The organism is Sphingorhabdus wooponensis (genome assembly GCF_003933235.1).
GTDB classification, from domain to species: Bacteria; Pseudomonadota; Alphaproteobacteria; order Sphingomonadales; family Sphingomonadaceae; genus Sphingorhabdus_B; species Sphingorhabdus_B wooponensis.
The window spans coordinates 1,504,395-1,562,065 of sequence record NZ_RWJI01000001.1; the positions used below are offsets into that span (position 1 = coordinate 1,504,395).

Below are 57,671 nucleotides of genomic sequence, written 5' to 3' on the forward strand. Positions count from 1 at the left end.
ATCGAAATGGGCCGCATTTCGGGGGAACGCTTCGAATGTCCACCCCCCGTACTGCCGGAAAAACTGGGCTTTGACGAAGATGCGATGGACGATGCAGGCGTGGAATCGAGCCGCCTCGACCGCCTACAAAACGAACGCGAGCGTATTGGCCCCGTCAACTTGATCGCCGCCGACGAACTGGCCGAACTGGAATCGCAGCAAGGCAGTGGCCTTGCCGAAAGCGAAGAGCTCACCCTTGCCATCAACCGCTTGCGCGGATCTATCGGCAGCCTGAACCGCGAAGGCCGCGCGCGGTTGCTCACCGCATTTGAGGCGGTAGACGGCCACTTCCGCCGCTTGTTTTCAACCTTGTTCAATGGCGGACAAGCGCATCTGGCGTTGATTGACAGCGATGATCCGTTGGAGGCTGGCCTTGAAATTTTCGCGCAACCACCGGGAAAAAAGTTGCAATCGCTCACCTTGCTATCGGGCGGTGAACAAGCGCTGACGGCGGTCGCGCTGATTTTCGGATTGTTCCTGACCAACCCCGCGCCAATTTGCGTGCTCGACGAAGTCGACGCGCCGTTGGACGACGCCAATATCGAACGCTTCTGCGACTTGCTCGACGCCATGACGCAGGAGACCGAGACGCGTTACCTCATCGTCACCCACAATGCCGTGACGATGAGCCGGATGCACCGTTTGTTTGGTGTGACTATGGTCGAACAAGGCATCAGCCGACTGGTATCGGTTGACCTTGGGGGCGCAGAGCAATTACTGGCCGCAGAATGACTTTGCATGGGCCCATCACCAACAGCTTTATCTCGCAACGCCTTCGGCTGAATTATGTCGACTGGGGCAACCCCGATGCGCCGCCATTGCTCTTGGTCCATGGCGGCCGCGATCATGCGCGCAGCTGGGATTGGGTGGCCGAGGAATTGCGCCATGACTGGCATATCATTGCACCCGATTTAAGGGGTCATGGCGACAGCGCCTGGTCGCCCGATGGCAATTACGAAATGTCTGCATTCGTGTACGACCTGGCGCAGTTGATTCATCAACTCAACCTGGCCCCGGTCAGCATCATTGCGCATTCGATGGGCGGCAATATCGCGACCCGCTATGCCGGCCTCTTTCCTGAAAATGTCCGCAAAATGGTGAACATCGAAGGATTAGGACTGTCGCCAAAGATGCAGGCCGAACGTGATGCCATCGGCATTCAAAACCGTTTCCGCCAGTGGATCGAGGACAAGCGCAACGCCGCCGGTCGCACGCCCAAGCGCTACCCCAATATCGAAGCCGCCTATGAACGGATGAAAACCGAAAACAGCTATCTAACCGACGAACAAGCACGCCACCTGACGGTGCACGGCATTAGCCGCAACGAGGATGGCAGCTGGAGCTGGAAGTTCGACAATTACCTGAACATCTGGGCTATTTTCGATATGCCGCGTGAGGATTTATTGGCCATTTGGCAATCCATCACCTGCCCGATGTTAATGATGTATGGCGCCAATAGCTGGGCCTCCAACCCCGAAAAAGACGGCCGCATCACGCATTTCCCGACGGCCAAGGTCATCGAATATGAAAATGCCGGCCATTGGTTGCACCATGACCAGTTCGACCGCTTCATGGCTGACGTGCGGGCGTTTCTGTAGGGTCAGGACCACTTAGATTCACCTTCGAGGCGTCAAAATGGCAAAGATATCGCAAGGAAAATGTCCGCCGCAGGCAGTTATTCTGCCTGCAAGGGCATTTTGTTTCGAGATCGAAGCCATTTTGGCGTCCTTCGGATTTGACCCATATTGTCCATTGCCACGTTGGCAAGCTTGGACTTAGAACCACTAAGTCCCGCGCTTGCCGCCTTGCACTGAACAAAATGACCTCAAACCGCGAAGATGAATCTAAATGGTCCTGACCCTAACCAATCATTGCGCGTAAATTGGCGATTGTGTCCGCCTCATCCGCTGGCTTGTCACGGCGCAGGCGAGAGATACGCGGGAAACGCATCGCAATGCCGGATTTATGCCGTTTGGATTCGTGCACGGCGTCAAACGCAACCTCCAGCACCAAAGATTTTTCCACCTCGCGCACGGGGCCGAAACGCGCGACCGTGTTATCGCGGACAAAGCGGTCGAGCCATTTCAACTCCGCATCGCTAAACCCCGAATAGGCCTTGCCCACAGGCAATAAGGCGCCATCGGGCGTCCAGCAGCCAAAGGTGTAATCCGAATAATAAGATGAGCGTTTTCCGCTACCGCGCTGTGCATACATCATCACGCAATCGGCCACGAGCGGTTCGCGTTTCCATTTGTACCAAAGGCCAACTTTGCGCCCCGCCAGATAAGGGGCATCGCGCCGCTTCAGCATGACGCCTTCAATCGCGGCCTCACGCGCCGCTGCGCGTATTTCCGCAAGATGGTCAAAGTCGCGCGCCTCGATAATCGCGGACAGGTCAAACCGCACAGTATCAAGTTGCGCCGCGAACCGCTCCAGCCGTTCCCGCCGCGCGTTCCAAGGCTGGCTGCGCAAATCCTCCGCCCCGTCGAACAATATGTCGTATAGGCGCACGAACACCGGATATTCCGCCTGCATCGCCGCGGTCACATTTTTCCGGCCTAGCCGCTGTTGCAGTGCATTGAAGCTCGCGGCCTCCCCGCCTTGCACATCGCCGCGCACCAATAATTCCCCATCCACCACACCAATGCCGTTGAAGGCAGCGGCGATTTCCGGAAAGGCTCCGGTCACTTCATCACCACCGCGGCTGAACAGCCGCGTTTCCCCGCCTGTGGATGCAATCTGGATACGGATACCATCCCATTTCCATTCGGCGGCATATGCGTCGAGATCGACAATGCCATCCTCCAACGGATGCGCCAACATGAAGGGCCGGAAAAACGCGCTGTCGGCGGGGTCGGGGCGCTCGGACTTGCCCTCACCCCAGGCAAATAATGCGGCATAAGGCGGGCTAAGTGCGTGCCAGACCTCTTCAACGTCATCGACAGAAACGCCAAAGGCTTGCCCAAAGGCGGTTTTGGCCAGCCGCGCCGATATACCAACGCGCATCCCGCCGGTTGCCAGTTTCAGCAACGCATAACGGCCATTGGCATCCAGCCGGTCCATCAGTTCCGCCAGAACATTTGGCGCGCGCGCACGGCTTGTGCTGTTGAGCAGGTCGATGACCTCCGACACTGTTGGTGCCACGGCATCCGCGCTGACCTCTGGCCACATCAGCGCGACAGTTTCCGCTGTGTCGCCAACATAATCGCGGCTCATACGGAACAGCATCGGGTCAAAACGTTCCTCGGCCATCGCACGTATCGCGGCAGCTTTGACCGTTGCTATGCTGAGCGTGCCCGCCAGCGCCGCCAATGCCCAGCCACGATCGGGGTCGGGTGTAGAGCGCAGATAATCGGCAATGAGTCGGACCTTATGATCGCGCGAGCGCGTGTAAATCAGCCCATCGATAAGTGCGGAGAAAGCCTGCATCAGCCTTCATCCTCTTCTTCACGGCCAACCAGATCAAGCGCGCGCGCCTTCAATTGGTGCAGCTCGCACCAGCGGCCAAGCGCATCGGTTCGGCCATGGGTAATCCATGTCTCGCTGGGCCGAAGCTCCAACAAAGTTTCGGTCAACTCGGTCCAATCGGCATGGTCGGAAATAACCAAAGGCAGTTCCACATTACGCTGCCGCGCGCGTTGCCGCACCCGCATCCATCCCGATGCCATGGCGGTTATCGGGTCGGGCAGACGTTGGGCCCAACGGTCATTCAGGGCCGATGGCGGCGCAATGACAATCGCGCCTTTCATTTCTGCTTTGGCCAGTCCCGTTGCCACTATGAGCTCGCCCAAAGGCACATCATGCGCCGCATAGAGATCGCACATTTTCTGCATTGCGCCGTGGATATAAATAGGCGCATCATAGCCCGCACGCCGCAGTTCCGCGATGACGCGCTGCGCCTTGCCGAGCGCATAGGCCCCTATCAATATGCACCCTTCCTTTTGCGCGGCGCGGGCGGCGAGCAATTTGGCAATCTCATCCTCAATCGGCGGGTGGGTGAACACAGGCAAGCCAAAGGTCGCCTCGGTAATCAGCACATCGCAATCGACAGGTTCAAAGGGCGCGCAGGTCGGGTCAAACCGCCGTTTATAATCGCCTGTCACCACCACCCGCTCGCCTGCATGTTCCAGCAGAATTTGTGCAGAACCCAATACATGCCCAGCAGGGTGAAAGCTTATCTTCACCCCATTTGCTTCAAACCCGTCGCCATAAGGCATGGGCGTGCCCATTTCGGTGCCATAACGCAGCGCCATGATCGCCAGCGTCTCTGGCGTTGCCCAGACCGCTCCATGCCCACTGCGCGCATGGTCGGCATGGCCATGTGTCACCAACGCGCGTTCGGCGGGGCGCGACGGGTCAATCCACATATCGGCTGGCTTGACATAAATGCCATGCGCATGTGGCTCTATCCAATGTTGGGCGGCGGTTCGGGAAATAGCGAATGTCCTTTTCTACTGCCGGATATGGGACGCGGCAGTGCCGATGTAAACCAATGGCCTCTGCAAAGGTTCGGCAGACGAAAGATGATTATCAGCGTCAACCCTCGAACATGTCTCAAACCGCTGAAGCGTAAAACAGCAAGCAGGTTTCGGGAAATGCGTGCGGCAATTGCAACCCATGATGCATCAATGCCGCGCCGCTGAATATTGCCCCCTCTCCGATCAGGTTCAGCGTCTCTATCGCCGACGGTCCTTTCACCGCCTGCCAATTGCTTGGCCATATAAGCTGGAGCCGATATGCGCGCTCGGGGTCCAGACCGTCGAACTTCAAACGCCCCGGCAAAACCTTTGCATCACTGGCGACATAAGCGACCGAATATAATGCTTCGGATTTATCACGCGCGACTGCGCCTTTGGCGATCAACTGTGGCGCGCTGTTCAAACGATAAAAATCACCATCATGCAGCAACGCACGGTGTTTTTTATGCAAATCTATCGCTTTTTTAAGCACATCAAGGTCCGCCGCCCGCTCGGTCAGCAAATTCAGCTCAAGCCCCATATGCCCCATAAATACCGATGCCGCGCGCATTTCCATCGACAGCCGCCGTCCCGTCACATGACATTTTGCGGGACCTACATGACAACCTAACACTTCGAGAGGCAGGGAAAAGCTTGCCCCGCGTTGGATTACTTGGCGGTCTAGCGCGTCATTGCTGTCGGATGTCCAAACACGGTCGCTATGCGCCAAAACGCCCATATCGGCGCGCGCACCGCCGGAGGAACAGCTTTCAATTTCCACATGCGGATGCGCGCTGCGGACGCGGTTTAGCAAGGCGTAAAGCGCCTGAACTTGGGCAAAAGCGCGCGCTGTGCCATCCTGCCCACCGGGATGGCTGAGGTCACGGTTGTTGTCCCATTTGATGTAGCGAATGTCATGATCGCGCAGAATCGCATCGATCGCATCGAACAAATAATCGGCGACTTCTGGTCGGCTAATATCCAGCGCAAGCTGCGACCGGAACGGGACGTTTTCGACCCCTTCCAGGCCCAGTACCCAGTCGGGATGCGCGCGGTACAAGTCGCTGTCGGGGTTAACCATTTCGGGTTCGAACCATAGTCCGAATTCCATGCCAAGGCCCGTCACATGCGCGACTAAGGGACCTAGCCCATCGGGATAAACGTCCCGCGATACAGTCCAATCGCCCAGTCCCGCGCGGTCATGGCGGCGCCCACCAAACCAGCCGTCATCTAAAACAAAGCGCTCTACGCCGATCTCCGCCGCGCGGGTCGCGAGTTCTTTCAGCTTGGCGATATCATGGTCAAAATAGACCGCTTCCCACGTATTATAATGCACCGGACGGGGCTTGGCCCGCGTTTCAGGCCGCAGCAATTTTGTCCGCACATGGTCATGAAATTTGCGGCTGAGCGCACTGAGTCCGGTTGCACTATAGGCCGCGACAATTTCCGGACTCGCATAACTTTCGCCCGGCGCAAGGCGGACTTCGCCGGGCAACAACAACGCGCCAAGGCTGGCCAACACCCGTCCGTCAGTGAGCGAATCGACGCGTAGGCGGTGGTTGCCGCTGAACGCCAAATGAAATCCATAGACCTCGCCCGCGCTTTCGTTGGTATCGGCGGCGGCTAGCCAGATAGCAGGGTAGCTGAAATGCGATGTCCGTCCGCTGCGGTTCTCGCGCAGATAGGTTGCTGCATAACGCTGCACCCGTTCCTGCGTAAACTCCTGCGTCCAACGTCCGGTAAAGCCGATGATATCGGTCATCATGTCCGGTACGGGCAGGCACGCGGTCATCATGTCATTCAGTTCAAGCGGCGTTGCGCCATAATTGGTCAATGTTGACCGGATACGCAGCACGCCACTGTTGCCATCAAAATCAATCTCATATTCCAAACCAAGTCGTGTGCGTTCGTCACTGCAAACGACCTTCGCGCCCTGGTCGCGCGGTTCAACCTTGGCGACGGTAAATACACTGCCCCAATCCTTGCCTTCCCTATGCGCGGCAAAACCATGAAACATCGGATGGCCAAGCCCTGGCTCCATCGCCAAGGACAAAGGCAAGGATATGTCCGCCACGCCGTGCATCCCCTGCCGTTCGGACAGCCCTTCCAACGCGGCACCATCCACGCCCAAGGGTAAGGCTGCGCCCCAATACAGCACCGACAATGGCGCACCCTTGGCGCAGGCCAAAATCAAGCAGCTATCTGGCGCATCAAATCGGATATGGCGCAAAATATTCTCTCCCTCGGGCGCAATTATGACAATCGCGCGCATCAGACGCGTTGCCTTTTCAAACACATGCTCTAGTTTCGCAACCAACAAAAGCGCAGAGCCATCTGACGCGTCAAGCAATGGGGGGGTTGCGATGTTTGAAGCCAGTCAATCGGCTGTCCAATTTGGCATTTTTGTGGGCCTCATGGTCCTCATTGCTGCGTTCACTTGGGCTAAGGTGCGTGGAAAAAATCACGCAAGCGGCGACCAGAGTAAAACCGACAAAGACATATTTCTAGCAGGCGGCGGGCTGAATTGGTTCTTCGTGGCTGGCGCCATTACCCTCACCAATCTTTCCACTGATCAATTGGTGGGCATGAACGGCAATCAAATGCTATTGCTCGCATGGTGGGAACTGGCTGGATTTGTAGGGTTGCTGATCTTGGCTTTTGTCTTTGTGCCCATTTACTATCGCAACAATTGCACGACGGTCACCGAATTGCTGGAAAAACGATATAATGGCGGCAGCATTCGCACCGTCATTTCGGCATTGTTCCTCATCGGCAATATATTCATTTATTTACCCGCTGTCATTTATAGCGGGTCGCTATTCATGCAGTCATTATTTGGCACGGACATACCCGTCATCGTCATTGCCAGCATCTTTGCAGTCGTTGGCGCGGCCTATGCGATATTGGGCGGGCTGCGCGCCGTTGCAGTGCTTGATACCTATAGCGGCGTTGGCATATTGGGGCTGGCGCTGGCGGTGGTGTTCTTAGCCTTAGCAGCGGTTAACTTCGACCTGTTTACCGGCGTTCCGGCCGAACGTGTATCGATGATTGGCGCATTGGATTCACCCATTCCCTTCCACACATTGTTTACAGGGATGATATTCATTCAGATATTCTATTGGTCCACCAATCAGAATATCACGCAAAAGGCATTGGCCGCACCGACAGTGCGTGAGGCGCAAAAAGGGGTCATGGCCGCAGCGCTTGTTCGCGTGCTTATCATCCCGCCAATCGTCGTTATTCCAGGTGTTGTCGCCTATAAATTGTTCGGCGATGTGGGCGACCGTGCCTATGGCATGGTGGTCGCTGAAGTATTGCCCAGTTGGACCAGCGGCATGTTCGCCGCGATGATTGCCGCAGCTGTACTTACAACTTTTTCGGCGGTTCTGAACGCGACAATCACGCTCTACACTGTCGATTTCCATCGCAAATTCATTAATGAAAAGACCAGCGCGATTACGCTCAACCGCGCGGTCGGTATTGGGGCAAGCATCGTCGCCATATCTTTGGTACCGCTGTATGCGGGCGCGAGTAGCATCATCAACTTGTTGCAGGAACTGAACGGCCTGTCGTCCATGCCCATCTTGTCTGCCTTTATCGCGGGGCTGCTGTTTCGCAATGTCGATGCGCGGGCGGCGATTTTCGGTTTGGTCTATGGTGTTGGCATCTATGCGCTGCACAATTTTGTGCTCTACCGTCCTGACACGCTATATGTTGGCGAAACATTTTATCAGCATTTCGGGATGCCATGGCTGCATTATATTGACGTGATGGTCTTTGTGCTGGTTAGTTCGGTGCTGATGGCGCTGGCGGTCAATCGTTTGGTTTTCGGCAACCGTGCCATATTCATATTTTCAAGAGAGGGACGCGCATTACGCGCGGCAGAAGCATGAGCGATTATATACTGGTCATTGACGAAGGCACGACATCAACGCGGGCCGTATTATTTACCGCGGACGGGACCGCCGTCGACAGTTGCCAACGCCCGCTCACGCAACATTATCCGCAACCTGGTCTTGTTGAACATGATGCCGAGGAAATTTGGAACCTGACGCTGGCCTGCGCGCAAGCGATGGTCGCTAAGGCAGGCGGCGCAGACCGGATCACGAGCATTGGCATAACCAACCAGCGCGAGACCGTTGTGTTCTGGGATAAACGCACTGGCAAGCCGCTTGCCCCTGCTATTGTTTGGCAAGACCGCCGGACAGCCGACAACTGCGCCGCGATGAAGGCGCAAGGCGAAGAGCCAGTGGTGCAAGCAAAAACCGGCTTATTGCTTGACCCCTATTTCTCGGGATCAAAAATTGGCTGGGCGCTTGAGAATTGGCCACAATTGAAGGACGCGGGTGCACATTTGGCGGTGGGCACAGTCGAAAGCTATCTTGTCTACCGGCTCACGGGCGGAAGCCATATCAGCGACGCTAGCAATGCCGCGCGCACCGCGCTCATGGCGATTGGCAGCGGCGGATGGGATGACGGGTTGATGGATCTGTTCGGCGTCCCACGCGACATCTTGCCGGAGATTACGGACTGTGCAGGTGACCTTGGCACGACAGTGCCGGAGCATTTCGGCGGCGCAATCCGCATATCGGGCATGGCGGGGGATCAACAAGCCGCAACCATTGGGCAAGGTTGCTTTGCCGTCGGGCAGACCAAGGCGACCTTTGGTACGGGCGCGTTTGTGCTCACGCAAACCGGAACCACATTGCGCCAGTCACGCCACCGTTTGCTCTCGACGATTTTGTACCAATTAAATGGCGAACGTCATTATGCGCTGGAAGGATCGGTGTTTGTTGCAGGTAGCCTTGTGCAATGGCTGCGTGATGATCTGGGCCTGATTTCGCACGCTGCCGAGACTGAGCCACTGGCGCGCAGCGTGCCGGACAATAACGGCGTTTATCTTGTCCCGGCGCTTTCGGGTCTTGGCGCGCCACATTGGCGGTCGGATGCCCGCGCCACGATTAGCGGACTGAGTTTTGCCGCGACAAAGGCGCATGTCGCCCGCGCAGCGCTGGAGGCGATGGCGCACCAGACCTATGACCTGAAAACCGCCTTTGCCGCCGATGGCGCAGATTGGGCCGAATTGCGCATCGATGGCGGCATGGTCGCCAATGACTGGATGGCGCAGGATTTAGCTGACATGCTCACAATCGATGTGGAAAGACCCGCTTTTGTCGAAACGACGGCTCTTGGCGCAGCTATGCTGGCGGCGGTGGGTTGCGGACTATTCCCCTCATTGGAGGATGCGGCCAGCATGCGCGGTGGGGTAACGCGTTTTGCGCCGATGCTTGATGCCGCGGCCCGTGAGGCCCGCTTGGCAGGCTGGGCCGATGCGCTTGCCCGCGTTTTGCAATGATGCGCTGCCGAAAACAGCCTTATTGTACCGCCAATGTCTGACTTGTTTTGGCGCGCATTAATCCGTAACGCCTCCGACTAATGAATAATGCTCTTGCATTGGCTTATGCCCAACGACTGATCGCTTGCGAAAGCGTCACGCCCGCCACTGGCGCGGTGTTTGACGCGTTGGAAGATATGCTTGTCCCGCTGGGTTTCACGGTCGAACGCTTCATTTCGGGCGAAGACGACGAAAACCCCGCCCATGGCGCACCGGTGGAAAATCTGTTTGCAATCCGGCTAGCTACAAACGGACGCCATTTTGCTTTTGCCGGTCATGTGGACGTGGTGCCGCCGGGCAATGGCTGGGCAAGCGACCCGTTTGTGCCAGAGATCAAAGGCGATTTGCTGCACGGACGCGGCGCTGTTGATATGAAGGGCAGCATTGCCGCCTTTATTGCCGCGTTGCATGACATTCCCAAGGATGCAGGCACAATCAGCCTGATTATCACGGGCGACGAAGAAGGGCCCGCCATCCACGGCACGCGGGCACTTATCACTCATATGCAAAAACGGGGCAGCATCCCAGATTATTGCCTCGTCGGCGAACCCACGAGCGTCAACCGCTTGGGTGACATGATGAAAATTGGCCGTCGCGGATCGGTGAATATGTGGATTTCCGTTGCAGGCACGCAAGGCCATGTTGCGTATCCGCATTTGGCGGACAACCCGATCCCCAGATTGATAACCATTTTGGCCGAGATTGAAGCAATTACGCTTGACGATGGCACCGACTGGTTTCAGGCGAGCAATATTGAAATTACGGACCTGAACGTCGGCAACAAGGCAACCAACGTCATTCCGGCACAAGCCGAAGCGCGATTGTCGATCCGGTTCAACGACCTGCAAACTGGCGACGCGCTCGTTTCAAGGCTCCGCACGCTTGTGGAACGCCATGGGGGAAGTCTGACAGCCATGATATCTGGAGAGGCCTTTCTCACGCCTCCTGGCGCGTTCTCAGGGGCAATATCAGCGGCGGTGGAGGAAGTCGTCGGCATCGCACCCGAAGCATCCACAACGGGCGGCACATCTGACGCACGGTTCCTGACGAATATTTGTCCGGTGGTCGAGTTCGGCCTGTGCAATGCAACGATGCATAAGCTGGATGAAGCGGTCGCAATTGCGGACCTATCGGCGCTCACGGAAATTTACTGCCGCGTAGCGCTCAAAATGCTGGCGGCTGAGGCCTAGCTCTTCAACATAATGTAGAGCGCGCCCGCCCCGCCGTGCCGCGGATGGGCGTTGCGCACTGCCGAAATATGCCGGGCGTGCCGCGATGCAGCCAGCCAGTCGCGCACAACCGCCGCAATCGCCCCCCTGCCCGTCCCACTGGCTCGATCATGTGCACGCGGCTTGCCGGTTACGAGCAATATTACTTTCATTCGCTGCGCAATTGCCTGCTCCAGCGCGCCATCGAGGCGGTTATACGCCAGCGACAAGGACGCATCATGTAAATCGATGCTGACATCGGGAATGATGCTGCCCCGCGCGATCCGTTTGTCCCAATGCCCGTCGAGATTATGCGGCATAGGAGCAATTTTACTTTGCGCGGGCATATGCTTCGGCTTTGTGTCGGCAGGGACAGCTTTAGGTTTGGCGCTGAGAAACTTTGCCAGCGCCGCCTTATCCGCCGCTGGAGTTGTAACCGGCACAGGCTTTGGCTTGCCGCCATGCATGGGCTTTACGGTCGCAATGACCCTGCCCCAAAGCGACTTTTCCGTGCTGTCGAGAGGCCGCGCCATGCCGGCTTTACAGACCTAGCCGCGCAACCGCAGCTTTAGGTAAGAAAATGAGTGCCGTACCCCGCGCTGCCATGCCGCCCGCAATCTGACGCGCACGGTCGCCAGCACCCCAGAAAGTATCAATGCGGTTTGCCCCCTTGATGGCGCCGCCCGTATCCTGCGCAATCCAAATACCATTGGGCTCCGCGCGGTCCATGGACAGCCATACCGGAGCGCCGAGCGGGATGAATTTTACATCCACAGCTATGCTCGCCTCACCCACCACAGGATAGCCCATAGCACCCAAAGGCCCCGCGCCTGTCAGTTCACGGAAGAAAATATAGCTTTTATTCTCCTGCATAATCTTGCGCCCCTCTTCGGGGTTGGCACGCAAAAAGGCGACGATACCTTGCATCGATGCGTCGGTAATCAGACCGCGATCGCGCATCAGCTTGCCAATGCCAGTATAGCCACGCCCATTTTGGCTGTCATAACCAATGCGCATCACATTACCGTCGGGCAGTTTCAGCCGCCCTGATCCCTGAATTTGCAGGAAGAAAAATTCAATCGCGTCGGACGCATAAGCTATTTCTAGCCCGCGCCCTGCCAAAGAGCCGTTTTCAATCGCGGCCCGATCGTCATATTGCACAAATTTGGTGCCGTTGACTTTACCGCGGATATTTCGCCCCTTCAGTTCATCGGAAAACAGGCCAAGATCGACATCAATAAGGTCCGATGGACGTTTATAGACGGGCACATCGCAACCCGCTTGCCGCGTGCGGCAACCGGCGATTTCCGGTTCAAAATAGCCCGTGGCAAAAGCCCGGCCGGTGCCAACCTGCACCGCATCCATATATTCTGCAAAAAAGGAAATGGCGTCGCCAGTCCATATTTTAGCGGCATCGCAAGCCGTAAGCCAGTCGCTGCCTTCGGTCAGGCCGCTAGTGTCGGTACGGCGGACAAGGCCAGGGCAACTTGTCCTAAAACTGTCTAGTGCAAGCGCCGTTTTGCGCGCATCCACCTGCAACGTGGCAATTTGCGGACCGCGCACCACGCCAAGCCCGGCCGCTGTTGTAACGTCGCGCGCCGGTATAGGTGTAGCTGCGGCCTGTGCCGCAACTGGCGGGGCGGCGACCTTTGCCTCCGACGAGGTTGCAGGGCCGCCATGCGATGACACCCCGCTTGTACAAGCGGAGAGTGTAAGGGCGGATAGACCGAGAGAGAAAAGGGCGCGTTTCATCGCCCAGGTGAATCAGACCGAGTCGGTTTCGTCAAGCTTCCAGTTACGGCCGTCCGATTTCACATCGCGCATAAATGTCCAAATATCATGCGTTTCGACCGCATCGGTCATCGACCCACCAATGATATTTCCATCGGCATCTTTGACCATCGCGGCGATATCGGCGTCAAAACGAACCGATATACGGGCCATGAGGTGATCGTAACTTGCATCGACAATGCGTACTTCGTCAATGCGCACCAAACGGTTTTCGAGGGTCTCTCCGCGCGCAGCACGGCCATCAATAGCTTCGGCAAAGCTTGCATAAACATCATCATCGCACAAAAACTTAAGCGCTTCCTTGTCACCCTTCCAATAGGCTTCAAGAACCATTTTATAGGCGGTTTTTGAACCCTCAACGAACGCGCCAAGTTCAAAACCACGATCCGCATTGCTGATAGCTTTGATGCCACTTTGCGCCGCCATATCAACATTTGACAGGTCATGCGCAGGCAAAGCCGACGCAATGTCGCCACCGGCGACAGGCTGCCGCAACAGTGCCGCTTTATTTGCCTCAATCGGGCGACGAGCAACGGGTTCTTGTTCATGCCCCGTACGTTTGCCCAGCACGGCGTAAAGGCGAAGGCCCAAGAAGGCTGCAACAAGAGCGAGCAGTACAATAGTAAACGTCACAACGCCTCCATCCGGCAAAAATCTAAATACGGCTTCTGAAACAAATTTTTTCTGAGCCGACTCATTAAAACATATAGGGGTTAAACATACGGGTTTCAAAGGGCCTTGCCCAAAGAAAAACACGGCGTGGCGCAATCGCAACAATCATTGCCCTTTGGCGGTACGCCTGCTAGTCGCTTCGGCCATCAAGGGTCGTATCATTGCGGCCAAGACAACCAACAAGAAAGCACGACATATCATGGCCGACGAAACAGGCACCATCGTTTCCGACAAGGTAAAATCAAATGGCGCAGACACAGCGCCCGCTGTCGGTATGTTGAACCAGTATATCAAGGACTTGTCGGTTGAAAACCCGAACGCCCCGCACAGCTTCAACTGGGAAGGCGCGCCGCAAATTGATGTGCAGGTCAATATTCAAGCCAATGCCATCACCGACGAAGTGCATGAAGTGGCTTTGCGGCTCGCGATCAAGGCAGAGACCGACAATGGCGTTCAGTTCTCCGTTGAGCTGGATTATGGCACCCTATTTGGCTTACGTAATGTGTCCGAAGAGCAAGCCCATCCATTCTTATTCGGTGAAGCCCCACGCTTAATGTTCCCATTCGCGCGCCGAATCATTGCCGACGCTGTGCGCGATGCTGGCTATCCGCCACTGGTGCTTGAACCCATCGACTTCAACGCGCTCTACATTCAGCAGCTGTCACAAGCACAGCAAATGGCAGAGACGCAGCCTGCCGGCGAAGCCTGAAGCCGACGGCACCAGGTGAACAGATGAGCCTGGTTCGAAACAGCATCACCATCGGGGGGCTGACTTTGGTCAGCCGCCTCTTGGGCCTAGTGCGCGACATGTTGATGGCGCGCTTTGTAGGTGCAGGCCTTGCGTCCGATGCCTTCCTGATCGCGTGGCGCTTGCCGAATCTGTTTCGGGCCCTGTTTGCCGAAGGCGCGTTTGCCGCGGTATTCGTACCTTTGTTTAACAAGAAGATGACGGAGGCCGAGCGCGAAAAGGCGGACCAAGGCCTGATCGCCGCGCGCAATTTTGCCAGCCAAATACTGTCGGTGCTGTTCCCGTTTCTGGTGCTATTTACTGCCCTCATGATGCTTGCTGCGGGTCCAATTGTCTGGGCGATGACGGGGGGCTTTCCGGATGGCGGGGCAGAGAAATTCGCGCTGGCACGGCATTTAACGATTATCACCTTTCCCTATCTGGCGCTGATATCATTGGTGTCATTGCTCGGCGGGATATTGAATTCACTGAACCGATTCTGGGTCAACGCCGCCGCGCCGATATTGCTAAACGTCTGCATGATTATCGCGCTGATATTTTTCCGCGGCGATACAGAGGTTGAAACAGCGGTCACGCAAGCGGTCGCGGTTACCGTATCGGGCGCGCTGCAATTGCTTTGGCTCATCTGGGCCTGTCATCGCGCGGGCGTTAACCTGAAGCTTAGTTTGCCGCGCCTAACGCCGGACGTAAAGCTTATGCTGGCGTTGATTGCACCCGCCGCGATTGGCCAAGGCGCGATCCAGTTCAATCTCCTGATCTCTACATCGCTTGCTGCCCGGTTCCTCCCCGAAGGGTCGGTATCCTGGCTCTATTATGCCGACCGCTTGAACCAATTGCCCTTAGGGCTGATTGGCATAGCAATCGGGACCGCTATTTTACCTGCACTTTCGCGGCAGATTGCCGGGGCAGATAACAAGGCTGCATCCGATACGCAGAACCGGGCCGTCGAACTGGCCTTATTCTTCGCTATGCCCGCGACGGTCGCGTTGATTGTATCTGCAATCCCAATTGTCCATGGCATATTCGAACATGGCGCCTTCACCGCGGCCGACACGCGCGGAACTGCGGCGGTGCTGATGGCATTTTCGGCAGGCGTTCCAGCCTATGTGCTGATCAAGGTACTCACTCCAGGATTTTACGCGCGGAGCGACACCAAGACCCCGTTGCGGCTAGCCTTATGGTCGATGCTGGTCAATCTCGTCGGCAACCTCATCCTGATCTGGCCCTTGGCGCATATCGGCGTTGGCGTGGCAACGGCCATCTCGGCTTGGGTAAACTTCGCATTGCTGTGGTTCACTTTGCGCAAACGCGGCCATATCGCCGTCGATGCCCGGTTGAAGCAAAAGACATGGCGCATAATTTTGGCGGCCGGCATTATGGGCGTCGCGCTCTATTTCGGAAATGCACTTATCGAAGGTCAGCTTGGCACTGGCTTGTGGCGGCGCATTGCCGTTCTGCTCACTTTGGTAAGTGCTGGCGGCGCGGTCTATGCGCTAGCCATATTGCTGTTCGGGGCCTACCGGATTAGCGAATTCAAATCCCTTTTCCGCAGACGTGCAACCGCGCCTGCGTCTTCTACAAGCGAGTAATATCTATGCGCGTCGTTTCCGGTATTCAGCCAACGGGTAACCTTCATCTCGGCAATTATCTCGGCGCAATCCGCAACTGGGTGAAGATGCAGGATGAAATGGAATGCCTGTATTTCCTCGCGGATTTGCATGCCATTTCGATGCCGCATGTTCCGGAGGAGTTGACCGCCAACACCCGCGAGATGGCCGCAGCCTTGCTCGCCTGCGGGCTGGACACCAATAAGGCGATCCTATTCAATCAGGCGCAGGTCCCTGCCCATTCTGAACTGCAATGGTTGCTGACGGGTACTGCGCGGATGGGTTGGCTCAACCGAATGACCCAGTTCAAGGACAAGTCGGGCAAGAACCGCGAAGGCGCGAGCATCGCGTTGTTCACTTATCCCGTTTTGCAAGCCGCTGATGTGCTGCTGTATCAAGCGACGCATGTGCCTGTGGGCGAAGACCAGAAACAACATTTGGAGTTGGCACGCGACATCGCCCAAAAGTTCAACACCGATTTTGGAAAAGGTACAGAGATTTTTACTTTGCCTGATCCCATCATTCCGAAAGCCACGGCGCGCATCATGAGTTTACGTGACGGCAGCGCGAAAATGTCCAAGTCGGATCCAAGCGACATGAGCCGTATTAACTTGATTGATGATGCCGACACGATACTAAGCAAAATCAAGAAAGCGAAGACCGATCCAGAGCCATTGCCGTCAGAGGCAGATGGTCTTGAAGGCCGCCCCGAAGCCAAAAATCTGGTCGGCATATATGCCGCCTTTGCGAATGAGACGGTGGACGAAACGCTGGCACGTTTTGGTGGTCAGGGCTTCGGTTCCTTCAAGCCTGCACTGGCAGAAATTGTGGTCGAACATCTACGCCCCATTTCGGAACGCTTTAGCGTGCTTAAGGATGACCATGAACAGATTGACGCGGCATTGGCTAAGGGCGCGGCAAAAGCGCGCGAATTGAGCGCGCCGACGTTAAATGCCGCCTATGCTGCGCTTGGCTTACTGCGTTAAATGTTGTTTTTTCGTCGTTCAACCTTAGTTCAGCGAAACCATCCTAATTTTAACAGGTTAATAACAAGTCGGCATTTGGCCGCTTTCGAAGGGATATGAATGGATGAAAAAGGTCGTAACTTTTCTCGCTCCGTTGGCGCTGCTGGCCTTGGGTGCATGCGCAACGCCCTTTAACGCCGATGTGTCCCGCTTTCAGGAACTACCCGCCCCTCAGGGTCAAACCTTTGTGATCCGCGCAGCCAATCCGGCCAACTCCGGCGGCATTGAATTTGGCCAATATGCTGCGCTGGTCGCCAAGGAACTACAGGAAGTTGGGTATGTGCCATCATCGGGGGCAACCGCCGACATGACCGTATCTCTTGATTATGCCGTTGATGAAGGCAAGGAACGCAACATCGTTCATCGGGACCCCTTCTACGATCCCTTTTGGGGTTATGGCGCGTTTTACCGTCCCTATGTCGTCCATACGCGGCGCGGTGCGCGCTATGTTATGGGTTTCTATGATCCGTTCCTCTACAGCGGTTTCAATCGTCCCTATGATGTTGACAGCTTCACGGTGTACACAGCCAACCTAGATCTAAAAATTGACCGTAATATTGACGGCAAGCGTCTGTTCGAAGGCAAGGCGGAAGCCAAGTCGCGTTCAAATAAACTGCTGCATCTGGTGCCAAATTTGATTGAGGCGATGTTCACAGGTTTCCCCGGTAATGGCGGCGAAACCGTCCGAATTTCCGTCGCTCCGGAGGAAAAACGCTAGGCCTAATTAAGGCTGCGGCGTGTATTTATACGCCGCAGCTCAATTCGGTTTTACCATAAGCCGCGCCCTCACCCCGCGTAGCCGCGATACCTGCGTACAGATCAGTCCCTGCGAACAGCCCATCTCGCCCGATATCAAAACCTTGCGCGCGGAATATTTCCATAACCTTCGCAGGTGGGTCGTCGAAATATAAAGACTGGGATTCATAATGCTGCCCTAGTCCCGTCAACGATAATCCTGCGAAGGATCGGCGTAGCCTGAGATATTTGCTTTTGCCTTCAACCACCGCATAAGCCTTTTGACGGGCGGCATCATTGGCAAACTCCTTTGCCTCTAATGCTTGCCATTGTGCCCGCAACTGCGCGCCAATCTTGGCAAATTCAGCACCAATTTCTCCGGAAAAGGCGCAAGTTTGGGGATTAAAGCCGATGGTAATGGGTTTGCCCCCTATGCGCGCCAAGATCGATGGAGCGTCCGCCAGATATCCATAACGACCATCAGCAAGCTTCACCTCAACGAAGTTATCCGCCGTCGTTCCGACGAGCGTCAATGATGCCCCCGCGCGAAGCCGATCCAACAATGCGCTATCTGCCAAGGTGGTCGCCCATACATCGATAAAACCGTCGGCAACCCAGGGCTGATCGTTAAGCAACTTTACCAATGCCGGTGGCTTAAATTGCGATAGATTAGCCAAGGCAACAAAACCATTGCCATCACTCAGTTCAAGCCACCCGCCATCGACACCAGAACCGGGTTGAATTGTACCAGTCACTTGCGAACCACGGGGCAATTTGCCTAAGATTTCGCTACCGCTTATTGTCGGCTTGTTCCGCAAGTTCGCGTCGGTCATTGCGAAAAATATCTGCGCTTCCGGGTTCGAAGCTTCTCCCACTTCGGTTGTGGACAGGCTTGTGTCGCGTTTCAAATCATCGGCAATGAAGAGCCAGAAATATAAGGCCGCCATAGCCAAAACAGCGAAGACCGCGACGAATGGCATACGCCATGGGCGATTCGCGGATGGCTTTGCAGGTTTTTTGGCTATTTTTGGCTTCAACGCATGCCCACAACTGGCGCAAAAAGCGGCTTCTTTGGTCGCAGTCGCTCCGCAGGATGCGCATATATTACTCATACTCGTCCCTCCGACTCATGTCATTGGGATAAGCGCTGAAAAGCGACTTGAAAAGAGAGGGAAATTTAGGCTTCGAGCTGACGGAGCAACGCGCGGACATCATTGTCCATATCGCTGTCCTGCTGGCGCAGTCCCTCAACCAAGCGTACGGCGTGGATCACTGTGCTATGGTCACGTCCACCGAACTTGCGTCCGATTTCAGGGTAGCTGCGCGGTGTCATCACCTTGGCAAGATACATGGCAACTTGCCGCGGGCGCACGACCGCACGCGCACGGCGCTTTGAAGACATTTCGCTGCGGTCGATGCGATAATATTCGCACACAGCGCGCTGAATTTCATCGATAGTGATACGGCGGCGGCAAGCGCTCAAAATATCCTTGAGCTGCTCTTCTGCCAAAGTCCGCGTGACTGGCTTGCCTGTCAATTGGGCATAAGCGAGCAGCTTGTTCAAGCCGCCTTCCAATTCGCGGACATTGCGGCTGATCGTGCGGGCGAGAAACTCGACCACATCTTCACCGACCTGCGCCTCTGGCATATTGGCCAGGCGCTGTTCTAAGATCAAACGGCGAAGCTCTAAATCTGCAGGCTGAATGTCGGCGACAAGACCCATCGAAAGACGCGACAAGATACGCTGATCCACGCCGTCCAGCGCTTGCGGTGCGCGATCAGCGGAAACCACTAAGCGTTTGCCTGCGCCAATGATCGCATCGATAGTATGCAGGAACTCTTCTTGCGTCGACACCTTGCCGATGATGAACTGGATATCGTCGATCAGCAGCACGTCGACAGCACGCAAACGTGCCTTGAACTCCATGACTTCCTTGCGCCGCATCGCGGTCACAAATTCCATCATGAATTTTTCGGCGGACATATACAAAATCTGCGCGTCTGGATTAACCTCGGCATAAGCATGGCCAATGGCATGCATCAGATGCGTTTTGCCTTGCCCAGTTGCCGCTTGCAGATATAGCGGGTTAAACAAGGGCTTGTCTTTCGACGCAACCCGCTCTGCAGCGCTCAGCGCCAGCACATTGGTTTGGCCTTTCACGAAATTCGCAAAAGTCATGCGCGGGTCAAGCGCCGACCGGGTGGCTTGCGACTCATTCGTTTCTTGCGCAACCGCACGTTCTGCATTTGTTGAAGCACGCAGCAATTCGACGCGCGGCGCACCGGGGCGGGTGCGGATTTTCAACTGCTTGACGCTGCTATTGGTGCTAGACCATGCCAAGCGCAAACGGTCGGCATAATGATCGGAAACCCAGCTTGCGGAAAAGTCGGAGGGCAACAAAAGCTCAAGCGTGCCGGTCAGGTCGCAATAATCACCCAGGCTGATGGAGCGAATCCATTGTCCGTAAACCTGCGCACCCAAATCACGACGCAAGCCAGAAGAGATATTATGCCAATCAGCGTCAAAACGGGCAACTGATGTAGAGACATCATTTCCGTTTCCTGACAGACCGACTGTGCTTTGCGATACTGAATTGCCTTCGGCCAACGTGCCTGCCCCCATTTTCCACCCCAACCAGTGCCACATCACCGCGCGCTATCTACCGGACACAGGACGAACTGGTACTGGCCACGCATTTGTTGCCAAATGCAGCCACGCCACTTGTTCATTCTCCATGTGAGGCATTGCCCGACTGTCGTCATGCTTTGCTGGAATGCATTTCTTAGACAGCAATAAACGAGTCTATCAAGAGCCGCTCGGCAAAAAAATTGAAATAAATGGCATTGACTCGGCAGGACCTAAGCAAATGCGTTATCTATTTATTAAGTATATGATATAATGTTATTTTTTGCAATATAGTGGATTGCACACCTCCCGAATCGTGGGAAATCCTCACACTTCACTTTTGTGACAATTGGCAAAGAAAAACCCGCCGTGATTGCGGCGGGTTTTGAATGTCTGAAACCGGAAGGTCCGGTGCAGTCAGAATCGCTTAAGCGAGACCGCCGACCGCCTTTGTGAGGCGACCAAATTTGCGCGAAGCTGTGTTCTTGTGAAGGACGCCCTTGGATACACCGCGCGCCAATTCAGGCTGCGCTGCTGCAAGTGCTGCGGCGGCCGCAGTCTTGTCACCCAGTTGGATGGCCGATTCGACTTTCTTAATAAAAGTACGGATGCGGCTGACGCGTGCGCCATTGACTTCAGTGCGACGCGCGTTGCGACGGATACGCTTTTTTGCTTGCGGCGTATTGGCCATTTTTGTCCTCGAATTTCAATATCTGAGAAGACGTGCCCATGCGGTACGCCCGTTGAAGGAGCGGCCCTTAACCCTGCCCAACAGATTCGTCAACCTCATAATGCCGCCTCATCGCTGGCATTTCGGGCAGTAGAAGGTGGATCGTCCCGAATCAACACGCCGCAATATGTTGCTACCGCAGATACAAGCCTCACCTTCGCGACCGTATACACGCCAGTCTTTAGCGAAATATCCCAGCTCCCCATCTGGCGCTGCAAAATCGCGCAAGGTCGATCCGCCAGCTGCTATCGCGGCGGTGAGCACCTCTTTGATAGCGATGACCAATCGGTTCAGCCGCGGCTTGCTAATGCTCGATGCAACAGCAATTGGGTCAATGCCCGCCATATGCAAAGCCTCGCACACATAGATATTGCCCAAGCCCGCGACGATATTCTGGTTAAGTAGCATCGCCTTGATTGGTGCCTTGCGGCCAAAAAGTGCCTTTTGCAGCACAGACGCATCGAACGCCTCCGACAGCGGCTCAGGCCCCATTTGGGCAAAGAAGCGATATTCGTCGACTTGTTGCGAATCGATGATATCCAGCGACCCGAAACGGCGGTGATCATTCAACGCGACCACCCGGCCACTTGCCGTTTCCAGAATGAAATGGTCGTGCTTTTCAATTTCCGCTGGGTCGACGCGCCAGCGGCCCGACATCCCTAAATGAAAAATCAACACGTCCTGCCGGTCGGTATAGATTAATCCATATTTGGCGCGCCGGCCCAGCGATTCAACGCGTGCGCCCGTGAGCCGCTGCCGCAAATCGGGCGGAAGCGGCCAGCGCAGGTCCGCACGGCGCGGTTCCGCGCGCACGATTAATTCACCTTCCAAGACCGACCGCAGGCCGGAGACAGTGGTTTCTACTTCAGGTAATTCGGGCATATGATTTTGCACCTAACAGTCTTTGCGGCTGGCGCAACAATCGGCTAGAGGCAGCAAGATGAACGACACCGTATCCTTTGGCTATGAGGAAGTTAGCCCCGAAGAAAAGACGCAGCGCGTTGGCCACGTCTTTTCCAATGTCGCGCGCAAATATGACATTATGAATGATGCAATGTCGGGCGGCATGCACCGTTTGTGGAAAGATAGCTTCGTGCGCCGCGTTAAACCACGCGCGGGTGAGGATATTCTCGACATGGCCGGCGGCACGGGTGACATCGCATTTCGCATGGAAAAATCTGGTGCGCAGGTCACTGTCTCCGACATTAACGAAGATATGCTCGATGTCGGCATGGAACGCGCCATGCAGCGCGGGATTGACAGCCTCATCTGGTCTCCACAAAATGCCGAGACATTAACATTCCCCGATGCGCATTTTGATGCCTATACAATTGCCTTTGGCATCCGCAATGTCACGGATATCCCGAAGGCCCTGCGTGAGGCACATCGCGTGCTGCGTTATGGCGGCCGTTTTTTCTGCCTGGAATTTTCAACCGTCGAATGGCCTGGCCTTGCGCAAATATACGACATCTATTCGGACAAGCTTGTGCCAAAGCTGGGCAAGGCCATTGCGGGCGACGAAGACAGTTACCGCTATCTGGTCGAATCCATCCGCCGTTTTCCCGACATGCAAAATTTCAAGCGCATGATTGGTGAGGCTGGCTTTGTGCAAACCAAGGTTGAGCCGATATTGGGCGGTCTGGTCGCGATCCACAGCGGCTGGAAAGTTTAACACCGCTCGACATGACGCGTCCACTTACACACATCATTCGCTTGCTCAAATGGGGCCGCATATTGGCACGCCACGGGGCGCTTCGCGCCTTTGAGGCGGATCGCAACACCCCAGCGCAAGTCAAGCGCCTGTGCCGCATCGCGCGTTTTGGGACGATTCAGCCAAAGGTGCCGGATTATGCAGGCGCATTTCGCGCGATTGGGCCCGCTGCCATCAAGCTTGGGCAAACGTTGGCGACCCGTCCCGACATTATTGGCGAAGAAGCGGTGCACAATCTGCTCATGCTGCAGGACCAGTTACCGCCCGCGCCATTTGACCAAGTCTATGCGCAGATAGATAACAGCCTGAATAAGCCAGCGGCGGCATTGTTTGAATATATCGACCCTGTGCCCGTGGGGGCCGCTTCCATTGCGCAGGTGCACCGTGCCCGCACGAATGAGGGCAAGGATGTCGCGATCAAAGTGCTTCGCCCCGGCATTCGCGAACAGTTCGCCCGCGACATTGAAACCTATGAATGGGCCGCCGCGCATTTAGAAGCGCTTGGCGGCGAAGCAGCACGATTGCGTCCACAACTGGTTATCGCCAATTTGAAACGCTGGACCCTGCGCGAACTCGATTTGCGGCGCGAGGCGGCAAGCGCATCTGAATTGAAAGAGGCGATGGTTGCCGTCGAAGGCTATATTATTCCGACCATCGATTGGGACCGGACGTCTGGCCGTGTGCTGACGCTCGAATGGATCGATGGCATTAAAATTTCGGATATTGATGCGCTCAAGGCGGCGGGCCATGACCTCAATATATTGGCTGAAAAGCTTGTCCTTACATTTTTGCGGCAAGCGATTTCGGAAGGCTTTTTCCATGCCGACATGCATCAGGGCAATTTATTCGTCCGCGCCGACGGCACGATTGTCGCCATTGATTTTGGCATTATGGGCCGGATCAACCGGCAAGCGCGCTTTTGGCTGGCGGAAATTCTCTATGGCTTGACCACGGGCAATTATAAGCGGGTGGCAGAAATCCATTTCGAGGCGCAATATGTGCCCAGCTATCACAATGTCGACGAATTCGCGACGGCGTTGCGTGCGGTCGGCGAGCCAACGCGCGGCAAGCCGGTAAGCGAATTGTCGGTCGGGCAAATGCTCGACAGCCTTTTCGCGATTACCCGCGATTTCGATATGCAGACACAGCCACATTTGTTGTTGCTGCAAAAAACGATGGTGATGGTCGAAGGCATTGCGACTTCGCTTAACCCAAGCATCAACATGTGGGATGTCGCCGCACCTTATGTGCGGGACTGGATTCGCGGTGAATTGGGACCGGAAGCCATGCTGGCTGATGGCCTGCGCAAACAAGCCGATACGCTGAAGTTGATCCCCGACCTCATCCGCCGCTTAGATGAACAGCTTCCCCGCAAAGGCGGCGCGCCCGAACCGCCCCCCTTGCCGCCTGTCCAACTCATTTGGGAACGCAAAGGTCAAAGCAACGCAGCGCGCTATTTATTGGTCGCGGCCTTGGCAGGTGTCTTGGGTGCGGCTGGCATGTGGGCGATAGGATTAAGCTAATGTCTACCAAACGCATCCTCCTCATCGTCACGGGCGGCATCGCCGCCTATAAGTCGCTTGAACTTGTCCGCTTACTCAAACGGCAAGGCCTATCCGTGCGCGCGGTTATGACGCAAAGTGCGACCGAATTCGTCACGCCTTTGTCCATGTCCGTGATGACCGAAGACCAAGTTTACGGCGATATGTTCGACCTGAAGGAAGAGCGCGAAATTGGGCATATCCAATTGAGCCGTCAGGCCGACCTGGTCGTCATCTGCCCCGCTACCGCCAACATATTGGCGAAAATGGCGGCGGGCATATCCGACGATCTTGCCACCACCATTTTGCTGGCGACCGATAAGCCCGTGCTTGCCGTTCCTGCGATGAATGTCCGCATGTGGAACCATCCAGCAACGCAACGAAATTTGGCGCAATTGCGCAACGATGGCATCCACATCATGCACCCAGATGAAGGCGCGATGGCGTGCGGCGAATTTGGCCCCGGACGGTTGCCAGAACCACCCGCCATTGCTGAGCAAATTTGCACGATGTTGGGGCATCCCTTTGATGCAATGCTGACGTCGGGCCGTTCACCAACGACGGTTCCAAGCGGCGTTCCGCCTGTAACGCAACAACATCGTCCCTTGTCCGGAAAGCGCATCTTAGTAACCGCGGGCCCAACGCATGAGGCGATTGACCCCGTGCGCTATATCGCCAACCGTTCTTCGGGGCGTCAGGGCTTTGCCATTGCGGCTGCGGCAGCAGATTTGGGCGCTGATGTCACGTTGATTGCGGGTCCAGTCCATCTGGCGACCCCGCCAGGTGTCGTTCGGATTGATGTTGAAACCGCACTACAGATGCAGGCCGAGGTTGAGAAAGCCCTGCCCGTCGATGCCGCCATCATGGTGGCCGCGGTCGCCGATTGGCGCGCGGCGCAAGCACCTGAGCAAAAGATTAAGAAAGACGGCGGCAATATCCCGGCACTTAACTTAACCGAAAATCCAGATATCCTCGCTAGCCTCGCCACGCACGCCAAACGTCCAAAGCTGCTGATCGGCTTTGCGGCGGAGACTGAGAAAATTGTGGAGCATGCCCAAACAAAGCTCGCCAAAAAGGGTTGTGACTGGATTGTCGCCAATGACGTGTCCGGCGATGTGATGGGCGGCGAAAACAATGCGTTTCATATCATCACCAAGGACGGCGTTGATAGCTGGCCCGAAAGTGCCAAGGACGTAATTGCCCGTAAATTGATGGAGAAAGTGGCCGATGCACTCGCAAAAGGTTGATATTCGGGTCAAGCGCCTAGATCACGGCGCTGGCCTACCGATGCCCGCATATGCGACATCAGGCGCAGCGGGCATGGATATTTGCGCCGCCGAAGACCTGACCTTACGCGCTGGCAAACGCCACGCCGTTGCAACCGGTTTCGCCTTCGCCATTCCCGATGGCTATGAAGTTCAAGTGCGTCCGCGCTCCGGCCTGGCCCTGAAACATGGCATCACCTGCCTCAACACCCCCGGCACTATCGACAGCGATTATCGCGGCGAAGTGAAGGTCATTCTCGCAAATTTGGGTGACGAGGATTTCGTCATCAACATAGGCGACCGGATTGCACAAATTGTGGTGGCCCCGGTCACGCAGGGTATCATGATCGAAGTCGACGCCCTGGACGATACCGAACGGGGCACCGGAGGCTTTGGTTCCACGGGCATATGACGCTTAGCGACCAACAGCTTGACCGTTACGCACGGCATATTGTGCTGCGCGATATTGGCGGCGCGGGTCAGTCCAAATTGCTATCGAGCCATGTGCTGCTTATCGGTGCGGGTGGCATTGGTTGCCCTGCCATCCAATATCTGGCGGCGGCGGGCGTTGGGACGATCAGCGTCGTTGATGATGATGTCGTATCGCTTTCCAACCTTCAACGGCAAATTCTGTATACCGAAAGCGACATTGGTACCGCGAAGGTCGATGTCGCGGGCGCCGCCGTCGCGCGCTTAAACCCTGATGTAACATTCCGCGGCCTTAAGCAGCGCATTGACAGCTCCACCGCGGTAGACATTCTGAAGGGCGTCGATGTGGTGATTGACGGGTGCGATAATTTCGCCACGCGTCTGATCGTCAACGATCTGTGCCTTGCCGCGAAAGTGCCTTTGGTTAGCGCCGCGATTGGCCAGTTTCACGGGCAGATTGGCACATTCACCGGATGGCAGGATAATGCGCCCTGTTATCGCTGCTTCGTCGGCGACGCGCATGACCCCGATGATTGCGACGACTGCGCCACACAGGGCGTCCTGGGGGCCATGTGCGGGTTAATGGGATCCTTTGCCGCGATGGAGGCCATTCGTGCAATGACCGGCTTTGGGGAGGCGCAGATGGGCAAGCTGCATTTATTCGACGGCATGGCCCCGGCGATGCGGACCATTCGTCTGCCAAAAGATGCAGGCTGCAGAAGCTGTAGCGGCTTAACCGCCTAAAATTTCCTCCACCCATACTGGCACCACTGAGGATGCTGGGCCATGCCGCGATTCTTCGAACCATGACGTGCCATGCGATGGTTCAAGGTTCAGTTCCAAAGTCCGTATGCCTTTCTGCCGCGCTTCGCGCACTAGGCCCGCGGCGGGATAGACCGCGCCTGAGGTGCCAATGCTGACAAACAAGTCCGCTTGGTCCAACGCATCGTAAATTTCGTCCATCCGATAGGGCATTTCCCCAAACCAGACGATGTCCGGCCGCAACCGCCCCGTTACGCCGCAAGACGGGCAAGCGGGCCGATCCAGCAACGTGCCGCGCCACGGGTGGCGGGCATCACAGGCATTGCACCACGCGTTCAGATGCTCACCATGCATATGCAACAGACGCTTTGTCCCTGCCCGCTCGTGCAAATCATCCACATTTTGTGTCACCAGAAGCAGATTGCCCGACCATGCTGCATCCAGCCGTGCGAGCGCATAATGCGCAGCATTGGGCTCCACCTTTTGAATATGTTCGCGGCGCATGTCGTAAAAACGCAGCACAAGGTCGGGATCACGGGCGAAGGCCTCAGGCGTGGCTACATCTTCCACCTTATGCTGCTCCCACAACCCGCCAGCGCTGCGGAAGGTATCAATGCCGCTTTCGGCGCTGACGCCTGCACCTGTAAGGATCACAATGTTTTTGATGCCTTGTCCCACATGCTTTCCTTCATCTTCACCCAAAACTTGTTTCGGTTGCCTAATATAGTAAGACCCAGACATTAGGTCAGGGCAAGAGATATGAAAATTGGAATAATTGGCAGCGCAGGGCGCATGGGGCAGGCTTTGGTCGATGCGATTGCCGCCGACGGCCACACACATGCAGGCGGCGTCGATAAGGACGGCGACCTTGCCGCATTGATTGCTGCATCCGATGTTCTCGTCGATTTTTCGAGCCCCCACGGCCTTGAGGCCAGCCTTGATGTTTGCGTGGCTGCGGGTAAGCCCATCGTCATTGGCACGACAGGTTTGGAGGAGCGCCACCATTTCCTGATTGATGATGCCGCGCGCGATATTGCCATTTTGCAGACCGGCAATACGTCCTTGGGCGTGAATATGCTTGCCGCCTTGGTGGAACAAGCTGCGCGTCAGTTGGGCGCGGATTGGGACATAGAAATTCTGGAAATGCACCACAGGCACAAGGTCGATGCGCCATCAGGTACCGCCCTGCTGTTGGGTGAAGCCGCGGCAAAGGGCCGAGCGGTCGATTTGAAAGAACACAGCGACCGTGGCCGCGACGGGATTACCGGCGCACGCAAGGCTGGCGATATCGGCTTTGCATCGTTACGTGGCGGCAGCGTGGCGGGTGATCACACCGTCATCTTTGCATCTGACAATGAACGGATCGAGCTTGTCCATCGTGCCGAAAATCGCAGTATATTCGCGCGCGGCGCGGTGAAAGCTGCCGCCTGGCTGACCCGGCAGACACCCGGCCGATACAATATGCAAGAGGTCCTTGGTCTTTGAAGAAGGCCGACATCTTCGAATTTTACCGGCGCTTGGCGGAGGCCAATCCTGATCCGGAAACTGAATTGGCCTATGGCAATCCTTACCAATTGCTCGTGGCCGTCACATGCTCAGCGCAATCAACCGATGTGGGGGTGAACAAGGCGACAAAGGCTTTGTTCGAAGAGGTCAAAACGCCCGCACAAATGGTCGCGCTTGGTCTGGAGGGATTGAAAAACCATATCAAGACCATTGGCCTGTACAATAACAAGGCGAAGAATGTCATCGCTTTGTCGGAAATCCTCGTGCGTGATCATGGAGGCGAAGTGCCCGCCGACCGCGACGCGCTGGAGGCTTTGCCCGGCGTAGGGCGAAAGACCGCCAATGTGGTGATGAACACCGCCTTTGGCGCAGAAACCTTCGCTGTCGACACGCATATTTTCCGTCTTGGCAATCGCACGGGAATCGCGCCGGGGAAAACCGTTATCGCGGTCGAAAAAGCTCTGGAAAAAAGCACGCCAAAGCCATTCCGCGTGGGCGCGCACCATTGGCTCATCTTACATGGGCGTTATATCTGCAAAGCACGCACGCCCGAATGCTGGCGCTGCCCCGTCGCCGACCTGTGCCGCTTCAAACCCAAAACGCCCGCGCCCAAAATCAAGTCAGCTAAAGTTCAGACAGAATAGTTTATGGACGAGTCGTGATAATGGAGAAGACCGATGCATAAGTTGCTGTTCATCATCCCCGCGATTGCCTTATTTTCAGGTGGCGGCGCTGTCGCACTTTCAAGCAAGAACGCACCTGAACCCGTTCGGGCAGTGGGCGAACCGAAAAGCTGCGTCACAATATCGCAGATACGGTCAACGAAAGTCATCGATAGCCGCACCATCGATTTCCGCATGGCAGGCGGAAAAACCTATCGCAATATTTTGCCGCAAAGCTGCCCCGGATTGAAGTTCGAAGACCGCTTTTCCTATCGAACGTCACTCAACCAATTGTGCAACGTCGATATCGTCCACGTATTGCACGACCAAGGCGGTCAACTGCATGAAGGCGCAGGATGTGGACTAGGAAAATTTCAGATGGTGGAGAAGGTTAAGAGATAAAATCTTTTGACCTGCCTTGTCATCCTGAACTTGTTTCAGGATAACACGCTAATGTTGCCCGGTATCCTGAAACAAGTTCAGGATGACGAAAGGTTATTTACGGCAACGCCGGCAACATGTGGCCATTCACCTGACCGCGCCGCGCCTGTCCAATTTTACTTCCCAGTCCAGTTGCCCGCACGCTTCTCAACAAATGCAGCCATGCCTTCCTTCTGATCTTCCGTGCCAAATAGGCCATGGAACAAGCGACGTTCGAACACGACGCCTTGCTGCAATGTCGTTTCAAACGCCGCATTGACCATTTCCTTGCACGCAAGCGCGGCTAAAGGCGCCATGGCGGCAATCGCCGTTGCGGTTTTAACGGCTTCGTCGACCAGCTCCGCTGCCGGAACGACCTTCGCGACCAACCCAGATCGCTCAGCCTCAGCAGCATCCATCATACGGCCCGTCAGGCACATTTCCATCGCCTTGGCCTTGCCAATCGCACGCGTTAGGCGTTGTGATCCCCCCATGCCCGGGGTGACGGCTAGTTTTATTTCCGGCTGACCAAATTTGGCATTGTCGCCTGCAATGATGAAGTCAGCCATCATTGCCAATTCGCATCCACCGCCCAGCGCAAAGCCGTTTACCGCGGCGATCCATGGCTTGCGGGTGGCGGTTACGCGGTCATAGCCAGCAAAGAAGTTTACACCATACATGTCTGCAAAAGACTGCGACGACATTTCCTTAATATCCGCGCCTGCGGCAAAGGCCTTCTCACTGCCCGTCAGGACTGCGCATCTTTGGCTGTCATCGGCATCAAATGCCGCAAAGGCAGCGATAAGGTCCGCCAAAACCTGGCTATTCAGTGCGTTCAAAGCCTGCGGCCGATTAAGCGTCATTAGCGTCACTGCGCCGCGTTGTTCGACTAATAATGTTTCGTAGGTCATAGGGGCTTCCATTCATCCTGCGCCGGCAAGGCGGCGAAAATAGCGTCAATCAAATCCTCAGTCACAGCTTCTGCTGTCGCCGGATCCCATCGGGGCGCATTATCCTTATCGACAATAACGGCGCGGACGCCTTCGGCAAAATCGGGGCGGACAATCACGCGGCTGGCGATACGATATTCCATCGCCATGTTCTCGGCAAAATCGCTGAGCTTCAGGCTCTCGGACAATTGACGCAAAGCGACTTTACAGGTTTGCGGGCTTTTGGTCCGCAAGGTCGCCAATTCTTTCATCGCCCATGCGCTCGCGTCGCCTTCAAGGCTGGCGAGGATGTCCTCAAATGCATCTGAGGCGAAATGGCGATTGATCTGCACAAGCATCTCGACGATTTTCGACGCAGGCGGCGTTTCCGACAAGGTACGCAATATACCATCAAGGCGCTCTACACCTTCACGGGCAATCCGTGCCTTGGCTTCGGCGAGCGCACTGCTCGGAAGATAATGGGTAGCAAGTCCAAGCGCGAGGCACTCTGCACCGGCCACGCGTGATCCGGTGAGCGCCAGAAACTGACCCATGCGTCCTTCGAGCCGCGATAGATACCAGCCACCACCAACATCCGGAAAAAGGCCAATGCCGGTTTCGGGCATGGCAAATTTGGTATTCTCGGTCGCCACGCGGAAACGGGCGGGCTGGCTAATACCCACGCCCCCACCCATCGTAATGCCATCCATGAAAGCAACCACAGGCTTAGGATAGGTGAACAATAAATGGTTCAGCTGATATTCGTCGTGGAAGAATTTGCGGCCCGATTCTCCGCCATCATTCAGGGCTGAATTACGCAAGAAGGCGATGTCCCCGCCTGCACAAAAACCGCGCCCGTCCGCATGATCAATCACCACGCATGTCACCGCGTCATCGTCGCGCCATGCCAGCAATGCCTGCGTCATCGCATGCACCATCGGCAGCGTCAGCGCATGTAACGCCGATGGCCGGTTCAGGCTTATGAAACCAGCATGCCCTTCAACGCGAACCAAAATATCATCGGTCATTGGCGTAACAAGTCCCGGCCAATAATCATACGCATGACCTGATTGGTACCTTCCAGAATAGAGTGAACGCGCAAATCGCGCCAGAAACGCTCGATGGGATAATCCCGCAAATAGCCATAGCCGCCAAAAAGTTGCAGCGCTTGATTAACAATCTCGCTCCCGCTGTCGGTGGACAGCCGCTTGGCCATTGCCGAAAAACGCGACTTGTCAGGGGCGTTCGCCGTGACTTTCGCCGCAGCGATATAAAGCAAAGCACGCGCAGCCTCCAAATCGGTCGCCATGTCGGCCAGCATGAACTGCGTATTCTGGAACTCGGCCACCGGCTGACCAAATTGCTGACGCTCTTTGGTATAGGCAATAGCCTCATCCAAGCACCGCTGCGCGCCGCCCAGTGAACATGCACCGATATTGAGCCGCCCGCCGTCTAAACCCATCATCGCAAAGCGGAACCCGTCCCCCTCCGCGCCCACACGATTGGCAACGGGCACGCGGCAATCTTCAAAAATAACCTGCGCCGTTGGCGACGCGTTCCAGCCTAGCTTTTTCTCCGGCGCGCCAAAACTAAGTCCCGGCGTATCCTTGTCCACGACAAGGCAGGTTACACCCTTGGTCTTTTCTTCGCCGGTGCGCACCATCACGACATAAACATCATTATAGCCCGCGCCCGAAATGAACTGCTTCGTACCATTCAGCACATAATGATCGCCATCGCGCCGCGCGCTGGTTTTCAGCGCCGCCGCGTCCGACCCACTGCCCGGTTCAGTCAGGCAATAGCTGGCGATTTTATGCATCGACACCAGGTCCGGCAAATAACGCGCCTTCAACTCTGCACTGCCAAAACAATCGATCATCCACGCGGCCATATTATGGATAGAAATAAACGCGCTGGTGGTGGGGCAGCCATAAGCCATGGCCTCCATGATCAACGCAGCCTCCAACCGGCCAAGGCCAGTACCGCCCGATTCTTGCGACACATAAATCGCGCCAAAGCCCAATTCACCGGCGGCTTTCCACACATCGACCGGATAATGCGACTTTTCGTCCCATTCAGCGGCAAAAGGTGTGATCGCGTCTGCGGTGAATTTGCGCGCCATATCTTGAATGGCGATTTGATCATCTGTGAGTTCAAACTGGTTTTGCATAAGGTCGCCGTAGCATCGCCCTTTTGAGTTATCCAGACATTAGGGCAGGACCACTGATATCGCACATACCGTGCGTCCGGCAAGTTTCGGCGCAAATGCCCCTGTTTCCATGCGGCATCGTCACAGATAGGGTTAAATAAAAATGGGCCCCAAAAAAAACTTGGCGCAATGGCGTCATGCCTGCTAACCGCACTCGGCCCGCACCCATAGCTCAGCTGGATAGAGCGCTGCCCTCCGAAGGCAGAGGCCAGAGGTTCGAATCCTCTTGGGTGCGCCAGTATTTTTAGGCATTTCGGTATTCTTCGACCATTTTTGGTCCGTTGTAGTTGCGGTGACCCGCCGCACCGCCTCATATGTCAGGCCGCAATCATAATGGCTTTTTGAAGCTGAGATTAAACGCATTGATGATATAGACCTTCTCGGTCGAAGAGCCGCCATATTGATAATATAAAAGCTCAGGGCCACCATCGGCGTTGAAATCGCTCACGGCTAACAAACGTCCCGATTGGTTTTGAGGAAGCGTCACTGCCAAACGCGAAAAGCGGCCAGCCCCCTGATTGAAAAATACAAGCAGTTGGCCTTTGCTGAGGCCGTAGACAATGTCTTTCAGGCTATCGCCATCTAGATCCTGTATAAACACATCTGGTGACCAGTTGAGGCGCGCCGCGCGGATGTCCGATTGATCCTGCGGGAGCGCGTCGGCGGTTATGTCGGTAAAGACGCCCCGATCATTTCTCAGCAGCTGCAGATAATTGCCACCATAATAAGGGACATATCTGGAATGTTGGATGAGCAGGTCTAAATCGCCATCCTTGTCGAAATCAGCGCTTCTGGTTTCCATATGCAGATTTGTATCAATGCCATAAATGCTGGGTGGCAAAGCCACGCCTTCATTAAAAGTAAAGCGCCCATTCCTGTTGAAGAAAAGTAGGCTTGGCGTCGACCCATGACCAAATCCAGCCACGAGATCAGCATATCTGTCGCCGTTCAGATCAGCCAGATGCAGATCGAGAAGAAGGTTGAAGCCTTCATTGCCCTCCGATCTTGGATTGGTCATCGGAACCGAAAGCAATTGTTCAAAAAATGGGTCGTCTGATGCCGTAAATCGTCCGCTGGACTGCTGCGTGAGCAAGACAGGCCGGAAGCCATCTCCAAAAGCCGTCCAATTTCCAATCAATATATCATCTAAGCCATCACCATTCACGTCGCCCGCTGCCATCGAATGTGCGTCCACCGCATCATCTGGTAATATGTCCTTATGGGGCAAGCGCGGGATCGTGTTCGCAACGGCCCCAATGGTTCCGGACCTTTGCCCAATCAGGACAGCGCTGCCATGTGCTTTGGGATCGCGATATGAACCCGAAACATTGTGCGCCACAAAAAATGCCATAGGTTTCCCCGCAACCTGCAATGCTGCGGCCCGTCGCGCGCCAAAGACAGACGGCAATTGGGCGTTCAATCCAGCATCATAGCGCAGACGGCCATCCGCGTTTGACAGCAGCACATAGGGCAAGGCCGCATAAGCGGGTGTACCATAAGCCTTGCTCAGCGGGATAATGACCTCTGGATATCGCCCCCCTTCAAAATCCAAAGATATGCTGGCTTGAGGGAAAATATCAGCAACGCCACCAGGATAATTTACCCCGGCATAGGTATAAGGCGGCACAAGATCTTTTGTCGCAAACCTGTGGACCTCATAAGCAAATTTGAGTTCGATAAAGGGCGCGATTGCCGTAACTGGCGATGGGTCGGGCGTGCTTGTGTTCGTCGCGGAGCCCGAGCTACCTCCACCACAACTTGCCAGTAGGAATGCACAAAAAGGTGCAAGCGTTAAGCTGGTAAAGCTACATTTCACGTACAGCTCCTCTTCAGTTCACATCAACAATAATCAAAATCAGCAAAAGTAACATGATGTAAAAATACTAATACTGTGCACTTGATAACGCCCATCATTCCCTTGCACCACGCATTTAAGCGGGCATAGATACGCATGCGACTAGGGCGCACATAAAATCGGGGGGAATAAGCGTGGGTAACATTGAACAGACCGCTATTGGCCAGCCATCCGGTCACCCCAAAGGCTTATTCTATTTATCCTTCACTGAGATGTGGGAGCGCTTTTCCTTTTATGGGATGTCGGCGTTGCTGACGCTCTACATGGTGAAAGAGCTGCTGCTGCCGGAAAATGCGGCACAGGTCATTGGGCTCGCCACCTTACGCAATCTGTTCGAATTTCGCGGGCCGATGAGCGACGTTGCTTTTTCCGCAATCATTTATGGTTGGTATGCCGGCCTTGTCTATTTCACGCCAATCGTCGGGGGCTGGGTTGCCGACCGGATATTGGGTGCAAAGCGCACGGTAATGCTCGGCGTCATCCTGATGAGCGCGGGGCATTTAGCGATGTCCTTTTATGCCAGCTTTCTGTTCGCGCTCTTACTTCTGATCTTGGGGTCAGGATTTCTGAAGGGCAATATTTCTGCGCAGGTTGGCGCATTATACCCGCAATCGGATGAGTCCATGCGGTCACGCGGCTTCACCATTTTTTCAACCGGTATTTGCATTGGCGCTGCAAGCGGGCCGCTCGTAACGGGTCTGGTTGCGGCGGTCTATGGCTGGCATGCCGGGTTCGCGGTGGCGGCTGTGTTGATGCTGGTTGCGCTGCTGGCCTATATATTGGGTCAGCGCCATTTGCCCGATGATCGTCCATTGGCCGGCAAACGCGAAAAATCTGCGCCGATGACCAAGGCTGAGCGCAAGCGCTTATGGATACTCTTACTTATCATTGCCCTCACCATTCCCGCCGAAATCGCCTATCCAATGGTGTGGAGCATCGGCATCTTATGGGTCGATCAATATGTGAACTTGGCAACGTCGCTGGGCGAAGTACCCTCAAGCTGGTTTGCATCGATGGATTCCATCGGCGCCATATTGGCGGCCCCCGCGCTGGTTATGTTTTGGGCATGGCAGGCAAAGCGTGGCATCGAACCCAGCAGCGTGACGAAGGTCGGTATTGGGTCCGCCATCATTGCCTTTGCCGCGCTTCTTTTCGCTTATGGCAATATGGGACACAGTGGCCCCGACAGTGTCAACGCCGGATGGGCCATTGCGGGCTGGCTGATCATGGGGCTGGCCTGGATGTATTATTGGCCGACAACTTTAGCCATCGTCAGCCGGGCCGCCCCTGCGGGCATGGCCTCTATTTTAATGGGCGTCGCCTTCCTCTCCCCCTTTATCGGGCATGTGCTGGCGGGGTGGATAGGAAGCTATTTTGACCAAATGCACCCATCGGTTTTTTGGGCAATGGATGCCGCCATCGCTTTGGCTGGCGGCATTCTCATCCTGCTGTTCCGCAAACGCCTTCAAGCGGCGTTGGAATCTGATCTCGCTTCGTAACGGCACGAGCTAAAATAGGCGCGCGCCTTGGCGGCGGAGTTCTTGTTGCACGTCGCTAATGTTGACCTCAGAAAAATCGCGATCTGATTTGACTGCCAACGCCGCGGCTACGCCAGCGCCTTGCCCAGCAACGGCGCAACACATCATGTTGCGGACCGCAGCATGGCTGACCTTATCGCCGCCGATCACACGGCCAGCGGTAATCAAATGCCGGACATTTTTGGGTAACATCGACCGGTAAGGCAGATGGAAATAGCGCCCTGTCGTCGGCAATATAAGATAGCCATAGCCGTCGATAAATTCCGGAAATATGCCGATGCTATCGTCAAAGCGGCCTTGTTCCATCACATCATCGGCGGTCATATTATACACCGCATCAATCTTGCGCGTATCGCGAATGCCCAGCGTCATACCAAAGTTGCGCAGCTTAGCATCTTCGCAGCCGGGCATAAACGCTTGCAACGCTGCTATGGCGTGCATCGCCTGCTTACGCCCCGCCATTTCCCCATGTGTCAGGGCATCGGGGTCTGTGCCGTCCAGATATAAATGACACATGTTGAGATAGGTCAAATCCCCCTGATCCGACACTGTGCCCCAAGTGCCAGCCATTGTCTTAACGCTATCGGGTATCAGGCCCGCCTCTAACGCCTTTTGAAAGGGCTTGCGCAAAAAGGGCGAGAACATCGCATCCTCTTTGCCGCTGGTAATCACTTCCCACTCCCCGCCGACGGCCCAGTCGCCGTAGGTTTGCGGGTCCGCCTTTACGGCGTCAATAAACCGCGTCTTGTTCACGCCGCACATGGAAAACATGACCGAGACCGACATCATTTCGTCCACGGGGTGCATATGCGTAGGCGCGCCTGCCCGGTGGGCAATGTCGGCATCCCCTGTTGCGTCAATCACCCGTTTGGCAAGAATCGCTTCACGGCCCGCCTTGCTTTCGACAATGACGCCGCGGATGATATTCCCATCCATGATGGGCGCCACACATAGTCGGTGCAGCATGGGAATAACGCCCGCTTCCTCGACAAGCGTATCTGCGACAAATTTGAAGGCTTCGGCATCGAGACTATGGCTGATTGATTGCGGTTCCGGCATGGCCGCGCCCATCAATTTGGCGCGGTCTTCAAATTCACGCCCGATGCCTTCGCTGTCGATAGTGGCTGGGTGCCGATACCATGCGAAACCCTCCACCCCGACCTGCGTGATATTTCCGCCGAAACAGCCATAGCGTTCGAGCAAGGTTGTTTCGACACCCGCCCGCGCCGATGCCAGTGCTGCGGCAAGGCCACCAGGGCCAGAGCCGACGACGAGAACGTCGGTGTGGCGGATCACATCAATATGGCGGGCTGGCTCAACTATCTTTTCTATCATCTTTGGGCATCATTCCAATTTGGCGCGACGTAAAATGGCGCATTCGACGGGGCGAGCATAGGCTTGCCAAGAATATGATCGGCCGCCTTTTCCCCGATCATGATCGTTGGCGCATTCAGGTTGCCCGTGGTGATGGTCGGCATCACGCCGCTATCCACCACGCGCAGCCCTTGGACACCGATGACACGCAATTCGGGATCGACCACGGCCATCGGGTCGCGTGGGCTGCCCATCTTGCATGTGCAACTGGGGTGCAGCGCGCTTTCGACATGTTCGGCAATGAAGGCGTCAATCTGCGCATCAGTGACGCAGTCTGCGCCAGGTTGAATCTCACGCCCGCGAAAGGGGGCAAAGGCGGGTTGTTGGAAAATCTCCCGCGTCAGCCGCACACAGGCCCGCATGTCTGTCCAATCGTCGGGATGGCTCATATAGTTGAACAAGATTTTGGGCTTGTCGTGCGGATCCGCGCTTTTGAGCGTCACGGTGCCCCGGCTTTTGGAACGCATGGGGCCGACATGGGCCTGAAAACCATGTTCGGATGCCAGTGACGATCCGTCATAATTGATCGCCATCGGAAAGAAATGATATTGAATATCGGGATATTTGATACCGGCACGGCTGCGGATAAAGCCACAGCTTTCAAACTGGTTTGACGCCCCCAACCCCGACCGACCCAATAGCCATTGTGCACCGACCATCGCTTTGCCAAGCAGATTTGCCTTGCCGTACAGAGTGATGGGTTGGGTGCAGGCCATTTGGAAATAAAATTCCATATGATCCTGCAGGTTCGCGCCCACACCGGGGCGGTCGGCGCGCACTTCTATGCCATGCGCTTTTAACTCCTCTGCGGGACCAATGCCGGAAAGCTTGAGCAGCTGCACCGAATTGATGGGCCCGCCCGACAATATGACTTCGCGCCCCGCGTGCACCTGATGCATCTGCCCTGCGCGTTCATACTCCACCCCAATGGCGCGCGTGCCGTCAAAAAGGATGCGCGTCACAAGCGCCTTTTCTATGACTTTCAGATTGGGTCGCTTGCGCGCTTCGTACAGATAGGCCTTCGCCGCCGAGCAGCGCGTGCCATCCCGCACTGTCATATCCATCCGGCCAAAGCCTTCTTGGGCATAGCCATTATAATCTTCGGTCAGGCTATAGCCCGCTTGCTGCGCGGCATCGAGCCAGGCCTGATGCAGTGGATTGTCGAGCGGGCCATAGCTGGTCGACAAGGGTCCATCGCCGCCGCGATAGGTGTCCCCGCCTTCGGCCCGACCTTCGGCGCGTTTGAAATAAGGCAGTACATCGGCATAGCCCCATCCAGTTGCGCCTTCCTCTTCTTTCCAATGTTCAAAATCGAGCGCGTTGCCGCGCACATAGACAAGGCCGTTGATGGAGGATGATCCGCCCAGCCCCTTGCCGCGTGGGCAATTGAGGCGTCGGTTGTTCAAATGCGGCTCCGGCTCGCTTTCATAGCCCCAATTCCACCTTTTGGTGTTCATGGGGTAGGCAAGCGCGGCGGGCATCTGAATCAAGACCGAGCGGTCACTGCCGCCATATTCCAGCAATATGACCTGATGCGCACCATCGGCGCTCAACCGGTCCGCCAACACGCACCCAGCCGACCCTGCGCCAACGATGATATAATCTGCGGCCTCAATAGGGGGCATCGATTGGTTCCATTGCGACATAGACGCTCTTGAGCTGGGTATAATGTTCAATCGCCGCCTTGCCATTTTCACGGCCAAGACCCGACTGCTTATTTCCACCAAATGGCATTTCAATCGGGGTGATATTATAGGTGTTTATCCAACATGTGCCTGCCTCCAACGCCGCGATAACACGATGCGCGCGCGTCAGATTGTTGGTGAAAATACCGGCCGCCAAACCAAATTCGGTGTCATTCGCCCGCGCGACAACCTCTACCTCATCCTCGAAATCGAGCACCGCCATGACGGGGCCAAAAATCTCTTCGCGCACAATAGCCATGTCATCGGTGCAGTGCGTGAAGATAGTCGGCTCGACAAAGGCCCCTTGGGCCATATTGCCATGCACCGCCCGCTTTCCGCCTGTGAGCAAGTTGGCACCCTGCTGCTGACCCAGCGCGATATAGCCCAAGACCTTTTCCATATGCGCTTGCGAAATCAATGCGCCCATTTGGGTGGCGGGATCGAGCGGATCGCCCATCAATATCGCCTGCGTCCGCGCCTTCAATTTTGCCAGAAACGCATCACGGACATTTTTATGCACAAAAACGCGGGTCCCGTTGGTGCACACTTCACCCGCCGAATAAAAATTGGCGAGCAATGCGCCCGATACCGCTTCATCCAAATCGGCATCTTCAAAGATGATTAACGCCGATTTTCCGCCCAGTTCAAAGGTAACATATTTCAGCGTGCCTGCCGCGTCGACCATCACCTTTTTGCCCGTGCCCACTTCGCCGGTCAGCGATACTTTGGCGATGCCGGGATGAAGGCTCAGCAATCGGCCGGTCTCGGCTTTGCCTTGTACGACCTGAAACAAACCATCGGGAAGGCCCGCCTCAAGATAGACCTTCTCAAGCTCTATTGCGGTGAGTGGCGTCAGCTCGGCGGGCTTAAAAATCATGGCATTGCCGCACGCCAAAGCGGGTGCAGATTTCCAACACGCAATTTGTATGGGATAATTCCACGCGCCAATACCCGCAACGACACCCAAGGGCTCCCGCCGGCTGTAGCCGAATGCACTGCTGCCCAGATCATGATGTTCACCGGCAATGGTGCGCGCAAGCCCTGCATAATATTCGATGCAATCCGCACCAGATAGAATATCGACCGCGCTGGTTTCTTGAATGGGCTTGCCGGTATCTTGCGTTTCAAGCCGGGCAAGAATGTCATTGCGTTCCACCAACAAAGCAGCAGCGCGATGCAGGATACGGCCCCGTTCTACACCCGGCGTTTTCGCCCATAGCTTTTGGGCATGGGCCGCGCGGGCGACAGCCTTGTCGACCTCTGCCTGTCCGTCGATGCGAATAGTCGCAAGCAATTGCCCTGTGGCCGGATTGATTGTGTCAAAATGCGATGCAAGCGGCGCAGGTCGCGTGGTAGACACGTTGCGCGCAATGAAATCAAAAATAAGGTCGCGCGCCAACCCGTTCTGCAGCGCCACGCCGCCATTCATCGCCGCACGCAGCCAGACACCGTCAATCATGGCCGCTATGGTATGCGCCATTGGCAATATGTCACGCGTGTCGACCAGCTGTCGCAGATCAAATTTCAAATTAGACAACATGCGCTGTTGATGCGCCCTTTGCACGCGGGCCAGTTGCGGTACATGCAATGCCTGTCCCCAGAATGACAGCCAAACCCGCGCCATTTCCTCGGAGAAATCATTATGTCCCAAATGCGCGTCCACCAGCGCCTCTATGCGCGCGCGGGGTCCGGCAGCGAGCCGGAGGCGCGCCGTTGCCTGATGGTTCAACTGCCGCACGACCGTGCGGAAGGCAGCTTCAAGCAAGGCTTCTTTGCTCGTGAAATAATGCACTATCAGCGCCGCCGAGATATTAGCATGACGCGCAACTTTATTGAATGTGAATTCAACTATTCCATATTCAGCCAAAACAGCAATTGCCGAAGCAATAATATGTTGGCGACGATCAGTTTTAACTTGAGGCATAAGCTGGCGTATCAAACATTGAACGCTTATTCAATATCAGCCGTCAGATAGGCTGAATTTGGGTTATGACACGCGCTGTTCGGTAGTCATCAAACCCTTTGCCAGCGCCGCGAGCGCCAGCGCGATGATCAAGTGATAGGCATGCCAAGATACCGCCTCATCCATCCACGTCGCACGGCGGATGAACAATGTATTGGCAAGCATCACGGCACAGGCAACAGGCACAAGCCATGAAGGCTGCGATAGGCTCGGACGCACAATCGAAGCCGCACATGCAAGCATAAGGGCCAGCAAGAATAAGGGACCCAGAAAGGGAGGCGCGAACCAGAAGATTGCCAACGCAACGGTGAGTATAAAGGCAATTATTACTATCCCGTTTCGGCCCTTCGGCGGGAACAGATAATGCGCCAAAATCGCGAAGGCCCCGGCAAGGCCCAAATATTGCGACGCGCCGGAATGCAACGCGGCCAACGCATCCTGCAAGCCGCCGCCAAAGCGCACCACGCCAATACTGGCCGCCACCCCGAAACACGCCATGGCAAATGCAGGCAAAACCTTAATGTTTCGCCAAAGCGCATGCCCTGCAAATAAGGTGACGAGCACGATGGCCGCATCCGATAATGCGTAATGGGCAGGCATCATGCTCTCGGCAATGGCGCGATTGCATCATTATGGGGCAGCAAACCCGCCTCACGTTTAATATCCGCTGATGTCAAACGTGATCCATCATGGCTCCAGCCGGGCGGCGCAAAAATATAACAAAATCTTTGCCACATACTTAGGCCGCGCTGCGTCGCATCTTGCACGATGCCAACATATTCATGCGTTAAGATGGTGACGGGATTGAATGTCTCCAGATTTTTGACCAAGCCATAATCAACGGGCACAGCCCGATCTTCCTCCACAAATGTGCCAAACATGCGATCCCAAATGATCAGCGTGCCGGCAAAATTCGAATCTAGATATTCTGGATTTCGTCCATGGTGCACACGGTGGTGGCTCGGTGTGTTGAAAATAAATTCAAACCATCGTGGTAAACGGTCGATCGTCTCGGTGTGGAGGAAGAATTGGTAGGTGGCATTCAGGACGCCACAAAAAATAACCAACACCGGATCAAAGCCGATTAAAATCAGCGGAATTTTCAGCATCATCGTGCCGGTAAAATGTTTCATCCAACTTTGGCGCAGCGCAATGGGCATGTTAAAATTGGTGGATGAATGATGCACTACATGCATGGCCCAACCCCACCGGACGCGGTGGCAAATGCGATGGTGCAGGTAGAACCGCAGATCATCGAGGACAAAGCACAATAAAAACGACCCCCAAGTGATGGGAATGTCGCCAATGGCAAAGGGAGCTGCGGCAAACAAAGCGCCAGTAGTGATAAAGGCAAATATCGCGTTAACAGGGTCACTAGCGAGCCCCAGAAAAATTGAGAGCGCGGAGTCTTTCAACGGCACATCGCCCTTGCGTTTGAATACGCGAATAGCGCCCAGTTCGAGCAATATGCCCAGTGCAAAAGCAGCAAGTGCGATTACAACCCAATTTTGATTGATGAACTGCCCTATGGTCACACGTTTCTCTCCCATTATTAATAACGGGAATAAGCGGATCAAAAATTTATAAAATTGAATAATAAATGCATATTATGTAATTATTGGAACATGAATATAAATTTGAACAGACTATCCCGGTTCGTCGCCGTATATCGCCACAAAAGTTTTAGCCGGGCCGCAAATGAGCTTGGCATGACACATTCGGCACTCACCAAATCGGTCCAAATGCTCGAACAGGAACTGGGCGCAGAATTGTTTAACAGGACCACGCGCAATGTTGTCCCCACCGATGCTGGCAACCGCCTTGCGCAAAGGGCTGAGGAGCTTTTGGCTTTAGCCGATCAAATCGGCGATGAGGTCTTATCCGGCACACGACATTTGCGGCTTATTGTCGGACCCGCCGTGATGGAAGCATCCTTAGCGCCAGCCCTCACCTCCTTTTACAAGGCATATCCCGACATTCGCGTGACCGCGGAGACCCTTCCTTTAGATATCGCCGCGGACCGGTTGCGCCAACGCGAAGCGGACATGTTGCTTTTTCATTCCACGAGCGTGAGCGCTATTCCCGAACAGCGGTTGTTTCATATCCATAAGATAATCGACGAGGCCTATGTTGCCGTGATGCGCCAAGACCATCCAGCGCTACAAGGGACCTTTGGCACAGATGAAATGCTGCAGTATAAATGGGCCATTCCCGGCTATGATAGAAACTACCGCTCCGCTATTCCGTCAGACATAGAGGAAAAATATCGACGGTCGGGCTTCCCGCATTACCGCGTTCTCAGTCTGGTGTCGTGTCTCGCTCTGGTCGCGGAAAGCGACATGATTACCTTATTGCCTGCATCCTTTGCTCATCGCGAGGCACGTGCGCTTAACTTGAGTGTCATGCCCATGCCGTTGAGCGACGGCGCGCGCTATGATGTGAGCGCCATCACGCTTCGAAATGCTAATCCTGATCCTGTGGTGCAAGCGTTGAAAAACACTTTTGCTATGTAAAAGGATGCTGGCTAAATTTCCGCGCGGCGACAAACATCGTTCGCATCTGCATTGCCCGTTTTATTTGCTCTCGCGATACGCGACGGCCTCTACCTCAACCATAGCATCGGGAACAACCAAGTCCGATACAATCGTTGAACGTGTGGGATAGGGCTCTGCAAAATATCCGCGATACACCAAGATAAAATCGGTCATATAATTGGCATCGGTGATCCAAGCGGTCACCTTCACAACATCAGACAATTCCAGACCTGCTGATTTCAGGACGGCCTCAAGGTTAGCCAGGGCTCGGCTTTGAATTTGGAAAAATGGCATAATCGTCAGATGGTTGACGATAGGAGTAAAATAAGGGACAACGCAAGTCGACAACAGCTTAACTTCAAATTCAGGCGTGAGGAAATGCGATGCACGTCAATGCCCCAGACAATGACATGGACATTAAAATGGCATCCAAGGGGTGTACAATTCTTCTTGTCGACGACGATCCGGCGTGCCTTGATGAATATTGTGATGCGATAGCGAATTTAGGATACGCCGTGCGATCTGCTTCGAGCGCACCTGACGCATTGAAACAAATCGCCGAATCTCCGGAAATCGGCGTGGTCATGACCGACCTTGAAATGCCGACCATGGATGGCATTTCATTATTGTCTGAGATTTCCAACCGTTTCTCCCCACATCGCCCCATTGTTACCTTATTGCTGACCGCACATTCGGACTTGGAAGTTGCGACCAAAGCGATGCAGTCGCAAGCAACAGATTTGCTCACAAAGCCTGTGTCGACTGAACAATTGGCCGAAGCATTACGTAGGGCATCTGGGCATTATTTTGCGACAGCCTATCGGTTCCAGATCACAGCGCTAACCAAGCGGCTTGATCCGCCCATCTTGCGCGAAAGCACCTCAAGACAGGATATAAAACCAACCGAAGAAGAGCTTCAGGCGTTCACACGCATGCTGTTAAAGTTCCAGCACAGCAAAGCCAAATTTTTTGATTCGGCAGTGCTGACGGGGCCATCATGGGAAATATTGCTGGATATTACGGAAGCCACTTTGCGTGGAGAGGCTGTGCCAGCCTCCAGCGCATCAGCCTCAACACATGTTCCGCTCAGCACGGCGTTACGCCATGTCAATAATCTGGTTGAGGCGGGCCTCGTCCAGCGATGGACGGACCCAAATGATAAGCGGCGCACTTTATTAAAGCTGCAGCCCCATGCCGTCAGTACAATGCAGCGTTATTTGGAAACCGCTTGGAAATTGCAACCATGAAGCGTGGAGAGCTTGCCCCGCGCCCGCGCAAAACATCGCGTCAGGCGGATATGAGTTGAAGCAATTTTGCGCTCTCCATGGGTTTGTGCAAAAACAGCCACCCGGGTTGGAGCGCAGCAGAATCCGGCATATAGCCACTCATCAAAATGACCTTGATTGATGGATGAATGGTGCAGGCAAGCTGCGCCACCTCGGTGCCATTTTGCCCTGGCATGACAACATCGGTTAGCAAAACATCATATACCTCTTGCGCTAAGGCAACCAACGCCTCCTCACCCGACGCACATGGTGTCACGGCATAGCCCTCCGCCTCCAGCATTTCGACCAGCGCCTCAAGCGCATAAGGTTCATCCTCGACCAGCAATATCTTTTGCTTGCAAACAACTTTCGGCGCGTTTTTAGGCATTGCCCCAATGTCGGCGTCCAACATAGGCGCGACTTGTCCCGCAATAGGCAGTCTCAGATAGGCCGTGGTTCCTTTACCTTCGATCGACTCCAGCCAGACATCACCACCCGTCTCAATCGCAAAATTACGCACCGAGGCAAGGCCAAGGCCTGTCCCATTTGGCTTTGACGAAAATTGTGGTTCGAAGGCGCGCGCCAATAAGGCCGGGTTCATGCCAGTGCCCGTGTCAGCTATACGGATGACAATATGCGGAATCGGCGCCGCTCCATGCGCAGCGCCGTCATTATGGATAGGGCCAGCCTCAACCGAAGTAGACACGTCAATTTGTCCACCCAATGGCATGGCTTGGCGTGCATTAATCAATAGATTAATCAGAGCATTCAACAGGTCATTATAGCTGACGACAGTTTGGCGACCATCGGCATCTAGTTTCAAATTCAGGCTGATATTTGGCCCCAATACACTGTCCAAAATCCCGTAATTATCGTTAATCACTGCGTCCATGCATAGTGGCTGCCGCGTATCGGTACGCTGCAACGAAAGGGTCATCAGCGATTGCGTTATGTCTGATCCACGAGAGGCCATTTCCTGAATGATATTCGCCAGCTTCCCAATTTTTGCGTCCTTGCCGAACTGACGCACAAGGCGATCGGTATTCAAACGGATTATGGACAGAAGATTGTTAAAATCATGCGCCATATATCCCGCGAGCCGACTTGTGCGCTCCAGAAGATCAGCGCTGCGCTGGCGTTCATGCGCAAGCTCGATCGCAGTTGCTTGCGATTCCTCCAACATGGCCCGCTGCAGCACAATCAACATGGTGCTGAGGATAACCGGATCGGCATGGCCAAAGTCACGGAGGTCCATTGTACTATCGGCAAACATTTCTTCCGACACAGCAAATCGAACCGCAAGCAAGCACCCTCCTTCATGGAAAATGGCTGCGCCGTTTAATTGTATATCACCGTCCCGCGCAATCAGGCTCACCGGTTGCACATCACGGCCCTCATGGAAAAATTTGGCCGTATCGAAATTTAAGATATGAAAGGCTTCATCGCACGGCATCCCGATCCGGACATGCGGCAAATGCCGCGAAATGCCTGGTCCTATGGCGGATATGTTCAACTGCGTATCAATATGCAGGAACGCAGGTAGTAGCGCGCCAATCTGCTTTTCGGAGAGGCTTATAAGCATGGTTCAGCCTCTATCCTGATAGCGGATATCAAATAGAATGGATTTCTCTCCACGATGTAGAACTTCAATATCGCCGCGCGCCTGAAAGCGGTCCATCAACCCTTGCAGCAACCCCAGCACAAACGACTCCAAACCCGCACGGTCCGAACGATATTCCACGACAAGGTGACCTGGCGCGTTTTCTAATGTGGCAAAGGAAGGAAGCCGCGCACCCGGCATAGCTGCCCCCACAGCAAGGTGCAGACGATCAAGGTTGGAAATGAAACTTGCCAGATTTTGGCCTGTAAATTTCATGATTGATGACAGAGACCCTTGTCCGGCGAAGCGAACCCAATATTGGCCAAAGGCAAATAGACATTGTTCGACCGAAAGGTTTAATCGCGCAGCAGCTTCAGCAACAATTTGCATCGTAAGTGCATCATCATAGACCATACCGGTCAACAACTCGGTAGGCCCTATTGCTAATTTTTGCTCAAGCGCAAGCCAAGCTTCCTCACCCAATTCTTCATGCACCATCTGCCGCATGGCGCGATGGATCATGCCGTACATGCCGTTATCCTTTCAGGCGCCTTCGGCGGATGCATCATCGTCATTGTTCTTCCGCAAATCCTGCAACAGGTCCGTGGCGCGGACCACCTGCTCCTCTATGCGCATCAGCTTTGCGGTCAGATATTCTGCATCGTCCGTCGAATATTTTCCCATACGCGTGCGGATATTTCCGCAAGAAAGCCGGATGACATTCAACGGCTGCAGAACAGCATGCAACGTCTTGGCGTCCAATTCCCGATAGCCACTCATAAGGAAACCGAAGGAATTATTTTAGTTTCATGCTTTAAAATCATACACGTCCATATATCATGGTTCCATGTATTGTCGCCTGCGCGCGGCGAGTTGTAATCATGGTACCGGTACCGCGAAAAATTGTCGCGCAAACGGGTAAGAAGTATCAAGATTTTACAAGATAGCAAATCAGGATTGTTGCAGAGCGCCCAGATTGGACCGCTGGTCAGCGTCAGAACCTAGGACGCAATCGCCATATCGCTGAAGTCATCAGTCAACAATGTATGCTGAATCTCGGCAATAGCCTCTTCTGTCAGCCTCAGAAATATGCGGCGCTGATCGACAGGGTCATATTCCCGCTCAATGATTTTGCGCTCCGTCAAAATGGCGAGATGCCGCAGCGCAGTCGTCACGGGTGAAAAGGACGCATGGCACGCGCTGGAAACACTGGTCTGCAATCCGGAATGTTGCCGCACAAACAAATCGAGCAATATGAACCACGCTGGGTCCGCGAAAAGATTAGCCACCGAGGCCAATCGCGAACGTCGCTTTGTAATGGCGATGAGTTCCTTCGCCTTTTTCACTGCCATAGCCGTTAAGGCATTACCCGTTTCTGCTGGGCTTGGCTGTGCTTTAACGTCGTTAACGTCCGTCTCTACGGCGCGCAGCATTTTTTCCAACTGCGCACGCGTCAATTTGATCGGAACGTCAAATGTGTGCATTTGGTCAGTCAGCTCTGCATTGCTCTGTAAATCAAACATATTCCCCCAACGGTGTACGTCGTCGAAAATTGGGAGCATGATTTGTAAAAAGTGCGCCCGAATTTCGCATTTATGCCAAATGAACATGACAAAGTATCAATATGGCTGAATACTTATGCCTTATATTCAGTCTGTTGCGCGGGTCGCATATGAATGCACGGCATATCGCCGCCGGAACGAGAGCAAATACTACCAATATGAAACTATTTTTCAAAACTTCGGCAAAATCTGCGGCCTAGCGGCGTATTGTAAAAAAAAGTAAACTTTTACCGCTTAAAAGTTAGCTACAAAACGCGTTGTTCTGTTGGCCCAATTTACCCCTTATCCGAGCAACAATGGAGCCAATTTTGCACGTTGCCATGCCGCATCACCAAATTGCGACGCATGGAATATCGCGGCGCGGCGATGCAGGCCCGCATCGCAATCATGGGTAAAGCCAAAGCCGCCATGAAACTGAATCGCCCGGTCAGCGGCAAAGCTATAGGTCGCGTCCGCTGCTGCCTTGGCCATGCGCACCGCGATTTCGCCAACGCCTTGGTCACTGAAGCTGTTGGCGGCGCTATATAAATGCGACCGCGCCTTTTCATATTCGACATACGCATCGACCGTCGGATGCTTCAGCGCCTGATATTCGCCAATAAGCTTTCCAAACTGCTTGCGCGTTTGCAAATAGCTGACGGTATAGTCGATCACGCTTTGCGATCCGCCGCACATTTCCGCGCTTTGTAGGAGATTTGCGACCTGTTCGATATGCGACAAGGTCGATATCGCACGGTCGACTTCCAACACCGCCGCGCGCGATATGGCCAATCCATCCAGCGACAAGGCAAAGCTGCGCTTGGTTTCATCAATAATCGCCTCGCGGCGCAGGCGGCCCGCAACATCGGCAGCGGTCAACAAAACCAAGGCGGGTTTGCCGTCCAAATGCACCGACGCGATGATGACATCGGCGCTCGCGGCCCATGCGACGAATAATTTCTCACCGGACAGATGCACAGTGTCACCCTCCTGCTTTGCGGTCGCTGTAATATTCTGAAGATCCCAGTCGCCATGCGCTTCGGACAAAGCGAGCGTGCCGATTGCGCCTTCTGCAAGCTTCGGCAACCATGCGGACGTTTGCGCTTCGTTTCCGCCGACGATCAGCGCCTGTGCCGCCAAGGTTGATGATACTAAGGGCGAAGCCATCAAATGCCGGCCCATTTGTTCCACCACCGGCACCACCTCAGCCACCGTCAGGCCAACGCCGCTATGCGCCTCGGGTATCGATATCGCGGTCCAGCCTAAGGCCGCCATTTCGGCCCAGACATCGGCGTCATAGCCCAAATCGCTGTCCATCAGCTTACGGACGCGGTCGATGGGCGATTTGTCACGGCAAAAGCTCGTGGCTACATCCAAAAGCTCGATCTGTTCTTCGCTATATCCAAGCCCGGCCATTTGCATGTCATTCTCTCCTCACGCTTATGCTGTATCTATGGCGCGAGCTTAGGTACAAAATCAAGGCGATTTAACTGACCAGTTAAAAGTGAAGCTATGCCTGCTCCAATATCTTCCGACCCGGCCGCACTTTCATTTTATGGCCAGCCTTGGTGGCGAGCGACACGTCCTTAATCGTCTGCATAAACACCCATTCATTGGTCGCCGCCTGCGGCGTGAGCGACAAATGCATATAGCCACGGTTGGATGTATCTACCCATCGCAGCTCCTGTTTGCTGGTGCCAAGCAAGCTGCGCGCGACATCGGCTGGGTCCGTGAACGGAATCGCACTTTCAAAGCCCGGCGACGAGACACTGTGGCCGCCAAATTCAACACCGGCTGGCTTGCCGCCTTCGGGCAAATCAAAGGCCCAGCCATTGTGGCTATCGCCGGTTACAACGACTAGGTTCGCATCCGCGCGCTGCGCAGCTGCCAACAGACGTGAACGCGCAGCAGGGTAACCACCCCAATTGTCGAGATTATATGGTAAGCCAGCCTTTGTTGCGGCTATGCCCTGACGCACATAATTGCGCGCGCGTTCTGGCCCAAATTGGGGAACCCAATCCATCGCGTTTTCTGGCGTGTAATTATAGCCCATATTGGTAGCAGAACCGAGCACTGCCCATGTAGATTTGTTGCGGCCCATCGCGCGTGACAGCCATGCCTCTTGCTCGCTGCCCAGCATCGTCATGGACGGATTGCGCCACGCGCCATCGCGATATTCGGAAAGCGCCTTTGCCGGATCACCCGACCGAAGAAGGTCAGCATAAGCATAAGGCTTGGATCGCGCCACGGCCCGCGTGTCGGTGCGATAATAAGTGGCGAGGTCGCCAATCGGATATTCCTTCCACGGCTGCTCCCCCACAGGTAACCATTCACGCCATACCTGCATCGCGGCGTTGCGCCGTGCATTCCAGTCGCCTTCATCCACGCTATGATTTTGCGCGCCGCCTTCCCAACTGTCATTGGCGGTTTCATGATCGTCGGTATTGGCGATCATAGGGAAATTGGCATGTAATGCCTGGAGCTGCGTGTCCGAACGATAGCTAGCATAGCGCAAACGATAATCCGCCAATGTCAGAATTTCATCCGCCGGAAAAATGCGTGCGGCAAATTTTGCGCCGCCATCATAGCCGCCACGGCCATATTCATAGATATAATCGCCCATATGGAGGACGAGATCAATGTCATCGCGCGCCGCAGCATGGCCATAAGCGTTGAATTCACCAAAGCCCAAATTGGAGCAGGAGAATATCGCGATGTTAAATTTCGCCGCCTTGCCCACAGGCAGGGTCTTGGTGCGTCCAATAGGCGAAATGCTGCCATCGGGCGCGATGAAGCGGAACCAGTGCCATTTGCCCGGCGCAAGATTATCAACGGTGATTTTCACCGTATGGTCACGCCATGGCCCCGTGACCATTTCGCCACCGCCCGCGATTTTACCAAAATCCTGACTTTCGGAAATTTCGACCCGCATTTTGGAAGCACCGCCGGTTGGGTTCACATAACGCGTCCACAACAGCACGGAGTCCGGCCCCGGCTCACCGCTTGCAACATTATGGGTAAATCCGGTGAGGCCCAAAAGCGTCTGCGCCATCGCGACACCGCCCGGCAGCATCAGCCCGCCCAGACCAAATCCTGCGGTCGTTAGCAATTGGCGGCGATCGATTATAAATGACATTATGGCTTCCCCTTTTGCGTTTTCAGCATTCCCTATGGCGCTTGGTAACAACGCTTCGCCATCGGCGCTAATCAAAAGCTGTTGCAACGCTATGACAGGCGCACACGCAGTCTCAAATAAAACTGTCCAGCCATTTTTCGGCCAACGCCTCCGCCTCATCGACGCTGAAAGGTGCATTGCCCAGGCTGAGTTCAAGCCACAGGCCATCAACCAAGGCGGTCAACGCCACGGCGGCCAATCGGGCATCTGCGGGTGCATTGGGACAGGCCCGAATGAGGCGTTCCATATCCTGCCGATTTTCGGCGTAGATTTCGTCATGAATTGCACCAATTGCGGGTACTGTGCGCGACAGGCTCCAAAACGCCAACCATGTCGCGAGCAGCTCCGGATCAGCAATCGGCGCACGGAAACTTGCGGTTACAAAGGCCAGCAACCGACCGCGCGGGTTATCTGCCGGAACCGCATCAACCGCAGCATGTAACGCCGCCGCAACACGCGCACCGGTTGCGCGATAGGTTGCGGCAACCAGCGCATCAATGCCGTCAAAATAATGCCGCAGCAAACCTGCCGAAACCCCCGCCTCAAGGCAAATAGCACGCACCGATGTCCCATGCGCGCCACGCGTGGACAAGCACCGCGCCGTGGCCGCAATTAACGCGTCGCGGCGTGTATCCGCACTTTCGCGGGTGAAGACTTGTCGCAATTGCATGCCGCTGTTATACACTCGTATAACAAGGGGAGCAAGATGTCCGAATCAGGCGCACATACACCGCACGATCATTTGGAAGGTTGGAGCCTGCCGGCGTGGACCTATGATGATCCTGAATTCGCCGCGCTTGAGGTGGACCGCATCTTCCGCCCGTCATGGCAAGTGGTGTGCCATGTCAGCGACGTGGCAGGTGCGGGTGACTGGCACAGCCTCGATTATATCAATGAAAGCGTCATCGTCGTGCGCGGCAATGACGACATATTGCGCGCCTTCACCAATGTCTGCCGCCACCGGGGCAGCCGCCTAGTCGATGGTTCGGGCGGTTGCGCCAAGAAATTGGTCTGCCCCTATCACGCATGGACTTATGATCTTGATGGCCGCTTGACCGGTGTACCCGACAGCGCCTCTTACCCCACGCTCGACAAGGACAAGGCCGGCCTTGTCCCCGTCGATATGGAAATCTGGCGCGGGTTTATATTTGTCCGTCTGGAAAGCGGCGGCCCTTCGGTGGCCGACATGATGGCGCCTTATGAAGCGCAAGTCGCGCCCTACCGTTTTGAAGAATTGCGTGCACTTGGCCGCGTCACCATGCGGCCGCGCGCGGTGAACTGGAAAAATGTCGGCGATAATTATTCCGATGGCTTGCACATCCCCGTTGCGCATCCCGGGCTCACCCGCCTGTTCGGCAAAAGCTATGGTGTTGAGGCGGAACCGCATGTGGACCGCATGTGGGGCGACCTTGTCGACCGACCATCGGCCAATTGGTCGGAACGCGGCTATCAAAACCTACTGCCACCTGTGCCGCATCTGCCCGCCGCCAATCAGAAACGCTGGCTCTATTTCAAGCTATGGCCCTCGGTCGCCTTCGACATTTACCCCGATCAGGTAGATTTCATGCAATGGCTGCCCACCGGCCCCGATAGCTGCGTCATTCGAGAAATCAGCTATGTGCTCCATGATGACCGCCGCGAAATGCGCGCCGCGCGTTACCTCAATTGGCGGATCAACCGGCAAGTCAATGCCGAGGACACCGTCCTCATCACCCGCGTGCAGCAAGGCATGGCAAGCCGTAGCTTTTCTATGGGGCCGCTGTCCGACAAGGAAGTATGCTTGAAAAGCTTCTGCCGCCAAATCCGCAACATCATTCCCGAGGCTTGCCTCGAACAACGCCCGGCATCGGGCTGGAGCAAAAAATGACCCAAAAATATGACGCCCTCATCATCGGTGCTGGCCATAACGGCCTTGTCTGTGCCTTTTATCTCGCGCGCGCTGGCCTAAAGGTCCGCATCGTCGAACGCCGCGATGTCGTCGGCGGCGCGGCGGTTACCGAAGAATTCCACCCCGGTTTCCGCAACTCGGTCGCCAGCTACACCGTCAGCCTGCTTCAGCCCAAGGTCATTGCCGATATGAAGCTGGTCGATCATGGCTATCGCGTCATTGAACGGCCCATCTCCAATTTCCTACCACAAGAAGATGGCGGCTATTTGAAACTCGGTGGCGGGCTGGAACGCACGCAGGCCGAATTTGCGCGCTTTTCAAAGCATGATGCGGCGGTCCTGCCGCAATATTATGACATGTTGGAAGGCGTCGCCGACGTCCTGCGCGATCTTGCATTGCGGTCGCCGCCTAATGTCGGCGATGGCCTAAAGACGCTTATCGATGCCGCTGTACAGGGGCGCGGGCTGATGAAGCTTAACCTGTCGCAACAACGTGATGTGCTGGAACTGTTCACCAAATCGGCGCGCAGCTTCTTGGATAGCTGGTTCGAAAGCGAGGCGGTGAAGGCTGCGTTCGGTTTTGACGCCGTCGTCGGCAATTATGCCAGCCCCGACACCCCCGGTAGCGCTTATGTCTTGCTGCACCATGTCTTTGGCGAAGTGAATGGCAATAAGGGCGCTTGGGGCCACAGCATCGGCGGCATGGGTGCGATCACGCAGATCATGGCCAAGGTATGCCGCGATCTGGGCGTAGACATCAGCCTCGAAGCGCCCGTATCGCGCGTGTTGGTGGATGGTGAAAAGGTCGCGGGCGTGCGCCTTGAAAGCGGCGAAGAAATCGTCGCGGACCGCGTTATATCCAATGTCGGGCCAAAGCTGCTCTACGAACGCATGTTCGATGATGCCGACCTGAAACCCGAATTCAAACGCCGCGTAAAGGGTTTCAAGGCGGGTAGCGGCACGTTCCGCATGAATGTCGCTTTGTCTGAACTACCCAAATTCACCTGCCTGCCCGAAGCCGGCGAGCATCATCAATCGGGCATCATCATCGCCCCAACATTGGATTATATGGACCGCGCCTTTTTGGATGCGAAGCGCGATGGCTGGTCGCAAAAGCCCATCGTTGAAATCCTCATCCCCTCGACCGTTGACGACAGCCTCGCACCCGCAGGGCAACATGTCGCCAGCCTGTTCTGCCAGCAATTTGCACCAGAACTGCCAAATAATGCCGATGGCACGCCACGCGATTGGGATGCCGAAGAAGGCAAAGCCGCCGATGATATCATCAATACAGTGGAGGCTTATGCCCCCGGCTTCCGCGCGTCGGTTTTGGGCCGCCAAATCCTCAGCCCCAAGGGGCTGGAACGGAAATTTGGACTGGTCAGCGGCGACATCATGCACGGCAATATGAGCCTCGACCAATTATGGTCCGCGCGTCCCATTTTGGGCCATGGCGCCTATCGCGGACCATTAAAGGGCCTGTATATGTGTGGCGCAGGCAGCCATCCCGGCGGCGGCGTCACGGGCGCTCCGGGGCATAATTGCGCCGCAGAAGTGCTCGCCGACCGCAGCCTGTTCAAACGGATATTTGCGTAAAATACGCACACACGGGAAATGAAAAAGCCGGACCTTTTCAGATCCGGCTTCCTCCCCCTGTCGCTTTTGGCGACAAACTTTATGTCATGCGCTTAAGCACGATGTTTCACTTTTCTTTCTACAAATTTTCTTTGCGAAGAAAAGTGAACAATCGTTAAAAATCGCGCGAGAATTTCACACCGATGACGCGTGGTTTGATAACCACATCGTAAAACGCACCGCCGGTTGGCGTTGACGCCGTGACCCCCGTTCCGCATGTTGTTTCAATACACTGGACGCCGGTGTTCACCACGCCGCGTGTATCAAACAGATTTGTGGCAAATGCCTCAATCGCCCATGCTTCATTCTTCACGCCAACCGAGAAGTCGGCGGTGGTATAGGCATCCAAATTGCCTTTGATAGCATTTTGCGCAGGCCGCAGATCGCTTCGACGGCTGCCGGTGTGATTGACCGCAAACTGCACATGGCCATCCCAATCAGCGACCGGGAATTCATAACGCGCAATCGCATTGCCCTTCACCTTTGCGGTCACAGGCAAGCGCGATCCGGACGGCGCAAGCAACTCATTATCAGTCGTTGTGCAATCAAAAGTTGCGTTGGCAATGGCGCAGAAGTCGCGACGGATTTCAGCATCATTATAGCTAAATCCAGCGTTCAAGCTGAAACCATTGCTCCGGAAGCCAGCGTCCATTTCGATACCGCGAATACGGGCCACACCAGCATTGCGGATTTCGGTCAGGCCGTTCGCACCCAAGAAGGAAAGCTGGATATTGTTCCAATCTTCCTGGAACACAGCGCCATTCCAACGGAACGCACCGAATGTGGTTTTCCAGCCCAATTCATAATTGTCGAGCTTGTCCGAACCATAAGGTGGCAAGGTACCGCGACGGTTGATACCGCCCGGACGGAAACCGCGCGACCATGTGGCGTAGACAAGAACGTCGTCGGTGACCTTGTAAGTCGCGTTTATTTTGTGGATGAAGCCCGTGTCAGATGTCGACTTGTCGACATTGGTGCAAGGGCTGCCTTCGACAATCGCTGGCCGTCCATTGCATGCCGCTTCACCTGTTCCATCTTTAATGAATGCCCCAGTATCTTCATCATATTTGTCGCCATTATAGCCGGCCGCATAGCCAAAGAAGCCCTGTAACGAGTTATCAAACTTATAATAACGCAAGCCTCCGGTTAGTGAGAGCTTCTCGGTCAAATCATAGGTCAATTCACCAAAGGCCGCATAATCACGGTCAACGCGCAGTTGCTGCGTCAACCAGATATTGCTGCCGGTTCCCGTCACGGTGATGGAATCGGCGATATTGTCGATGATGTAATTTTGTTTGATATTGTGCGACTGGCGCTGTGCAAACAGACCACCGATGAAGCGCAAAGGTGCGTCGGCAGGGCTTGCGACCCGCAATTCGCCGAAGCTTTTCTTATAACGGTCAATGCCTTGAATATATTGGTTCGGGTTCACAAGAGCGCCGGCATTGTCATAGAAATAGGCGCCGTAACCGGACAAAGCGTCATAAAAATACGCATAATCCGAATAATCCGACTGCGTTTCGGTCTTACGACGCAAATGGCCGCCCGTCGCGGTCACATCCCAATTACCGATCTTGCCTTCCACCGTCAGCGCCGCCTGAATCCATTTATCACGGCTGCCTTCGGGGTTGTATTGAACGGTCTGTAGCTCCTTCTTGGTTTGCCCTGAACGTTCTTGCGAGAAGCTTCCTTGCGTATTCTGGACCTGCCCCATCAATGTTGGCTTGATGGTCCAATTGTCGTCAAGATCGATACCCAGCGCCAAACGCGCGCCATAGGTTTCGGCGTCATTATAATTTTTCTCAACCAATGCGGTGTTGCTTTGGCGGATGCCGGATGAGGCATATGTCCGGCTACCCGCGATATTGTCGATGTAACCGCCATCGTCGCGATACCAGCCAACCAGACGCGCTGCCGCACCTTCTGCGATCGGCACGTTGAGAAAGCCTTCGTAAATCGATCCTAAATCGCCATGCGCGACGGTGTTCAACTCAACGCCAGCGCTGCCGTAGAAACCAGAAGGATCGGGTGCGTTTGTGACCAGCTTCAACGTGCCAGCCATCGAACTTGCGCCATAAAGGGTGCCTTGTGGTCCAGCGAGCGCCTCAACACGCGCAAGGTCATAAGCATGCAAATCTAACGCACCTTGAATGGTCGTGATCGGCATTTCGTCGAGATAAGTGCCCACCGTTGGCAGTGACGCCGAGTGGTTTGCGTTTTCGCCCGAGGCCACGCCACGGAAATAGACCTGCGCGAAACCGGGTCCGCCTTGTTGGATCGTTACCGATGGCAGAAACTTCACAACATCCTGCAATTCGCTGACCTGCAATTGGTCAAGCTTTTCATTACCAATGGCATTGATCGCGATTGGCACGTCCTGCAAATTCTGTTCGCGCTTTTGCGCGGTAACGACGATGACGTTGCTATCCGAGTCAGCCGCTTCCTGCGCCATGGCAGGAACAGCAACGCCAAACGCAGTTGATGTCAGCAATGCGGCCATGGCCGTCCGGACTTTAGTCCGATGATGTAGTTTACGCACAATTATCCCCTCATGGTTAATTTGATACAAATAGGCTCCTAAACGCGCAGGCACGCAATGTTTTTTTCGCATTGCAGCCCATTTATTTGTTACTTTAGTTCACTCTGTTGCAATGCAGCAACTATGATATTGCAGGATAAATCTCCCACAACGCGCCTAATGCATCCTTCAACGGCTCCAGATGCGCCGCATAGGGCTTCCACTGATCGACGCCATCGCGGTTGATGGGCCGCCGCACTTGCTCGCTCGACGCGGTCCGCACGGCGCGTGTGTTTTGATGGAAATTTAAACAATTATCTTCAAATGGAAGACCCAGAAAATCCAACAGGCCGCGAATTTCGCGTTCTGGATTTTCCAATAATTCTTCATGAATGACGCGGTAGACATATCCCGGCTGAACCGCGTCAAAATGCGCCATCAACCGCACATAATCGGCATAATATTGCCCCATATGTTCTAGGTCATAGCTGAACGCCTGCCCCTTGGCGAAATGTTGCCGGTAATTGGAAAAACAGCAATCGAGCGGATGCCGCCGCGCGTCGATAATCTTAGCATTGGGCAAGATGAAGCGGATGAAGGCGACATAATTCCAGTTGTTGGGCAGCTTATCGAT

52 protein-coding genes and 1 tRNA gene (2 of these 53 cut by a window edge) are annotated in these 57,671 nt (G+C 55.1%); 23 read left to right on the forward strand and 30 right to left on the reverse strand.

Translation table 11 applies throughout. The features are described from left to right. On the forward strand, positions 1-771 hold the end of the coding sequence (locus tag D7D48_RS07395) for a chromosome segregation SMC family protein (protein WP_125230656.1). Its footprint begins 2,643 nt before the window's first position; 771 of the gene's 3,414 nt are visible here — the last part of the coding sequence; the start codon falls outside the window, past its left edge; the stop codon is at positions 769-771. After that, positions 768-1,637 (forward strand): alpha/beta fold hydrolase, encoded by an 870-nt coding sequence (locus D7D48_RS07400; RefSeq protein ID WP_125230657.1) that lies wholly within the window; start codon positions 768-770, stop codon positions 1,635-1,637. Before D7D48_RS07395 ends, D7D48_RS07400 begins: the two co-directional genes overlap by 4 nt. Positions 1,638-1,899: 262 nt before the next feature. Here the strand turns inward: D7D48_RS07400 and D7D48_RS07405 are convergent, their stop codons facing one another. From D7D48_RS07405 to D7D48_RS07415, 3 genes are all read right to left on the reverse strand, one after another. Then, a complete protein-coding gene (locus D7D48_RS07405; protein WP_125230658.1) occupies positions 1,900-3,468 on the reverse strand; it encodes a cisplatin damage response ATP-dependent DNA ligase in 1,569 nt (522 codons plus the stop codon). Next, a complete protein-coding gene (locus tag D7D48_RS07410) occupies positions 3,468-4,475 on the reverse strand; it encodes a ligase-associated DNA damage response exonuclease (protein ID WP_125230659.1) in 1,008 nt (335 codons plus the stop codon). Before D7D48_RS07410 ends, D7D48_RS07405 begins: the two co-directional genes overlap by 1 nt. Before the next feature lie 118 nt (positions 4,476-4,593). Continuing rightward, a complete protein-coding gene (locus tag D7D48_RS07415) occupies positions 4,594-6,846 on the reverse strand; it encodes an alpha-galactosidase (RefSeq protein WP_245964374.1) in 2,253 nt (750 codons plus the stop codon). Positions 6,847-6,859: 13 nt separating this feature from the next. Between D7D48_RS07415 and D7D48_RS07420 the strand changes: the two genes are divergently transcribed. The 3 genes from D7D48_RS07420 to dapE all read left to right on the forward strand — a co-directional run bounded on the left by D7D48_RS07420 (position 6,860) and on the right by dapE (position 11,081). Continuing rightward, positions 6,860-8,389, forward strand: a complete 1,530-nt coding sequence (locus D7D48_RS07420) for an SLC5 family protein (protein WP_125230660.1) — start codon at positions 6,860-6,862, stop codon at positions 8,387-8,389. Then, on the forward strand, positions 8,386-9,852 hold the full coding sequence (locus D7D48_RS07425) for a glycerol kinase (protein WP_125230661.1): 1,467 nt from the start codon (positions 8,386-8,388) through the stop codon (positions 9,850-9,852). The genes D7D48_RS07420 and D7D48_RS07425 overlap by 4 nt, the downstream gene beginning before the upstream one ends. Before the next feature lie 80 nt (positions 9,853-9,932). Beyond that, the gene (gene dapE / locus D7D48_RS07430) at positions 9,933-11,081 is read left to right on the forward strand and encodes a succinyl-diaminopimelate desuccinylase (protein WP_125230662.1); all 1,149 of its coding nucleotides are present in this window, start codon (positions 9,933-9,935) and stop codon (positions 11,079-11,081) included. Here dapE and D7D48_RS07435 read toward each other — a convergent pair. From D7D48_RS07435 to D7D48_RS07445, 3 genes are read right to left on the reverse strand one after another with little or no spacing between them, the layout of a single operon-like run. Continuing rightward, a complete protein-coding gene (locus D7D48_RS07435; RefSeq protein WP_185739804.1) occupies positions 11,078-11,632 on the reverse strand; it encodes a Smr/MutS family protein in 555 nt (184 codons plus the stop codon). The genes dapE and D7D48_RS07435 overlap by 4 nt on opposite strands. A 7-nt stretch (positions 11,633-11,639) precedes the next feature. Next, positions 11,640-12,851 (reverse strand): murein transglycosylase A, encoded by a 1,212-nt coding sequence (gene mltA, locus D7D48_RS07440; RefSeq protein ID WP_125230663.1) that lies wholly within the window; start codon positions 12,849-12,851, stop codon positions 11,640-11,642. Between the two features lie 12 nt (positions 12,852-12,863). Continuing rightward, complete coding sequence (locus D7D48_RS07445) at positions 12,864-13,523, reverse strand: Tim44/TimA family putative adaptor protein (RefSeq protein WP_125230664.1); 660 nt, start codon at positions 13,521-13,523, stop codon at positions 12,864-12,866. A 238-nt stretch (positions 13,524-13,761) separates the two neighbouring features. On the opposite strand from D7D48_RS07445, the gene secB reads away from it, so the two are divergent. From secB to D7D48_RS07465, 4 genes are all read left to right on the forward strand, one after another. Beyond that, a complete protein-coding gene (gene secB, locus D7D48_RS07450; protein ID WP_125230665.1) occupies positions 13,762-14,271 on the forward strand; it encodes a protein-export chaperone SecB in 510 nt (169 codons plus the stop codon). A gap of 23 nt (positions 14,272-14,294) precedes the next feature. Beyond that, on the forward strand, positions 14,295-15,899 hold the full coding sequence (murJ, locus tag D7D48_RS07455) for a murein biosynthesis integral membrane protein MurJ (protein ID WP_125230666.1): 1,605 nt from the start codon (positions 14,295-14,297) through the stop codon (positions 15,897-15,899). 5 nt (positions 15,900-15,904) lie between these two features. Further along, the gene (gene trpS / locus D7D48_RS07460) at positions 15,905-16,903 is read left to right on the forward strand and encodes a tryptophan--tRNA ligase (RefSeq protein WP_125230667.1); all 999 of its coding nucleotides are present in this window, start codon (positions 15,905-15,907) and stop codon (positions 16,901-16,903) included. Between the two features lie 103 nt (positions 16,904-17,006). After that, positions 17,007-17,660, forward strand: coding sequence for a DUF4136 domain-containing protein (locus tag D7D48_RS07465; protein WP_125230668.1), 654 nt, complete (start codon positions 17,007-17,009; stop codon positions 17,658-17,660). 25 nt (positions 17,661-17,685) lie between these two features. Here D7D48_RS07465 and D7D48_RS07470 read toward each other — a convergent pair whose 3' ends face one another. The 4 genes from D7D48_RS07470 to mutM form a co-directional block, all read right to left on the reverse strand. Further along, the gene (locus tag D7D48_RS07470; protein WP_125230669.1) at positions 17,686-18,789 is read right to left on the reverse strand and encodes an SH3 domain-containing protein; all 1,104 of its coding nucleotides are present in this window, start codon (positions 18,787-18,789) and stop codon (positions 17,686-17,688) included. A gap of 65 nt (positions 18,790-18,854) precedes the next feature. Continuing rightward, positions 18,855-20,300 (reverse strand): chromosomal replication initiator protein DnaA, encoded by a 1,446-nt coding sequence (gene dnaA / locus D7D48_RS07475; RefSeq protein WP_185739805.1) that lies wholly within the window; start codon positions 20,298-20,300, stop codon positions 18,855-18,857. 430 nt (positions 20,301-20,730) lie between these two features. Beyond that, entirely contained in the window at positions 20,731-20,994 is a 264-nt protein-coding gene (gene rpsT / locus D7D48_RS07480; protein ID WP_125230671.1) for a 30S ribosomal protein S20, read from the reverse strand. Positions 20,995-21,102: 108 nt separating this feature from the next. After that, positions 21,103-21,915, reverse strand: coding sequence for a bifunctional DNA-formamidopyrimidine glycosylase/DNA-(apurinic or apyrimidinic site) lyase (gene mutM / locus D7D48_RS07485; RefSeq protein ID WP_125230672.1), 813 nt, complete (start codon positions 21,913-21,915; stop codon positions 21,103-21,105). A 58-nt stretch (positions 21,916-21,973) separates the two neighbouring features. Here mutM and D7D48_RS07490 point away from each other — a divergent pair, with 58 nt between their 5' ends. The 5 genes from D7D48_RS07490 to D7D48_RS07510 are packed head-to-tail and all read left to right on the forward strand — an operon-like array spanning position 21,974 to position 26,723. Continuing rightward, positions 21,974-22,705, forward strand: a complete 732-nt coding sequence (locus D7D48_RS07490; protein ID WP_125230673.1) for a class I SAM-dependent methyltransferase — start codon at positions 21,974-21,976, stop codon at positions 22,703-22,705. An 11-nt stretch (positions 22,706-22,716) separates the two neighbouring features. After that, positions 22,717-24,267: a 2-polyprenylphenol 6-hydroxylase gene (gene ubiB, locus D7D48_RS07495; protein ID WP_125230674.1), complete on the forward strand. Its 1,551-nt coding sequence runs from the start codon at positions 22,717-22,719 to the stop codon at positions 24,265-24,267. Next, positions 24,267-25,532, forward strand: coding sequence for a bifunctional phosphopantothenoylcysteine decarboxylase/phosphopantothenate synthase (locus D7D48_RS07500; protein ID WP_125230675.1), 1,266 nt, complete (start codon positions 24,267-24,269; stop codon positions 25,530-25,532). The genes ubiB and D7D48_RS07500 overlap by 1 nt, the downstream gene beginning before the upstream one ends. Then, on the forward strand, positions 25,513-25,962 hold the full coding sequence (gene dut, locus D7D48_RS07505; protein WP_125230676.1) for a dUTP diphosphatase: 450 nt from the start codon (positions 25,513-25,515) through the stop codon (positions 25,960-25,962). The genes D7D48_RS07500 and dut overlap by 20 nt, the downstream gene beginning before the upstream one ends. Further along, positions 25,959-26,723, forward strand: coding sequence for a HesA/MoeB/ThiF family protein (locus D7D48_RS07510; RefSeq protein WP_125230677.1), 765 nt, complete (start codon positions 25,959-25,961; stop codon positions 26,721-26,723). Before dut ends, D7D48_RS07510 begins: the two co-directional genes overlap by 4 nt. Here the strand turns inward: D7D48_RS07510 and D7D48_RS07515 are convergent. After that, positions 26,712-27,443, reverse strand: a complete 732-nt coding sequence (locus D7D48_RS07515; protein ID WP_245964375.1) for an NAD-dependent deacylase — start codon at positions 27,441-27,443, stop codon at positions 26,712-26,714. The genes D7D48_RS07510 and D7D48_RS07515 overlap by 12 nt on opposite strands. A 57-nt stretch (positions 27,444-27,500) precedes the next feature. Between D7D48_RS07515 and dapB the strand changes: the two genes are divergently transcribed. Genes dapB through D7D48_RS07530 form a run of 3 tightly spaced genes read left to right on the forward strand, consistent with a single transcriptional unit; the run spans position 27,501 to position 29,311 of the window. After that, complete coding sequence (gene dapB / locus D7D48_RS07520) at positions 27,501-28,226, forward strand: 4-hydroxy-tetrahydrodipicolinate reductase (protein ID WP_125230679.1); 726 nt, start codon at positions 27,501-27,503, stop codon at positions 28,224-28,226. Then, positions 28,223-28,891, forward strand: coding sequence for an endonuclease III (gene nth, locus D7D48_RS07525; protein WP_125230680.1), 669 nt, complete (start codon positions 28,223-28,225; stop codon positions 28,889-28,891). The genes dapB and nth overlap by 4 nt, the downstream gene beginning before the upstream one ends. Before the next feature lie 33 nt (positions 28,892-28,924). Beyond that, positions 28,925-29,311, forward strand: a complete 387-nt coding sequence (locus tag D7D48_RS07530; RefSeq protein WP_125230681.1) for a hypothetical protein — start codon at positions 28,925-28,927, stop codon at positions 29,309-29,311. A 155-nt stretch (positions 29,312-29,466) separates the two neighbouring features. Here the strand turns inward: D7D48_RS07530 and D7D48_RS07535 are convergent, their stop codons facing one another. Genes D7D48_RS07535 through D7D48_RS07545 form a run of 3 tightly spaced genes read right to left on the reverse strand, consistent with a single transcriptional unit; the run spans position 29,467 to position 32,428 of the window. Further along, positions 29,467-30,240, reverse strand: a complete 774-nt coding sequence (locus D7D48_RS07535; RefSeq protein ID WP_125230682.1) for an enoyl-CoA hydratase — start codon at positions 30,238-30,240, stop codon at positions 29,467-29,469. Next, on the reverse strand, positions 30,237-31,286 hold the full coding sequence (locus D7D48_RS07540) for an enoyl-CoA hydratase/isomerase family protein (RefSeq protein WP_125230683.1): 1,050 nt from the start codon (positions 31,284-31,286) through the stop codon (positions 30,237-30,239). The genes D7D48_RS07535 and D7D48_RS07540 overlap by 4 nt, the downstream gene beginning before the upstream one ends. Then, entirely contained in the window at positions 31,283-32,428 is a 1,146-nt protein-coding gene (locus D7D48_RS07545; protein WP_125230684.1) for an acyl-CoA dehydrogenase family protein, read from the reverse strand. Before D7D48_RS07545 ends, D7D48_RS07540 begins: the two co-directional genes overlap by 4 nt. 200 nt (positions 32,429-32,628) lie before the next feature. On the opposite strand from D7D48_RS07545, the gene D7D48_RS07550 reads away from it, so the two are divergent. Beyond that, positions 32,629-32,705: transfer RNA gene (locus tag D7D48_RS07550), tRNA-Arg, on the forward strand. A gap of 90 nt (positions 32,706-32,795) precedes the next feature. On the opposite strand, the gene D7D48_RS07555 is transcribed toward D7D48_RS07550, so the two are convergent. After that, positions 32,796-34,283, reverse strand: coding sequence for an FG-GAP-like repeat-containing protein (locus tag D7D48_RS07555; protein WP_125230685.1), 1,488 nt, complete (start codon positions 34,281-34,283; stop codon positions 32,796-32,798). Positions 34,284-34,456: 173 nt separating this feature from the next. Here D7D48_RS07555 and D7D48_RS07560 point away from each other — a divergent pair, with 173 nt between their 5' ends. Next, positions 34,457-35,821, forward strand: coding sequence for a peptide MFS transporter (locus D7D48_RS07560; RefSeq protein ID WP_125230686.1), 1,365 nt, complete (start codon positions 34,457-34,459; stop codon positions 35,819-35,821). A 9-nt stretch (positions 35,822-35,830) separates the two neighbouring features. On the opposite strand, the gene D7D48_RS07565 is transcribed toward D7D48_RS07560, so the two are convergent. The 5 genes from D7D48_RS07565 to D7D48_RS07585 all read right to left on the reverse strand — a co-directional run bounded on the left by D7D48_RS07565 (position 35,831) and on the right by D7D48_RS07585 (position 42,417). Further along, positions 35,831-37,195 carry an FAD-dependent oxidoreductase gene (locus D7D48_RS07565; RefSeq protein WP_125230687.1) on the reverse strand — a complete coding sequence of 455 codons (1,365 nt, stop codon included), beginning with the start codon at positions 37,193-37,195 and terminating at the stop codon, positions 35,831-35,833. Next, entirely contained in the window at positions 37,192-38,880 is a 1,689-nt protein-coding gene (gene betA / locus D7D48_RS07570) for a choline dehydrogenase (RefSeq protein WP_245964376.1), read from the reverse strand. The genes D7D48_RS07565 and betA overlap by 4 nt, the downstream gene beginning before the upstream one ends. After that, complete coding sequence (gene betB, locus D7D48_RS07575) at positions 38,846-40,843, reverse strand: betaine-aldehyde dehydrogenase (RefSeq protein ID WP_125230688.1); 1,998 nt, start codon at positions 40,841-40,843, stop codon at positions 38,846-38,848. The genes betA and betB overlap by 35 nt, the downstream gene beginning before the upstream one ends. 63 nt (positions 40,844-40,906) lie before the next feature. After that, the gene (locus tag D7D48_RS07580; RefSeq protein ID WP_125230689.1) at positions 40,907-41,485 is read right to left on the reverse strand and encodes a hypothetical protein; all 579 of its coding nucleotides are present in this window, start codon (positions 41,483-41,485) and stop codon (positions 40,907-40,909) included. Further along, positions 41,482-42,417 carry a sterol desaturase family protein gene (locus tag D7D48_RS07585; RefSeq protein WP_221738629.1) on the reverse strand — a complete coding sequence of 312 codons (936 nt, stop codon included), beginning with the start codon at positions 42,415-42,417 and terminating at the stop codon, positions 41,482-41,484. Before D7D48_RS07585 ends, D7D48_RS07580 begins: the two co-directional genes overlap by 4 nt. 90 nt (positions 42,418-42,507) lie before the next feature. On the opposite strand from D7D48_RS07585, the gene D7D48_RS07590 reads away from it, so the two are divergent. Further along, positions 42,508-43,395: a LysR family transcriptional regulator gene (locus tag D7D48_RS07590; RefSeq protein ID WP_125230691.1), complete on the forward strand. Its 888-nt coding sequence runs from the start codon at positions 42,508-42,510 to the stop codon at positions 43,393-43,395. A 60-nt stretch (positions 43,396-43,455) separates the two neighbouring features. Here D7D48_RS07590 and D7D48_RS07595 read toward each other — a convergent pair whose 3' ends face one another. Beyond that, positions 43,456-43,710: a RidA family protein gene (locus D7D48_RS07595; protein WP_125230692.1), complete on the reverse strand. Its 255-nt coding sequence runs from the start codon at positions 43,708-43,710 to the stop codon at positions 43,456-43,458. A gap of 89 nt (positions 43,711-43,799) precedes the next feature. Between D7D48_RS07595 and D7D48_RS07600 the strand changes: the two genes are divergently transcribed. Further along, positions 43,800-44,663, forward strand: a complete 864-nt coding sequence (locus D7D48_RS07600) for a response regulator (RefSeq protein WP_125230693.1) — start codon at positions 43,800-43,802, stop codon at positions 44,661-44,663. A gap of 40 nt (positions 44,664-44,703) precedes the next feature. On the opposite strand, the gene D7D48_RS07605 is transcribed toward D7D48_RS07600, so the two are convergent. The 7 genes from D7D48_RS07605 to D7D48_RS07635 form a co-directional block, all read right to left on the reverse strand. Further along, on the reverse strand, positions 44,704-46,263 hold the full coding sequence (locus tag D7D48_RS07605; protein ID WP_125230694.1) for an ATP-binding protein: 1,560 nt from the start codon (positions 46,261-46,263) through the stop codon (positions 44,704-44,706). A 3-nt stretch (positions 46,264-46,266) separates the two neighbouring features. Next, the gene (locus D7D48_RS07610) at positions 46,267-46,812 is read right to left on the reverse strand and encodes a heme NO-binding domain-containing protein (RefSeq protein ID WP_125230695.1); all 546 of its coding nucleotides are present in this window, start codon (positions 46,810-46,812) and stop codon (positions 46,267-46,269) included. A gap of 12 nt (positions 46,813-46,824) precedes the next feature. Beyond that, the gene (locus D7D48_RS07615) at positions 46,825-47,061 is read right to left on the reverse strand and encodes a hypothetical protein (protein ID WP_125230696.1); all 237 of its coding nucleotides are present in this window, start codon (positions 47,059-47,061) and stop codon (positions 46,825-46,827) included. A gap of 221 nt (positions 47,062-47,282) precedes the next feature. After that, complete coding sequence (locus D7D48_RS07620) at positions 47,283-47,804, reverse strand: helix-turn-helix domain-containing protein (RefSeq protein WP_125230697.1); 522 nt, start codon at positions 47,802-47,804, stop codon at positions 47,283-47,285. A gap of 321 nt (positions 47,805-48,125) precedes the next feature. Then, the gene (locus tag D7D48_RS07625) at positions 48,126-49,244 is read right to left on the reverse strand and encodes an acyl-CoA dehydrogenase family protein (RefSeq protein WP_125230698.1); all 1,119 of its coding nucleotides are present in this window, start codon (positions 49,242-49,244) and stop codon (positions 48,126-48,128) included. Positions 49,245-49,332: 88 nt separating this feature from the next. Then, on the reverse strand, positions 49,333-50,958 hold the full coding sequence (locus tag D7D48_RS07630) for an alkaline phosphatase D family protein (RefSeq protein ID WP_125230699.1): 1,626 nt from the start codon (positions 50,956-50,958) through the stop codon (positions 49,333-49,335). 112 nt (positions 50,959-51,070) lie between these two features. After that, positions 51,071-51,667: a TetR family transcriptional regulator C-terminal domain-containing protein gene (locus D7D48_RS07635; RefSeq protein ID WP_125230700.1), complete on the reverse strand. Its 597-nt coding sequence runs from the start codon at positions 51,665-51,667 to the stop codon at positions 51,071-51,073. 36 nt (positions 51,668-51,703) lie between these two features. Between D7D48_RS07635 and D7D48_RS07640 the strand changes: the two genes are divergently transcribed. Together D7D48_RS07640 and D7D48_RS07645 are read left to right on the forward strand one after the other, a co-directional pair. Continuing rightward, the gene (locus D7D48_RS07640) at positions 51,704-52,864 is read left to right on the forward strand and encodes an aromatic ring-hydroxylating oxygenase subunit alpha (RefSeq protein WP_125230701.1); all 1,161 of its coding nucleotides are present in this window, start codon (positions 51,704-51,706) and stop codon (positions 52,862-52,864) included. Next, the gene (locus D7D48_RS07645; protein WP_125230702.1) at positions 52,861-54,480 is read left to right on the forward strand and encodes a phytoene desaturase family protein; all 1,620 of its coding nucleotides are present in this window, start codon (positions 52,861-52,863) and stop codon (positions 54,478-54,480) included. The genes D7D48_RS07640 and D7D48_RS07645 overlap by 4 nt, the downstream gene beginning before the upstream one ends. A gap of 154 nt (positions 54,481-54,634) precedes the next feature. Here the strand turns inward: D7D48_RS07645 and D7D48_RS07650 are convergent, their stop codons facing one another. Next, a complete protein-coding gene (locus D7D48_RS07650; protein ID WP_245964404.1) occupies positions 54,635-57,019 on the reverse strand; it encodes a TonB-dependent receptor in 2,385 nt (794 codons plus the stop codon). A 160-nt stretch (positions 57,020-57,179) separates the two neighbouring features. Then, positions 57,180-57,671, reverse strand: partial view of a tetratricopeptide repeat-containing sulfotransferase family protein gene (locus tag D7D48_RS07655; protein WP_125230703.1) — the final stretch only. It continues 1,134 nt past the right edge of the window; 492 of the gene's 1,626 nt are visible here — the last part of the coding sequence; its start codon lies beyond the right edge, outside the window; the stop codon is at positions 57,180-57,182.

Bases quoted from the DNA above. Each gene is read 5' to 3' on its own strand.
- D7D48_RS07400 (WP_125230657.1), top strand. From the start codon at position 768: ATGACTTTGCATGGGCCCATCACCAACAGCTTTATCTCGCAACGCCTT.
- D7D48_RS07405 (WP_125230658.1), bottom strand. From the start codon at position 3,468: ATGCAGGCTTTCTCCGCACTTATCGATGGGCTGATTTACACGCGCTCG.
- D7D48_RS07420 (WP_125230660.1), top strand. From the start codon at position 6,860: ATGTTTGAAGCCAGTCAATCGGCTGTCCAATTTGGCATTTTTGTGGGC.
- D7D48_RS07425 (WP_125230661.1), top strand. From the start codon at position 8,386: ATGAGCGATTATATACTGGTCATTGACGAAGGCACGACATCAACGCGG.
- dapE (WP_125230662.1), top strand. From the start codon at position 9,933: ATGAATAATGCTCTTGCATTGGCTTATGCCCAACGACTGATCGCTTGC.
- D7D48_RS07435 (WP_185739804.1), bottom strand. From the start codon at position 11,632: ATGGCGCGGCCTCTCGACAGCACGGAAAAGTCGCTTTGGGGCAGGGTC.
- mltA (WP_125230663.1), bottom strand. From the start codon at position 12,851: ATGAAACGCGCCCTTTTCTCTCTCGGTCTATCCGCCCTTACACTCTCC.
- secB (WP_125230665.1), top strand. From the start codon at position 13,762: ATGGCCGACGAAACAGGCACCATCGTTTCCGACAAGGTAAAATCAAAT.
- murJ (WP_125230666.1), top strand. From the start codon at position 14,295: ATGAGCCTGGTTCGAAACAGCATCACCATCGGGGGGCTGACTTTGGTC.
- trpS (WP_125230667.1), top strand. From the start codon at position 15,905: ATGCGCGTCGTTTCCGGTATTCAGCCAACGGGTAACCTTCATCTCGGC.
- D7D48_RS07465 (WP_125230668.1), top strand. From the start codon at position 17,007: ATGAAAAAGGTCGTAACTTTTCTCGCTCCGTTGGCGCTGCTGGCCTTG.
- D7D48_RS07470 (WP_125230669.1), bottom strand. From the start codon at position 18,789: ATGAGTAATATATGCGCATCCTGCGGAGCGACTGCGACCAAAGAAGCC.
- dnaA (WP_185739805.1), bottom strand. From the start codon at position 20,300: ATGGGGGCAGGCACGTTGGCCGAAGGCAATTCAGTATCGCAAAGCACA.
- rpsT (WP_125230671.1), bottom strand. From the start codon at position 20,994: ATGGCCAATACGCCGCAAGCAAAAAAGCGTATCCGTCGCAACGCGCGT.
- mutM (WP_125230672.1), bottom strand. From the start codon at position 21,915: ATGCCCGAATTACCTGAAGTAGAAACCACTGTCTCCGGCCTGCGGTCG.
- D7D48_RS07490 (WP_125230673.1), top strand. From the start codon at position 21,974: ATGAACGACACCGTATCCTTTGGCTATGAGGAAGTTAGCCCCGAAGAA.
- ubiB (WP_125230674.1), top strand. From the start codon at position 22,717: ATGACGCGTCCACTTACACACATCATTCGCTTGCTCAAATGGGGCCGC.
- D7D48_RS07500 (WP_125230675.1), top strand. From the start codon at position 24,267: ATGTCTACCAAACGCATCCTCCTCATCGTCACGGGCGGCATCGCCGCC.
- dut (WP_125230676.1), top strand. From the start codon at position 25,513: ATGCACTCGCAAAAGGTTGATATTCGGGTCAAGCGCCTAGATCACGGC.
- D7D48_RS07510 (WP_125230677.1), top strand. From the start codon at position 25,959: ATGACGCTTAGCGACCAACAGCTTGACCGTTACGCACGGCATATTGTG.
- dapB (WP_125230679.1), top strand. From the start codon at position 27,501: ATGAAAATTGGAATAATTGGCAGCGCAGGGCGCATGGGGCAGGCTTTG.
- D7D48_RS07530 (WP_125230681.1), top strand. From the start codon at position 28,925: ATGCATAAGTTGCTGTTCATCATCCCCGCGATTGCCTTATTTTCAGGT.
- D7D48_RS07535 (WP_125230682.1), bottom strand. From the start codon at position 30,240: ATGACCTACGAAACATTATTAGTCGAACAACGCGGCGCAGTGACGCTA.
- D7D48_RS07540 (WP_125230683.1), bottom strand. From the start codon at position 31,286: ATGACCGATGATATTTTGGTTCGCGTTGAAGGGCATGCTGGTTTCATA.
- D7D48_RS07545 (WP_125230684.1), bottom strand. From the start codon at position 32,428: ATGCAAAACCAGTTTGAACTCACAGATGATCAAATCGCCATTCAAGAT.
- D7D48_RS07565 (WP_125230687.1), bottom strand. From the start codon at position 37,195: ATGATAGAAAAGATAGTTGAGCCAGCCCGCCATATTGATGTGATCCGC.
- betA (WP_245964376.1), bottom strand. From the start codon at position 38,880: ATGTCGCAATGGAACCAATCGATGCCCCCTATTGAGGCCGCAGATTAT.
- betB (WP_125230688.1), bottom strand. From the start codon at position 40,843: ATGCCTCAAGTTAAAACTGATCGTCGCCAACATATTATTGCTTCGGCA.
- D7D48_RS07580 (WP_125230689.1), bottom strand. From the start codon at position 41,485: ATGATGCCTGCCCATTACGCATTATCGGATGCGGCCATCGTGCTCGTC.
- D7D48_RS07590 (WP_125230691.1), top strand. From the start codon at position 42,508: ATGAATATAAATTTGAACAGACTATCCCGGTTCGTCGCCGTATATCGC.
- D7D48_RS07595 (WP_125230692.1), bottom strand. From the start codon at position 43,710: ATGCCATTTTTCCAAATTCAAAGCCGAGCCCTGGCTAACCTTGAGGCC.
- D7D48_RS07600 (WP_125230693.1), top strand. From the start codon at position 43,800: ATGCACGTCAATGCCCCAGACAATGACATGGACATTAAAATGGCATCC.
- D7D48_RS07605 (WP_125230694.1), bottom strand. From the start codon at position 46,263: ATGCTTATAAGCCTCTCCGAAAAGCAGATTGGCGCGCTACTACCTGCG.
- D7D48_RS07610 (WP_125230695.1), bottom strand. From the start codon at position 46,812: ATGTACGGCATGATCCATCGCGCCATGCGGCAGATGGTGCATGAAGAA.
- D7D48_RS07615 (WP_125230696.1), bottom strand. From the start codon at position 47,061: ATGAGTGGCTATCGGGAATTGGACGCCAAGACGTTGCATGCTGTTCTG.
- D7D48_RS07620 (WP_125230697.1), bottom strand. From the start codon at position 47,804: ATGTTTGATTTACAGAGCAATGCAGAGCTGACTGACCAAATGCACACA.
- D7D48_RS07625 (WP_125230698.1), bottom strand. From the start codon at position 49,244: ATGCAAATGGCCGGGCTTGGATATAGCGAAGAACAGATCGAGCTTTTG.
- D7D48_RS07630 (WP_125230699.1), bottom strand. From the start codon at position 50,958: ATGTCATTTATAATCGATCGCCGCCAATTGCTAACGACCGCAGGATTT.
- D7D48_RS07635 (WP_125230700.1), bottom strand. From the start codon at position 51,667: ATGCAATTGCGACAAGTCTTCACCCGCGAAAGTGCGGATACACGCCGC.
- D7D48_RS07640 (WP_125230701.1), top strand. From the start codon at position 51,704: ATGTCCGAATCAGGCGCACATACACCGCACGATCATTTGGAAGGTTGG.
- D7D48_RS07645 (WP_125230702.1), top strand. From the start codon at position 52,861: ATGACCCAAAAATATGACGCCCTCATCATCGGTGCTGGCCATAACGGC.
- D7D48_RS07650 (WP_245964404.1), bottom strand. From the start codon at position 57,019: ATGGCCGCATTGCTGACATCAACTGCGTTTGGCGTTGCTGTTCCTGCC.